This is a genomic window from Bifidobacterium longum subsp. infantis ATCC 15697 = JCM 1222 = DSM 20088, assembly GCF_000269965.1.
Classification (GTDB): Bacteria; Actinomycetota; Actinomycetes; order Actinomycetales; family Bifidobacteriaceae; genus Bifidobacterium; species Bifidobacterium infantis.
Map to the genome: position 1 here is coordinate 633,735 of NC_017219.1, position 57,671 is coordinate 691,405.

General features: G+C 59.6%; 46 protein-coding genes, 3 tRNA genes and 4 pseudogenes (2 of these 53 cut by a window edge). 39 read left to right on the plus strand and 14 right to left on the minus strand.

Annotated features, from left to right (window positions below; genetic code table 11):
- The 3 genes in view from BLIJ_RS02835 to BLIJ_RS02845 are tightly spaced (at most 59 nt apart) and all read left to right on the plus strand, a layout consistent with a single transcriptional unit that may run on beyond the window.
- Window positions 1–140 carry the 3' portion of an ABC transporter ATP-binding protein gene (locus BLIJ_RS02835; protein WP_012576965.1) on the plus strand. The gene continues 703 nt to the left of window position 1, outside the view, so 140 of the gene's 843 nt are visible here — the last part of the coding sequence; its start codon lies off the left edge, out of view; its stop codon occupies window positions 138–140.
- Between the two features lie 59 nt (window positions 141–199).
- Entirely contained in the window at window positions 200–3,175 is a 2,976-nt protein-coding gene (locus BLIJ_RS02840) for an FtsX-like permease family protein (RefSeq protein ID WP_231837853.1), read from the plus strand.
- Window positions 3,176–3,220: 45 nt separating this feature from the next.
- Complete coding sequence (locus BLIJ_RS02845; protein WP_012576967.1) at window positions 3,221–3,838, plus strand: PadR family transcriptional regulator; 618 nt, start codon at window positions 3,221–3,223, stop codon at window positions 3,836–3,838.
- Between the two features lie 289 nt (window positions 3,839–4,127).
- Here BLIJ_RS02845 and BLIJ_RS02850 read toward each other — a convergent pair whose 3' ends face one another.
- Window positions 4,128–5,330: an IS110 family RNA-guided transposase gene (locus tag BLIJ_RS02850; protein ID WP_012578379.1), complete on the minus strand. Its 1,203-nt coding sequence runs from the start codon at window positions 5,328–5,330 to the stop codon at window positions 4,128–4,130.
- A gap of 536 nt (window positions 5,331–5,866) precedes the next feature.
- Here BLIJ_RS02850 and BLIJ_RS02855 point away from each other — a divergent pair.
- The 7 genes from BLIJ_RS02855 to BLIJ_RS02890 all read left to right on the plus strand — a co-directional run bounded on the left by BLIJ_RS02855 (window position 5,867) and on the right by BLIJ_RS02890 (window position 12,768).
- Window positions 5,867–7,558: an MFS transporter gene (locus BLIJ_RS02855; RefSeq protein ID WP_231837854.1), complete on the plus strand. Its 1,692-nt coding sequence runs from the start codon at window positions 5,867–5,869 to the stop codon at window positions 7,556–7,558.
- 161 nt (window positions 7,559–7,719) lie between these two features.
- A tRNA-Asp gene (locus BLIJ_RS02860) sits at window positions 7,720–7,796 on the plus strand.
- 281 nt (window positions 7,797–8,077) lie between these two features.
- Window positions 8,078–9,028, plus strand: coding sequence for an ROK family glucokinase (locus BLIJ_RS02870; RefSeq protein ID WP_012576970.1), 951 nt, complete (start codon window positions 8,078–8,080; stop codon window positions 9,026–9,028).
- A 236-nt stretch (window positions 9,029–9,264) separates the two neighbouring features.
- A complete protein-coding gene (locus BLIJ_RS02875) occupies window positions 9,265–9,597 on the plus strand; it encodes an MFS transporter (protein ID WP_014484636.1) in 333 nt (110 codons plus the stop codon).
- A 170-nt stretch (window positions 9,598–9,767) separates the two neighbouring features.
- Window positions 9,768–10,616 carry an aldo/keto reductase gene (locus tag BLIJ_RS02880; RefSeq protein WP_012576971.1) on the plus strand — a complete coding sequence of 283 codons (849 nt, stop codon included), beginning with the start codon at window positions 9,768–9,770 and terminating at the stop codon, window positions 10,614–10,616.
- A 7-nt stretch (window positions 10,617–10,623) separates the two neighbouring features.
- Window positions 10,624–11,043 (plus strand): peptide deformylase, encoded by a 420-nt coding sequence (locus BLIJ_RS02885; RefSeq protein ID WP_012576972.1) that lies wholly within the window; start codon window positions 10,624–10,626, stop codon window positions 11,041–11,043.
- Window positions 11,044–11,967: 924 nt separating this feature from the next.
- Window positions 11,968–12,768: a hypothetical protein gene (locus BLIJ_RS02890; protein WP_012576973.1), complete on the plus strand. Its 801-nt coding sequence runs from the start codon at window positions 11,968–11,970 to the stop codon at window positions 12,766–12,768.
- 9 nt (window positions 12,769–12,777) lie between these two features.
- Here the strand turns inward: BLIJ_RS02890 and BLIJ_RS02895 are convergent, their stop codons facing one another.
- The 3 genes and pseudogenes from BLIJ_RS02895 to BLIJ_RS02905 form a co-directional block, all read right to left on the minus strand.
- The gene (locus BLIJ_RS02895) at window positions 12,778–13,095 is read right to left on the minus strand and encodes a permease (RefSeq protein WP_014484637.1); all 318 of its coding nucleotides are present in this window, start codon (window positions 13,093–13,095) and stop codon (window positions 12,778–12,780) included.
- 19 nt (window positions 13,096–13,114) lie between these two features.
- Window positions 13,115–13,294 (minus strand): permease, encoded by a 180-nt coding sequence (locus tag BLIJ_RS02900; RefSeq protein ID WP_012576975.1) that lies wholly within the window; start codon window positions 13,292–13,294, stop codon window positions 13,115–13,117.
- 72 nt (window positions 13,295–13,366) lie between these two features.
- Window positions 13,367–13,798 (minus strand): annotated as a pseudogene (locus BLIJ_RS02905) (FGGY family carbohydrate kinase); the annotation flags it as partial.
- Between the two features lie 219 nt (window positions 13,799–14,017).
- Here BLIJ_RS02905 and BLIJ_RS13115 point away from each other — a divergent pair.
- The 16 genes and pseudogenes from BLIJ_RS13115 to amrB all read left to right on the plus strand — a co-directional run bounded on the left by BLIJ_RS13115 (window position 14,018) and on the right by amrB (window position 30,677).
- Window positions 14,018–15,406, plus strand: coding sequence for an ROK family protein (locus BLIJ_RS13115; RefSeq protein ID WP_012576977.1), 1,389 nt, complete (start codon window positions 14,018–14,020; stop codon window positions 15,404–15,406).
- Window positions 15,368–15,441 (plus strand) — tRNA-Ile (locus BLIJ_RS02915). The genes BLIJ_RS13115 and BLIJ_RS02915 overlap by 39 nt, the downstream gene beginning before the upstream one ends.
- A 137-nt stretch (window positions 15,442–15,578) precedes the next feature.
- On the plus strand, window positions 15,579–15,791 hold the full coding sequence (gene rpmE / locus BLIJ_RS02920; RefSeq protein WP_003830110.1) for a 50S ribosomal protein L31: 213 nt from the start codon (window positions 15,579–15,581) through the stop codon (window positions 15,789–15,791).
- Window positions 15,792–15,943: 152 nt separating this feature from the next.
- Window positions 15,944–17,032: a peptide chain release factor 1 gene (gene prfA, locus BLIJ_RS02925; RefSeq protein WP_012576978.1), complete on the plus strand. Its 1,089-nt coding sequence runs from the start codon at window positions 15,944–15,946 to the stop codon at window positions 17,030–17,032.
- Between the two features lie 142 nt (window positions 17,033–17,174).
- On the plus strand, window positions 17,175–18,059 hold the full coding sequence (gene prmC, locus BLIJ_RS02930; RefSeq protein ID WP_012576979.1) for a peptide chain release factor N(5)-glutamine methyltransferase: 885 nt from the start codon (window positions 17,175–17,177) through the stop codon (window positions 18,057–18,059).
- Between the two features lie 287 nt (window positions 18,060–18,346).
- Entirely contained in the window at window positions 18,347–19,534 is a 1,188-nt protein-coding gene (locus BLIJ_RS02935) for an ABC transporter substrate-binding protein (protein WP_012576980.1), read from the plus strand.
- 214 nt (window positions 19,535–19,748) lie between these two features.
- Entirely contained in the window at window positions 19,749–20,672 is a 924-nt protein-coding gene (locus tag BLIJ_RS02940; protein WP_012576981.1) for a branched-chain amino acid ABC transporter permease, read from the plus strand.
- Window positions 20,673–20,676: 4 nt separating this feature from the next.
- Window positions 20,677–21,759, plus strand: coding sequence for a branched-chain amino acid ABC transporter permease (locus BLIJ_RS02945; RefSeq protein WP_012576982.1), 1,083 nt, complete (start codon window positions 20,677–20,679; stop codon window positions 21,757–21,759).
- Window positions 21,760–21,761: 2 nt separating this feature from the next.
- Window positions 21,762–22,625, plus strand: a complete 864-nt coding sequence (locus BLIJ_RS02950; RefSeq protein WP_012576983.1) for an ABC transporter ATP-binding protein — start codon at window positions 21,762–21,764, stop codon at window positions 22,623–22,625.
- Entirely contained in the window at window positions 22,625–23,329 is a 705-nt protein-coding gene (locus BLIJ_RS02955; protein WP_012576984.1) for an ABC transporter ATP-binding protein, read from the plus strand. The genes BLIJ_RS02950 and BLIJ_RS02955 overlap by 1 nt, the downstream gene beginning before the upstream one ends.
- Before the next feature lie 399 nt (window positions 23,330–23,728).
- Window positions 23,729–24,403, plus strand: coding sequence for an L-threonylcarbamoyladenylate synthase (locus BLIJ_RS02960; RefSeq protein ID WP_014484639.1), 675 nt, complete (start codon window positions 23,729–23,731; stop codon window positions 24,401–24,403).
- The gene (locus BLIJ_RS02965; RefSeq protein ID WP_012576986.1) at window positions 24,400–25,683 is read left to right on the plus strand and encodes a glycosyltransferase family 4 protein; all 1,284 of its coding nucleotides are present in this window, start codon (window positions 24,400–24,402) and stop codon (window positions 25,681–25,683) included. Before BLIJ_RS02960 ends, BLIJ_RS02965 begins: the two co-directional genes overlap by 4 nt.
- A gap of 52 nt (window positions 25,684–25,735) precedes the next feature.
- Window positions 25,736–27,289, plus strand: coding sequence for an IMP dehydrogenase (gene guaB, locus BLIJ_RS02970; RefSeq protein ID WP_012576987.1), 1,554 nt, complete (start codon window positions 25,736–25,738; stop codon window positions 27,287–27,289).
- 167 nt (window positions 27,290–27,456) lie between these two features.
- Window positions 27,457–28,107: an oligoribonuclease gene (gene orn / locus BLIJ_RS02975; RefSeq protein WP_012576988.1), complete on the plus strand. Its 651-nt coding sequence runs from the start codon at window positions 27,457–27,459 to the stop codon at window positions 28,105–28,107.
- A 48-nt stretch (window positions 28,108–28,155) separates the two neighbouring features.
- Window positions 28,156–29,574, plus strand: coding sequence for a DEAD/DEAH box helicase (locus BLIJ_RS02980; protein ID WP_012576989.1), 1,419 nt, complete (start codon window positions 28,156–28,158; stop codon window positions 29,572–29,574).
- A gap of 302 nt (window positions 29,575–29,876) precedes the next feature.
- Window positions 29,877–30,677 (plus strand): annotated as a pseudogene (gene amrB / locus BLIJ_RS14920) (AmmeMemoRadiSam system protein B).
- On the opposite strand, the gene BLIJ_RS02995 reads toward amrB, so the two are convergent.
- The gene (locus BLIJ_RS02995; RefSeq protein WP_012576990.1) at window positions 30,674–31,093 is read right to left on the minus strand and encodes an SCO7613 C-terminal domain-containing membrane protein; all 420 of its coding nucleotides are present in this window, start codon (window positions 31,091–31,093) and stop codon (window positions 30,674–30,676) included. The pseudogene amrB and the gene BLIJ_RS02995 overlap by 4 nt on opposite strands.
- A 120-nt stretch (window positions 31,094–31,213) precedes the next feature.
- On the opposite strand from BLIJ_RS02995, the gene BLIJ_RS03005 reads away from it, so the two are divergent.
- Complete coding sequence (locus tag BLIJ_RS03005; RefSeq protein WP_012576991.1) at window positions 31,214–33,028, plus strand: proline--tRNA ligase; 1,815 nt, start codon at window positions 31,214–31,216, stop codon at window positions 33,026–33,028.
- Window positions 33,029–33,303: 275 nt separating this feature from the next.
- Complete coding sequence (locus tag BLIJ_RS03010; protein WP_012576992.1) at window positions 33,304–34,047, plus strand: single-stranded DNA-binding protein; 744 nt, start codon at window positions 33,304–33,306, stop codon at window positions 34,045–34,047.
- 82 nt (window positions 34,048–34,129) lie between these two features.
- Here the strand turns inward: BLIJ_RS03010 and BLIJ_RS03015 are convergent, their stop codons facing one another.
- Entirely contained in the window at window positions 34,130–36,304 is a 2,175-nt protein-coding gene (locus BLIJ_RS03015; RefSeq protein WP_012576993.1) for a M13 family metallopeptidase, read from the minus strand.
- 176 nt (window positions 36,305–36,480) lie between these two features.
- Here BLIJ_RS03015 and BLIJ_RS03020 point away from each other — a divergent pair, with 176 nt between their 5' ends.
- From BLIJ_RS03020 to BLIJ_RS03030, 3 genes are all read left to right on the plus strand, one after another.
- On the plus strand, window positions 36,481–37,461 hold the full coding sequence (locus BLIJ_RS03020) for an HdeD family acid-resistance protein (protein WP_012576994.1): 981 nt from the start codon (window positions 36,481–36,483) through the stop codon (window positions 37,459–37,461).
- 201 nt (window positions 37,462–37,662) lie between these two features.
- Complete coding sequence (gene map, locus BLIJ_RS03025) at window positions 37,663–38,445, plus strand: type I methionyl aminopeptidase (protein ID WP_012576995.1); 783 nt, start codon at window positions 37,663–37,665, stop codon at window positions 38,443–38,445.
- 273 nt (window positions 38,446–38,718) lie between these two features.
- Window positions 38,719–40,011, plus strand: a complete 1,293-nt coding sequence (locus BLIJ_RS03030; RefSeq protein ID WP_012576996.1) for a citrate synthase — start codon at window positions 38,719–38,721, stop codon at window positions 40,009–40,011.
- 374 nt (window positions 40,012–40,385) lie between these two features.
- On the opposite strand, the gene dapD is transcribed toward BLIJ_RS03030, so the two are convergent.
- From dapD to BLIJ_RS14925, 3 genes are all read right to left on the minus strand, one after another.
- Window positions 40,386–41,405, minus strand: a complete 1,020-nt coding sequence (dapD, locus tag BLIJ_RS03035; RefSeq protein WP_012576997.1) for a 2,3,4,5-tetrahydropyridine-2,6-dicarboxylate N-succinyltransferase — start codon at window positions 41,403–41,405, stop codon at window positions 40,386–40,388.
- Window positions 41,406–41,633: 228 nt separating this feature from the next.
- Window positions 41,634–42,719, minus strand: coding sequence for a WYL domain-containing protein (locus BLIJ_RS03040; RefSeq protein ID WP_012576998.1), 1,086 nt, complete (start codon window positions 42,717–42,719; stop codon window positions 41,634–41,636).
- Complete coding sequence (locus BLIJ_RS14925; RefSeq protein WP_231837888.1) at window positions 42,617–43,243, minus strand: hypothetical protein; 627 nt, start codon at window positions 43,241–43,243, stop codon at window positions 42,617–42,619. The genes BLIJ_RS03040 and BLIJ_RS14925 overlap by 103 nt, the downstream gene beginning before the upstream one ends.
- Here BLIJ_RS14925 and BLIJ_RS03045 point away from each other — a divergent pair.
- Window positions 43,151–47,068, plus strand: coding sequence for a DEAD/DEAH box helicase (locus tag BLIJ_RS03045; protein ID WP_231837877.1), 3,918 nt, complete (start codon window positions 43,151–43,153; stop codon window positions 47,066–47,068). The two genes, BLIJ_RS14925 and BLIJ_RS03045, sit on opposite strands and share 93 nt — an antisense overlap.
- Before the next feature lie 66 nt (window positions 47,069–47,134).
- Here the strand turns inward: BLIJ_RS03045 and BLIJ_RS03050 are convergent, their stop codons facing one another.
- Together BLIJ_RS03050 and BLIJ_RS03060 are read right to left on the minus strand one after the other, a co-directional pair.
- Window positions 47,135–47,608: a hypothetical protein gene (locus BLIJ_RS03050; RefSeq protein ID WP_013141194.1), complete on the minus strand. Its 474-nt coding sequence runs from the start codon at window positions 47,606–47,608 to the stop codon at window positions 47,135–47,137.
- A 690-nt stretch (window positions 47,609–48,298) separates the two neighbouring features.
- A pseudogene (locus BLIJ_RS03060) lies at window positions 48,299–48,553 on the minus strand (hypothetical protein); the annotation flags it as partial.
- Between the two features lie 73 nt (window positions 48,554–48,626).
- Between BLIJ_RS03060 and BLIJ_RS03065 the strand changes: the two are divergent.
- Window positions 48,627–49,142 (plus strand): very short patch repair endonuclease, encoded by a 516-nt coding sequence (locus BLIJ_RS03065; protein WP_012577002.1) that lies wholly within the window; start codon window positions 48,627–48,629, stop codon window positions 49,140–49,142.
- 30 nt (window positions 49,143–49,172) lie between these two features.
- Here BLIJ_RS03065 and BLIJ_RS03070 read toward each other — a convergent pair whose 3' ends face one another.
- Complete coding sequence (locus tag BLIJ_RS03070) at window positions 49,173–50,228, minus strand: Gfo/Idh/MocA family protein (protein ID WP_012577003.1); 1,056 nt, start codon at window positions 50,226–50,228, stop codon at window positions 49,173–49,175.
- A gap of 93 nt (window positions 50,229–50,321) precedes the next feature.
- Between BLIJ_RS03070 and BLIJ_RS03075 the strand changes: the two genes are divergently transcribed.
- Complete coding sequence (locus tag BLIJ_RS03075; protein WP_012577004.1) at window positions 50,322–51,545, plus strand: pyridoxal phosphate-dependent aminotransferase; 1,224 nt, start codon at window positions 50,322–50,324, stop codon at window positions 51,543–51,545.
- A gap of 178 nt (window positions 51,546–51,723) precedes the next feature.
- Window positions 51,724–51,968: pseudogene (locus BLIJ_RS13400) on the plus strand (Ppx/GppA family phosphatase); the annotation flags it as partial.
- Here BLIJ_RS13400 and BLIJ_RS03080 read toward each other — a convergent pair.
- A complete protein-coding gene (locus tag BLIJ_RS03080) occupies window positions 51,961–53,073 on the minus strand; it encodes an endonuclease/exonuclease/phosphatase family protein (RefSeq protein ID WP_012577005.1) in 1,113 nt (370 codons plus the stop codon). The pseudogene BLIJ_RS13400 and the gene BLIJ_RS03080 sit on opposite strands and share 8 nt — an antisense overlap.
- 253 nt (window positions 53,074–53,326) lie before the next feature.
- Here BLIJ_RS03080 and BLIJ_RS03085 point away from each other — a divergent pair.
- The 3 genes from BLIJ_RS03085 (at window position 53,327) to BLIJ_RS03095 (ending at window position 56,057) form a co-directional block, all read left to right on the plus strand.
- A tRNA-Arg gene (locus BLIJ_RS03085) sits at window positions 53,327–53,399 on the plus strand.
- Between the two features lie 168 nt (window positions 53,400–53,567).
- Window positions 53,568–53,996 carry a nucleoside 2-deoxyribosyltransferase gene (locus tag BLIJ_RS03090; RefSeq protein ID WP_012577006.1) on the plus strand — a complete coding sequence of 143 codons (429 nt, stop codon included), beginning with the start codon at window positions 53,568–53,570 and terminating at the stop codon, window positions 53,994–53,996.
- Window positions 53,997–54,200: 204 nt separating this feature from the next.
- The gene (locus tag BLIJ_RS03095) at window positions 54,201–56,057 is read left to right on the plus strand and encodes an AMP-dependent synthetase/ligase (RefSeq protein WP_012577007.1); all 1,857 of its coding nucleotides are present in this window, start codon (window positions 54,201–54,203) and stop codon (window positions 56,055–56,057) included.
- A 140-nt stretch (window positions 56,058–56,197) separates the two neighbouring features.
- On the opposite strand, the gene BLIJ_RS03100 is transcribed toward BLIJ_RS03095, so the two are convergent.
- Window positions 56,198–56,722 (minus strand): NAD(P)H-dependent oxidoreductase, encoded by a 525-nt coding sequence (locus BLIJ_RS03100; RefSeq protein ID WP_012577008.1) that lies wholly within the window; start codon window positions 56,720–56,722, stop codon window positions 56,198–56,200.
- A gap of 251 nt (window positions 56,723–56,973) precedes the next feature.
- Here BLIJ_RS03100 and BLIJ_RS03105 point away from each other — a divergent pair, with 251 nt between their 5' ends.
- A protein-coding gene (locus BLIJ_RS03105; RefSeq protein WP_012577009.1) for a hypothetical protein crosses the window boundary here: on the plus strand, window positions 56,974–57,671 show its 5' portion. Its footprint extends 475 nt past the window's final position; only the first 698 of its 1,173 coding nucleotides appear in the window; the start codon lies at window positions 56,974–56,976; the stop codon falls past the right edge of the window.

Below are 57,671 nucleotides of genomic sequence, written 5' to 3' on the forward strand. Positions count from 1 at the left end.
GCGACGGTCGCATCACCGACGAGACAGGAGCGACCGACTTTGACGAACTGTTCACCTGCGATGGTGAAGATGATGACGATGCCGGCGATGCGCGCAACAGCTCGCAACAGAACTTTCGCAACAATCCCGGGGAACAGTGATATCGATGCTCTTCAATTTTCCGCGTCGCCGCGTCGCCGCGCGTCTTGCCTGGCGCGATATGACGCGACACAAAGCGCGCAGCATATTCGCCACATTGTTGGTCGCATTGCCTATCGCCGCGCTGGTGGCGGGGCTGGCACTGCTGACAGGCACGCCGAATTCCCGGCAGCGTGCCCTTGCCGCCATTCCTCGGAATGCGCAGGCGGTGCTCACCGCCACCGCGGTGCTCAACACAGGCCAGCCGTTCATGCAGGCGCCCGAGGGGGCTTCGCTGTGGGTGGATAGTCCCTCTCAACAACCCGCGAGCGCGGCGAACATCGCCGCAATCACGCCCGACCAGGACGCCCTGCTGCGGTATTGGGATTCGGAAACGCTAATCGCCACCGCCGGCGGCGACTTGCAGCCGGGCGATCAGATTCAGGTTGATGCCGCCGGCGCCGATACCACTGACTCCGCCGGCTCCTCCGGCGCCGACCTCGACGGCGCGGTACGAGCCAAGCTGCGCGAGACCGAACATGATGCGCTGCCACTGTTAATGCCTCCCGTTGCACAGGGTGCCGCGCCGCAGGATGCCACGCAGGCGGTTATCAGCGCATCGCTCGCTGAGCAGCTGCACCTGAATGTCGGAGATACATTGACGCTCACCGCGCCTCCATTTCAAGGTGCGTACAGTACGAACGGACGCATTGGCGCGGTGCTGCAGAACTCGCGGCGCGCGTGGCGCATCAGCGGCATCGCCGATGTCACCTCAACGCTTGACGTATGGACGTATTCCGGCTGGCTCAAAGGCATGGTCGAGGCGGATGGCGGTAATGGGGTGGATGCGCATTATCTGTTGGTCGGCAGCGAGCCATTGACGTGGACGCAGGTCAAGCGGCTCAACATGCTGCAGGTGGTCGCCGTTTCGCGCCATGTGCTGACGGATGGTTATCCGAGTGCGGAAGAGCGATATCCGCGTCAAATCGACGTGCAGCAGCAGTTGATGCAAATGGTATCCGTCACTGTAACGGCTTTTCTTGGGATTGCCCTGACGCTATTCCTGATCACCCCCGCGTTCGCCGTGTCGGCCGACCAGTCTCGTCGCATATTGGGATTGACCGCCGCATGCGGTGCCGACGGCGTGGATCTTCGACGCACGATGAGCTTCCAAGGCTTGTTTATTGGCATATCAGGCGGCATGATCGGTATCATCGCAGGCATCGGATTGTCATATGCCGCCGCACCGGCTCTGAAAGGCGCCTATGTGCATGAGGTCGCCGGTATGATTCCGTGGAAGATGCTGCCCTTGGCCGCGTTAGCGGCAGTGATGATCGGATTGGCTGCCACATGGATGCCGGCGCATCGCGTCAGCCGCATGAATGTGGTGGACGCGTTGAAAGATCGCTCGGACAACGGCGAGCGCAACCGCCGTGAATCTCGGTTGTATCGTGTGGTGACGGCGATTTCCACCGCGGCATTGCTTGGCGCGGCCGTGGCCTGTGCCATGGGCGGCCTTGCCATGCCCATGCCGGAATTCGGTGATGCCGACTACGGTAGTCTGCCGGCCGAGGCAATCGGCGCGCAATTGCTGCTGATCGGAGCCATCGTGTTCTCGTTCGCCGGCCTGATCCAGTTGATTCGTCTGATCGCGCAATTATGCGAACGCCACGGCACCTTACTGCCTCTGGCGGTACGGATGGGATTGCGTGATGCCGGCGAGCATCACCGTCGATTCGTCCCCGCCGCGGCCGCTATCGCCGTGAGCGTGGCGGTCGCCTCATACGCGCTTACCATGACCGGCTCACTGATTGCCAATGATCGGTCGAATGCCATGGAAGTGGTGCATGGCCATTCGCATGCGGTGGTGTCCCCTGAGGTTCCGATTGACAATGCCGTGGATCGTGCAGTGGTGCGATCGGCGCTGAATGCCATCAGTGATGATCTGCCCGTCACCGCGCATCAGCCTGTGTATGCGCTGGCGGAAGTGCCGCCGGAGACCGCCGACAAGTTGAATGTCGCTGAGGCGAATGAGCTTATGCGCCGATTCCCGAATGCCGCTGCCAGACTGGCGACTCCATTGGATTGCATTACGAGTTCCGACCCTGATCGCGGGCAAGACGTGGCTTCGGCGCATAATCCGAACGCCCAGCCATACTGCGTGGGAGCATCGCGTTCCTATCGCCCGTTGTATCGAGGCTTGACTATGATCAACGCGGATTTCTCCGTGCTGATCATGTCCGGCGATGCGATGCGATTGTCGGGATTTGCCAATGCCGACAAGGCGGCGGACATGCTCGACCGGGGCGGCGTGGTGGTCGGCAACGCGGCGACGCTGCGCAAGGACGGCACCGTGGATTTGGAAATCTCCCATAGTGCGCACAATCCCGACGGTTCCTCGGCCCCCGATGTGGTCACTGGGTCGGCGAGCAGGCCGGGAGTTTGGGTGGATGGGTTCTTCCCTCTGGCGATGAGCAAGGAAACCGCCCAAAGCCTGGGACTGACCGCATTCAGGTATGTGGGCGATATGGTGCAATTCACCGACGCCCCCGGCTGGAGCACTCTGGACAAGCTGCGATCGATCATTGACGACAGGCTGCCGCTGGTGAATGGCACCAGTCAGTCCTACCGCTACAGCTGGGGTACCGGCGATCCTTCAAGCATGCTTGCGGAGCTGCTGCCGTTCGCATTGCTGATGCTGCTCGCGATAGCCGCCACGGTGATCTCGCTGCTGCTGGCGCGCATCCAAATCATCCGTGATCTGGCCACGATGCATGCCGTGGGCGCATCCCCCGGTTTCCTGCGACGGTTCACGCTGGCGCAGGCCGCCATTATGTTGGCGGCCGGAACACCGACTGGCATGGTTACGGGACTCGCCTTGGGGATATTTCATGTGGCTTGGTACAGACACATCGGCTATGACGGCGCATGGCTTGACACAGTGCCCTGCTGGGGCCTGCAGGCCGCGTTGTTGATCGGCGTTATTGCAATGGGCCTGGGCGTGGCATGGCTGGCCGCACGTCCGTCGCGCAAGCTGACCAGACGAACTTTGGATTGATCGACCGTACGATATCGGATGATATACGAAGGACGAAGGAACATCATGGCGATACGGGAAGCACTGATGGCGCTGTTGGAACAAGGACCGGCAAGCGCCTACCAATTGAAGCGGCGGTTCGAACGCACCACATCAAGCATATGGCCGTTGAACATGGGGCAGGTGTCCACCACGTTGCAGCGACTGCATCGTGATGGTCTGATCGAACAAGTCGACGGTTCGGAACATGACGTTCCCGACGATTCCGATTCCCGCTCCGATTCACCGGTGGCATGGTTGCTCACCGCCGCCGGCCATGCTGAGGTATCGCAATGGTGGCGCACTCCGGTATTGCCCGAGCAGCGCGGCCGCGACGAGCTGGTGATGAAGCTGGCGTTCGCGGTAGTCACGCCAGGCGTGGATGTGTCGACGCTGGTGCAACGGCAGCGAGTGTCCATGCAACGGCTCCTACATGATGTGACTCGCGCACGCCGTCAGACGGACGGTGATGATCTGGCCGCCCGACTGGTGCTTGACCATCGCATCTTCATCACCGAAGCCGAACTGCGTTGGTTGGAGACCCTCGACGAAGCGCAGTTGCGCATCGCGCGCACGCATCGTGCATCCGCGTCGATGTCAGCCGTCACTTCCGTCGAGGAAGATTTCGCCAATGCGAGAACGTAGTTTTGCTTTGCCGGCTGATTCCGTCCCTGGCTCCGCCATGATTCCGTTGCCGTTGCCGTTGCCGTTTCCGTCGGATGGGTTGCGCCCGTCGAACGGGTTGCGCGTGATCGGTTTCTGTTTTCGGATGTTGGCGCGATGCGGCGGATGCACGCCGTCTTTTTTGTAGGGGGGGTGTTCCTATGTTTTTGTCAACTCCTTGGGGAGTTGACGTGTCGGGATTCCGGTTGGCTGTCGTGGGCGCGCTTCGCCCTGCCGGTGGCGTCCGGCGTCCTTTCCCGTGTGGCCCGGTTCAGGCTACGAGGGCTGGTTCCTGGTAGAGGGTTCCGTTTTTGAGCATGCTGTAGATCACGTCGCAGCGCCGACGCGCGAGGCAGATGATGGCGGCGTTGTGGTGTTTGCCCTGTTCGCGTTTGCGCTTGTAATAGGCCACGGAGGGCGGGTGTTTGGTGGATGCGACGAACGCGGTCTGCCACAGCGCGTTCTTGAGGCGTTTGTTGCCCCGCCTGGAGGGCCGTTCGCCTTTGATGCTGGTGCCGGATTGGCCGGTGACGGGCGATATGCCCGCGTAGGCGGCCAGATGGGCGGACGATTTGAAGTTGGCGATGTCGCCGCCGATGCCGAGCAGGATGTTGCTTGCGGTCCTGACGCCTATCCCGGGCATCGACGCCGGGACCGTGAGAAGAGGGTGGTCCTCCAGGAGCTTCTCGACCTGGCGGCCGACCTCGCGCCGCCGGTCCCTGATCGTCTTGATGTCGTGGGCGATGGAGGGGATGATGGTCTCGGCCATGAGGGTGCCGGGCACGGTGACGGTCTGCTCGCCGATCGCCTTGAACATGTCGTCGATGATGCGGCCGGCGCGAAGCCCGTTGGACTTGGCCCAGTCCTTCACGTCCTCGATCCCGGCCCGTTTCACGCCCATGGGCCCGCCGTATCGTTCGAGCAGCGCGAGCGTCGCGTCGCGCGTGATTCTCTCGCCCTTGAGCGCGCGTTCGAACGCGGGGTGGGTCTGCAGCAGCAGGCTCCGCAGGCGGTTGACGTGGCGGGTGGATTCGTGGGCGAGGTCCTCGTCGTGGCCGGCGAGCAGCTTCAGGGCGGCGAGGGTCTCGTCATCCGGGCCCGCGTCCCTGAGCGTCTCGGGCAGCTTGAGCGCGGCCCACGCGATCACATGCGCGTCCCTGCGGTCGGTCTTCGCGTCCCCGGGCAGCAGCTGCGCGGTCCTGCGCATGGCCGTGCCGGGAAGGTAGGCAACCGCGATCCCCATGTTCCGCGCCACCGTCAGGGGCAGGGAGCCGATGGTGTTGGGCTGGTCCACGACCAGCAGCACACGGCCATGCTTGGAGAGCTTGCCCAGCATCGTGCGGATGGCCTTCTCGTCCTGTTTCAACGGCTTGTCGTACAGGGTGTTCCCGTCATGGTCGAGGGCGTGCGCGTGGTGCGCGCTCTTGCCCACGTCCAGGCCGACCCACACGTCGATGTCGTCCGGGGTCATCATCGTTCCTCCCGTCATGAAGGTTTTCCGGTCGCCGCGGGCTCGGAGGAGTCCGGACGCCCGCGCCGCACCCACATTACGACGAGACCTGCGCCATGCGCCCCTGAAGCGTCCGTGTAGCCGGCCTGGTTCCTATCAGCGGTCATCGGGCGTCCCCGTTCCCGGCGACAACACCCCCCGGATCATCGACGACAGGGCAGGAAAGTCATACCGGAACCGGCGACCCGGCCCCGACCATCGGGGCCTACCAAACATGGTAATGGGCTGGATTGCGGCCTGGCGCGATCCGACATGACGCGGCCGTCCCCGATGGTGCCGTTGCGGCGATCCGCCGAGGTTACGCCCATGGCTGAACGCCCGGAATGTTCCTTGATATCCAGTGAGACGGTCCGCGCCACGGATGTACTGTGAACGGCGGATAAGCGCATCAGGCGCCTCGATCATGGCAGAGAGGAAACCCCGTTATGGACTGTTCATCACGATCCCAACGTCAGACTCAAGTCGATGCGTCCCCGACATCCCCGACATCTTCAACAACTATGACATCTTCAACGAATCCGACGGCCTCGTCGCCGCTGCCCACCCAGGCGCCGCCGTGGGGCGCGCTGTGGGTGATGGCCCTGGGATTGGCCATGATCGTGCTCGACAGCTCGATCGTCAACGTCTCCATCCCCACCATCATCGATGATATCGGCATTAACCTGACCGACGCCCAGTGGGTCACCTCGCTCTACAACATCGTGCTTGCCGCGTTGTTGCTGCCTTTCGGCAAGTTGGGCGACGCCAGAGGGCGCAAACTGGTGTTTCAAGTCGGTACCGTGATCTTCGTGGCGAGTTCGACGCTCGCCGCCGCCTCGCAGGGTGCGGTGATGCTGCTTGCCGCCCGTGTGCTGCAGGGCATCGGAGGCGCGATGATCATGCCGAACACCCTGTCCACGGTGTCCGCCCTGTTCCGGGGCAAATACCGTGCCGCGGCGTTCGGCGTCTGGGGCGCGGTGATGAGTTCGGCCGCCGCGCTTGGTCCGCTGCTCGGTGGCGTGTTCACCGAGACCTTGGGATGGCGTTGGATCTTCCTGGTGAACCTGCCGCTGGGCATCGCGGTCTTTGTATCGGCCATCTTCCTGGTGCCGAAGACCGGTGGGAACGCCTCGGTCGCCGGTGCCGCGGATGCCGCGCAGGATGCCCGATCCCGTCGCGTCGGTGTGGATATCCCGGGCGTGGTGTTGTCTGCCCTGACCTCGGCCCTGTTGGTGTTCGGTCTTATCGAAGGCGAGACCTACGGTTGGTGGAAGCAGACCTCCACGCAGTTGAAGCTCGGCGGGTTGAGCTGGAATCGTGACTGGTTGTCGCCGGTGCCGATCTGCCTGATCGCCGGCGCGCTTCTGATGGCCGTCTTCATCCTCTTCGAATCCGCGCGGGGCAAAGCCGGTCGGCCGGTCATGCTGGACATGACCCTGTTCCGCATCAAGACGTTCTCGTGGGGCAATCTGGCGGCCGCGGCCATCGCCGCCGGCGAGTTCGCGCTGGTGTTCATGCTGCCGTTGTATCTCATCAACGCCCGCGGGCTCAACACGCTGCAGGCCGGTGCGATGCTGGCCGTGATGGGCTTGGGGTCCATCGTCGCAGGTGCGCAGGCCCATGTCATGGCCGCCAGGCTCACCCCGGCCGGCGTGATTCAACTTGGTCTTGTGATCGAGATCATCGCCGTCGCCCTGGTCGCGGTCCTTATGCCTGTGGGGTTCTCTGTGTGGTGGCAGCTTGTTCCCATGGCCGCGTACGGTCTGGGTCTGGGCTTCGCCTCCGCGCAGCTGACCAGCGTGGTGCTCTCCGAAGTACCGGTCATGCAGTCCGGCGAAGGGTCGGCCACCCAGTCCACGGTTCGACAGCTCGGCACCGCCGTCGGTTCGGCCATCTCCGGCGCGTCGTTGGCCATGGCCGTCAACGGAACATTGCCGGCGCGGCTCGAATCCCTCGGGCTGCCCGCCAAGGTCGGCGACGGTCTGGCCCAAGCGGTCAGTGGTTCGGCGGGTGGAGTGATCGGCGTGTTCCGCAGCGGTGATGGACCGGCGGCCCGATTCGGCGACGAGGCGCCGAAGATTGCCGATGCGATGACTTCAGGGTTCGTCGAAGGCGGCCAGTGGACGCTTCTGGTCGCCGGCATCATGCTGTTCATCGGTTTGCTGGCCTCGGTGGCCGTGCGTCGTGCCGCGTCGTCGCACAACGTGCGTTGACGCATGACGGCTACGGTCTTATGGGGAGTGCGGCCGTGCGCGGTCGAACGGTGTGGCCCGCATACCGTCCACCGCGCCTGCGGTCGGTTTGCCATCCAGACGGCGTGTCGTGATCCGATGATGCTGTAACATATCCTTTTGTGCCTCATTGAGGCACGTACGGCCCCGTAGCTCAGTTGGTTAGAGCGCCGCCCTGTCACGGCGGAGGTCACCGGTTCAAGTCCGGCCGGGGTCGCCACCAAACTCCCGATGCATGTCGGGAGTTTTTTGTTTCCTGCCGTTCTTCGATGCCATCCGCAAGGGCGGCGAAAGTGAACGCATCCGATCCGACACGCCGTCCGCACCGATACCGGCATTGAAGGGGACGCCCGTTTGCATCGGGTGAAATGCATGAGGAAGCGCATCGGCGGAATGTTCGCGACGCATGGCGAATCACGGAAAATCCGCGGTGGGAGGTCATGGCGGCTCACTACTATTTTCGCTATCTCGTACGTTACGAAAGTCTTCAAGGAGTAAGCCATGACCACGCTCGCCATTGATATCGGCGGAACCAAGATCGCCGCTGCCGTCTGCGATGCAAACGACAGCATCATCCAGCGTTGGCGCGTCCCCACGCCGATGGACGCCGACGCCATCAACACGCATATCGCCGAGATCTACCGCGAAGCCGTCGCCGCTGGCCACACCGATATCGAGGCCATCGGCATCTCCGCGGCCGGTAATGTGAGCGCGGATCGCAAGACGCTCACCTTCTCCGCCAACATTCCGGCCTGGATCAATTACAATCTGTCCGAGCATGTCGGCGCGTTGATCGACCATGCCGTTCCGATCGTCGTCGAGAACGATGCCAACTGCGCCGGCTGGGGCGAATTCGTGCACGGTGCCGGCCAAGGCAGCTCCAACATGGTCGCGCTGACCGTGGGCACCGGCCTCGGTGGCGCCATCGTGATCAATGGCCAGCTCTACCGAGGCTCCTTCGGCATGGCCGCAGAGCTCGGCCACCTGCCGATGGTCCCGGACGGAGACCATTGCGGCTGCGGCCTGCGCGGCTGCGCCGAGCGCTATACTTCGGGAACCTCGCTGGAGAACTTCGCCAAGTCCGCCGTGCGTCGTCGTCCTCAGGACGCCAAACGTCTTCTGGAGCTGTGCGGTGGCGACATCACCAAGCTGGAGGGACCGATGGTGTCCCAAGCGGCTCAGGAGGGTGACGTGCTTGGCCTGTATGCGTTCGGCAAGATCGGCGAATGGCTTGGCCGCACCATGGCCGCCGTTTCCGCCGTGCTTGATCCGGACCTGTTCGTCATCGGCGGTGGTGTGGTAGCCGTTGGAGACATTCTGCTGGAGCCGGCCCGCTACAACTACCAGCGTTTCCTGGAAGGCAGCGCCTACCGTGGCCACGCCAAGATCGTCGCCGCAGTCGCGGGCCAGGACGCCGGCCTCATCGGTGCCGCCAATCTGGCTCTTCGCTGACGCAGATGGCGGTGCGTAGATAACGCGCGCGACGCAGATAGCAACGCGTAAATAATCGCAAATAATCGCAAACAGTACAGTGCGGTGATTCTCGTTATGGGAATCACCGCACTGTTGTTTTTCTCCCGGAAATGGCGAAACCCAACGTGAGCGAATGGGCAAGATACCGGCACCGCGCGCGTGGGCGACGTCAGCATTCCTCGGCGTCGCTACGCTGACTCGCGGTCAACTTCCCGATGCTGCTCGCCGCCCGACTGGTCATGTCGCTCGGCGCCGGCATCTCCCTGCCGCTTATCACCAACATCATTCTGGAGAAGGCGCCACTTGAACAGCGTGGCGCGATGCTCGGCATAGTCGGCCTGGTCACCTGCGCCGCACCGGCCATCGGCCCGGTGATCGGCGGCATGCTGAAGAACCACTTCCCGCCCAAGTTCATCCTTATCGGCTTCGCCGGCACCGTGATTATGGATGTGGTGTTCGTTGCGCTGTCCGGCAATGTGGGGGCATCGCCGCGAATGATGGGGCGGATGCGGCCGGTTCGTATACGGCCGCGTTCCCACGCAGCATGATGGTGTTCACCGGCATGGCCGTGCTTGGCGTGATTCTTGCCGCGCTCATGTTCCGATTCTCCACTCGCCGACCGCCAGAATTGAGAGAAGTCAAATAGTACGCCCGCGGCGGATTGGTTGGCTTTATGATGGAACCGACATTCCATCACGGGAGAAGCAGGGAAACTATCATGCTTGAACCACCAGTCACTCCGATCCGCAAGGCCAACGACGGCCTCGAACTGCCCGCCACCGGCTTCGGTACGTACAAGGTCAACGGTCTAGCCGGCGTGGACGCCATCAAGTTCGCCATCCATCAGGGTTACCGCCTCATCGACTCTGCGTTCAACTATGAGAACGAGGGTGTGGTGGGTCGCGCCATCCGCGAATCCGGCGTGCCGCGTGAAGACATCATCGTCACGTCCAAGCTGCCCGGCCGCCACCATGCTCACGATGAGGCGCTGCTCACCATTGAGGAGAGCGTGTGCCGTATGGGTCTCGACTACATCGATCTCTATCTGATTCACTGGCCGAACCCAGGCCAAGGCCAGTTCGTCGAGGCATGGGAAGCGCTGGTCGAAGCTCGCGAACGCGGCTTGGTCAAGCACATTGGCGTCAGCAACTTCCTGCCCGGCCACATCGACCTGCTCATTCGCGATACGGGTGTGACGCCGGCCGTCAACCAGGTCGAGCTGCACCCGTACTTCCAGCAGCGCGAACAGCTGGCCTACGACAACGCGCACGGCATCATCACCGAGGCATGGAGCCCGCTGGGCCGCGCCAACCAGATGCTGCGCGACCCAGACCTGAAGCGTATCGCCGCCAAGCACGGTATTTCCGTGGTCCAGGCCATTTTGCGCTGGCACCTCCAGTACGGCGACGTGGCCATCCCGAAGTCTTTGAACCCGGAGCGCCAGCGTCAGAACCTCGACCTGACCGCTTTTGAACTCGATGATCAGGACATGGCCGATATCGCCGCGATGGACAACCCCGAAGGCCACACCTTCGGACAGAACCCCCACTGGCACGAAGAAGCGTGATTCCAACATGCAACGTCCTATTATGACTTCGCGGTCGTTTTTGCGCACGCCGTCCGAAGTGGCCGGACCCGGCGACGAGCAGGTGATCGAAGACCTCGTAGACACGCTGGAGGCCAACCGTTCACGGTGCGTGGGCATGGCCGCCAACATGATTGGCGTAGGCAAACGCATCATCGTCTTCGTGGATGAAGACCTTGGCGGGCGTATTACGGTGATGTTCAACCCCGTGATCACCGCTTCGGACGGTGCCTTCGACGCCCAGGAAGGCTGTTTGTCGCTGACCGGCGAACGCCGCACACTGCGCTACCGCCGTATCGAGGTCAACTACGAGGACCGTCGGTTCCGCGCCCGCCACGCCACCTTCGCCGGTTGGACTGCGCAGATTATCCAGCATGAAGTCGATCACTGCAACGGCATCATTATCTGATTCATATCGGTGCTCGTTGCAGCCCAACCCCCGAGGCTGGTCATCGCGATTACGATGCGATTACATCGCAACCGCTATGACCAGCCTTTTTTTATGTGCACTGGTGGAGGGTGTTCTCAGCGGTGTTGGGGTGCCATGCGCTGGCAGGTTGGTTTCGCTGAGGGGTGTGGGTGGTGTCATGTTGCCAGCGGTTGGCTGGTTGGGTTCGCTGGAGGTTCTAAGCGTCGGTGATGTGCCAAAGAGTGGCGGGCTGGCTTCGCTAAGGAGCGCTACCGTCGGTGGAGAACCAGTGCGTGACCTGCTGCCGACGCTAAGCGTTCGTTAAGCGTCGTTAGCGGCCAAAACTTGGACGTGTAACGATGCTGGGCGGTTTTAGTGTCGTTGCTGTGCCGAGTTGTGGGCCTCTGCCGACGCTGCCAGTGCAGTAGCGTCGGCGTTGGGACAGGTGTTGGACCTTTGCCGACTCTATAAGCGAGGGAAAATCATTCTCCGATGCCTAAGTGGGTCTATTGCCATGCTGAATACATCTGCTGAGTGTAGCTATGCGTTCGAAGGCGATTTCGGGACCTTTCTCAGTAGCAAATATGTCTAATGCGCGGAGTTATACACTTCACCGTGCACTTATACACGCCAAACGAAGCAGAAATCGACTGCTGACAGTGGACGACACGCCAGAGACGATGTGGATAACCCAGAGACGGTGGATAACAGCTGCGCGATCAGTGGATAACCTGCAAGAAAGTGCGGTTATCCACCGACGGTAGCCACTGTTATGCACATTCCATACCCCTTGGAATCATTGGGTTTTCCACTTATCCACCATCTCGCCATGCGGGCTTGCGGGCCACCGCACGAACGTCATACAGTGTGCCTCACGGCGGGCAACGTAGCCCGCCGTCCACATCACATGAAGGGGGAAACGCCATGAGCACCGCAACCACTACTACTGCCGAAAATGCCGGTTTGCCAGCAATGCTGGACACCAAAGACGTAGCCGAGACGTTCAAACGCTGCAATCTCGCCGTCTATGCCGAAGCGAGACGCATATATTATCGCGAAGTGAATCTGAACCCGTTCAAAACGTATTCAAAGCACCTGCGTCAAATGATCGAATGGTGGTTCTGGGATTGGTTTGCCTATGATTGCACTGTCAGCGGTATTGGACTGACCGGCAATGAATCCGAAGATTTACGTATCGAATTGCAGTACGGTTCAGGCGCAGGTATCTCGCCATTCCTAGCCTTGGCCGAATTCATGTATGACAAGGACGAACGTATCGGCACACGCGAGATACGTGATTTTCGCGAACTTGATGACACCAATTTCGCTTCGGTGTTCTGGATTCGCGATGCCAGCGCGGTCAAAGGTCGTCTGACAGTTGAGGACATCATTCATGGTGGTGTCTACGAGGTGGCGGACGCACATGCCGCCTCGCAATACGATGGTGCGCACGGCGGCATGATCGTCAATCGCATCGCACATGTGAGAGGCGTGTGGAGATCCTGTGCCATCCCGATCTATGAGGCACGAAGGCCCGATGACCCGCAAATCGGTGATTCGCTGGCCCGTTCATTCCGGGAAACCGGATATAAACCGGACTTTGCCGGTCTGGTGCGGTTTTTCTACGGGAGGGCCAAAGACACCGGTCTCGACTGGGAAGATGCGGAAGCCGCACGCCAAGCCGGTACTTTGGACGCGCTGATCAAGAAGGCCGGCAATCGGTGAAGGATCCGCCTAACGCTGCTGTCCAAGTCGGCGGCCACGGTCGCGAACGAAGAGGGACGCAACCAAACAGACCGCGCACACAATGGCGACCGTGCTGAACGAAGCCTGCACGCCAATGGCCGATGCCGCCGCTTCCGGCACTCCGGTGCGCATGGCCGCTGCGGTGTGCGTGTTCATGATGGTGACCAGTAGCACAGCCTCAAACGTCATGATCGCGAAGCCCAGCAAGGCGAGCGGCCGGCCACCGATACGGTCGTACAGCTTGCCTGCCACCGGGTTCAGGATGCCCATGGCGATGCCGCTCGGCATCATCACCAGACCGGACACCAGTGCATTAACGCCAAGATCATTCTGCAAATATGCCCATCGCGTACAGGAACGGCTGGCGCGTGGTGAAGGTCTCGATGAGGAACGCGGTGATCGGGATCATGATGCCGTTGGTGAGCATGAATCCGGTGGTCAGCCATTGCACGGTGCTGCCGGGCACATCGAATTCATGCATCAACGTGGGCGGTGCGGAGATCATCAGCGTCTAGTTGAGAATGGCCACAAACGAGCCGATCATCAGGGTGATGACCATGGCAGTGGTGTTGGCAGGGGTGGTGCTGTTGGAGTTGGCGGGGGAGGAACCGACGGCCTTGACCCAGCGCTGCTTGCCGCGGGCGGTCACGTCGTCCGGTTCGTCGCCATCGGCCGGAGCTGCACCGAGCTTGTCGATCAGGGTGGCGGACTGCGGGGCGGAACTGATGTCATTCCAGAGCATCGCATCGCGAATCACGTTGCCCTGCTTGTCGAGAATGACCATGCCGTGCTGCTGGCCGCCAACCGCGAGGGCCGCGACATCGTCGAGCCCGCCGGCCCGCTCGGCGGCCTTGGTGAAGGCCTCCCACCAGAATTCCGGGTTGACCGAGGTGCCATCCGGGTGCTTGGCCTGCCCGAACCGAACCTGTTCGCCGGTGGCGGCGTCCGTGATGCGGACCTTTGTTGATTGGGTTGACGTATCTACGCCGGCAACCAGTACTCTCGTCATGCATTCCTCCTCGATGAGGGGTTGCGATCAAAAGTTTCGGCGCGCCATAGCCAATAAGTTAGACGATTAAACTATACTGTATCAACGTTCAATTGCAAACGGAAACACGCGAAGGCGCGGTCCGATTCAATCGTTTGACGCACAATATCAATGGTGTGATCTATGGATGAGAGCGTCCACAAGACGCTCAAAGCTTAGGGTGCAAGGAGGTAGGAGCCAATGGCAAGTCTACGCAGGATCAATCAGGAGGATCTGCGCAACCATAATTTGTCGGTGGTTCTCGACACTTTGTTGCGCGCGGAGAAACCCATAAGCAGGGCCGACCTGGCCAAGGAAACGGGCCTGACCAAGGCCACGCTTTCGCTGTTGGCCTCGATGCTTATCGATAGTGGCGTGGTGCAGGAAGGCGAGTCGGTCGTCTCCACCACATATGGGCGGCCCAGCACGCCGCTGGAGATTCATGGCGGGTCCATCGCCGGCATCGGCCTGCAGATCAACACCGATGGCTACGGTTGCCTGGCACTCGATCTGAACGGCGACACTCTCGGTCAGGAGTGGGTGAGTGAGGATATGACCGGCACTGACCCGTACGAGATCTTCGCCAAGCTCGATGCGATGACCTTCCCGTTGGAAAGCCGACTCAAACGACGTGGCTGCAAAGTGGTGGGAGCCGGGCTTGCGCTGCCGGGCATCGTCACCGACGACATGTGGCTGTTGGTGGCCCGCAATCTGGGTTGGGAAAACGTCAACCTCACCCGGTTCAACGTGGTACGCCGGCTGGATGTGGTGGCCGGTAACGAAGCGAAGATGGCCGCCATCGCTCAGATTCCGGGGTATGCCACCGAACGTGCGTCCTTCCTGAATGTGGTGGATCGCACGGATTCCTTTATTTACCTGTCTACCGATATCGGCGTCGGCGGCGCGGTGGTGCGTGACGGCGAAGTGGTGATGGGCTCGCACGGATTCGCCGGCGAGATCGGCCATCTGTCCGTGGCGATGGATGGGCCGTTGTGCAGCTGCGGGCGCCACGGGTGCCTTGAGGCGTTTGCGGGCCGTCGCGCCTTGGTCGAGGCTGCCGGCATTGCCGAAGATGGGGATGCCACCAGCAGCGAGGCCATCGATACATTCCTCCAGCGTTGGCGTGCGGGGGATCCAGACGTGGCCAAAGTGGTCGATCAGGCCGCTGATGCGCTGGTTTCCGCCATCGCTTCCACCGTGAATCTGGTGGATGTCGATACGGTGCTGTTGGGCGGACTGTGGACGCACTTCGGCGACGAGCTGGCCACCGTGCTTGAAGGCCGGCTGCGTTCGGAAATTCTGGGATACCCGAATGTGAAGATCCGCGTGTTCGTGCCGCCGGTGGCGCTGCATCCCTCGCTATATGGCGCGGCCGAAATGGGCTTGCGACGGTTCATCGAGAACCCGTTGGGGTACACATGGGGGAGAAGTAGCGCCGGGAGATGCTGCTTGTTGTGCTGGCGGGTGCATGGCATGGGTGCATGGCGCGTGTGCCGGCGTTGGTGGGTTCATGCTACACTTTGCAAGTTGGCTGTTTTACGCAGCGAACGTGGGGCCGTAGCTCAGTCGGTTAGAGCATGCGACTCATAATCGCCCGGTCCAGGGTTCAAGCCCCTGCGGCCCCACTCTTTTGCGTCGCCTCCTGCGGCGGCACAGCGCGTCTTCACGTCCAGACAGGCGCGTACAATCCCTTAGGTTCCGGTTCACGTCCTGCCATAGGGGCATGACGACCCGGGTCCCCCGAATCCATAGGAGACGTAAAATGCAGCAGGGTATCCATCCTGATTACCACCCCGTTGAGGTGACGTGCTCGTGCGGCAACACCTTCGTGACCCGCACCGCTGGCAAGGAGGATCACATGTTCGTTGACGTGTGCTCTCAGTGCCACCCGTTCTACACTGGCAAGCAGAAGATTCTTGACACCGGTGGCCGCGTTGCTCGCTTCGAGAAGCGCTACGGCAAGAAGAGCAAGTAGCATACTTCACGCCAGTCCGATTCGATTCGGCATGCTCCGGCATACCCGATCGAGGACTGGCGTTTTTGTATTCTTTGACAAGTTTTGATGCAGCATTGACCTGCGCAATCGAATAATCGAACAGAACAGCACCATACAGAAGAAAGTGTGTTATGGCAGACGAACAGTTCCCGGCGGCGGCAACCGCGCTTGAGGAGTACCAGTCCATCGAAGAGCAGATGGCGAGCCCCGAAGTCGTGTCCAACCCGGACAAGCTGCGCAAGCTGGGCCGTCGTCACGCCGAACTGGGTGCCATCGTGGGTGCCTACAAAACCTGGTTGCAGGTGAAGGACGATCTGGCAGCCGCTCAGGAGATGGCCGGCGAAGACGCCGACTTCGCCGAGGAAGCCAAGCGTCTTGAGGCCGAACTGCCCGGTGTCGAAGAGAAGCTGCGCACCGCGCTGATCCCGCGTGACCCGGATGATGCGCGCGACACCATCATGGAAATCAAGGCTGGCACCGGCGGCGAAGAAGCCGCACTGTTCGCCGGCGACCTGCTGCGCATGTACACCCGTTACGCCGAGAAGCGTGGCTGGAGCGTGAACGTGCAGTCCGAGAACACCACTGAGCTCGGCGGCGTCAAGGACGTGCAGATTGCCATCCGCGCCAAGGGCACGCCCGCTCCCGAAGACGGCGTGTGGGCTTCGATGAAATACGAGGGCGGCGTACACCGTGTGCAGCGCATCCCCGTCACCGAATCGCAGGGCCGTATCCAGACTTCCGCCGCGGGCGTCATCGTGTTCCCCGAGGCCGACGAGGATGACGACGAGATCGAGATCGATCCGAAAGACCTGAAAATCGACATCTTCATGAGCTCCGGCCCCGGCGGCCAGTCCGTGAACACCACGTATTCCGCCGTGCGCATGACCCACCTGCCCACCGGCATCACAGTGAACATGCAGGATGAGAAGTCGCAGATTCAGAACCGTGCCGCCGCGTTGCGCGTGCTGAAGTCCCGCCTGCTGGCCATGAAGCATGAGCAGGAGGCCGCCGAGGCCGCCGACATGCGTCACTCGCAGGTACGTTCGCTTGATCGCTCCGAGCGAATCCGCACATACAACTTCCCGGAAAACCGTATCGTCGACCATCGCACGAATTACAAGGCCTACAACCTTGACGCCGTGCTCGACGGCGACCTGCAGGCCGTCATCGATTCCGACATCCAAGCCGACGAAGCCGACCGTCTGGCCAACCAGCAGTGATAGTAGCGTGAGCGGGTTTGGCCGGTAGATACAATGCTCGACACACTCTAGGCCGTTCGGTCAAGCCTACGGTCGAGCATCGCATTTACCGGCCAAACCCTTACATTATGTGATAATTAAGGCACCGGAAGATAGGGATGTGATGGCTGCTGCCGATGTGATTCGTGATGCCGCCGTGCAATTGCGTGAGGCTGGTATTGAGACGCCTGAGCATGATGCCAAACTGCTCCTTGCCGAGGCGGCAGGTGTTGAGTTGCGCGATGTCGACAAAGCTCTGTTGATGGGGGAGGAGCTTGGCACAGCCGAACGGTTTGCCCGCTTCCAATCCATGCTTGCCCGCCGTGCCAAGCGCGAGCCGTTGCAATACATCACCGGTCATGCGCCGTTCCGCTATCTCGACCTGAAGGTCGGCCCTGGCGTGTTCATTCCGCGTCCGGAAACCGAAACCGTGGTGCAGGCCGGTCTTGACTGGCTGACAAGAAACGGCATGATCCATCCTTGTGTGGTCGATCTGTGCGCCGGCTCCGGCGCGATTGGGCTGTCCGTTGTCAGCGAGGTGCCCGGCAGCCAGGTGTGGGCGGTGGAGCTGTCGCCGAACACCGCCGAATGGACGCGAAGGAATCTGTCGGAAACCGCGAAAAAGTACCCATCCATTGCCTCGAATTACCATCTGGAAATCGCGGATGCCACGTCCTTCGCCACATTGGCCCAATTGGACGGCACCGTCGATATCGTCATCACCAACCCGCCCTACGTGCCGCAAACCGACATTCCCGAACAGCCGGAAGTACGCGACTGGGACCCTGAACTGGCCCTGTACGGCGGTTCGGCGGACGGCACGCTCATCCCTGAGCGCATTATCGAACGCGCGTACCGACTGCTCAAGCCTGGCGGCGTATTGGTCATGGAGCATGATCTCACTCAAGGTGAGCGTCTGGTGGCCTATGCCAAGGCCATCGGATTTACCGCGGCCCACACCGGCAAGGATTGGACCGGCCGGGATCGCTATCTGTTCGCGGTTTCCTGATATTTTCTAAAAATTTCAGGCTTTTCCTGTCTTTTTTCCGCGTTTTCCCGGAATCTTCTTCTCATTTTCCGCAATTACGCCGTCTCATAATAAGAGCAGGTTATTGCGGCTTCAAAGTCGGTCTGGGTATAACAGTCCGCGATGAACATCGAATGATTGAGAGAGACGTAAGATGACGGCCACGAGCCGCGATGCGATTCCGTTGTATGTGGATGGACGTCTCACGCGCATATCCCGCGCGACGATTGAGTTGAACGATGTTGAAATACCAAGGAAGAAGGAAGAGGATGAACGTGAAGTTTTCCACTAAGTTCATTGCGGCCAGTGCGGCCGCGGTAATGGCGCTGTCCCTTGCGGGCTGCTCCGGCGGTAGCATGGATGATTCCTCCAGCTCCAACGCCAAGGCCTCCGGCGACTCCATCACCATCGGCACCGTGACCACCAACTCCGGTACCGCCGCCGCTTACGGCGAGGCCGAGGTCAAGGGCTTCGAGCTGGCCGTGTCCGAGATCAACGCCAAGGGCGGCATCAACGGCAAGAAGGTCAAGCTCGAGTCCATGGACGATAAGGGCGATGCCACCGAGGCTTCCAATGCCTTCAACAAGCTGTCCGGCGACAACAACGTGCTCGCCGTGGCAGGTCCGACCATCTCCGCAACCACTGCCGCCGTGGCTCCGCTGGCCGATCAGGCCAAGTTGGCCACCATCGCCCCGGCCGCTACCTCCGACTCCATCGAAACCGGCAACTACCTGTTCCGCACGTGCTTCAAGGACTCCTACCAGGGTGAGGTGGCCGCTCGTTTCGCTGCCGAGAACTTGAAGGTCAAGAAGGTCGCCGTGCTGTACGGCACCGGTGACCCGTACTCCTCCGGCGTGGGCGAGGCCTTCGCCAAGGCCGCCGAGAAGCTTGGCCTCGAAGTGGTGGACAAGGAGAGCTCCTCTTCCGCTGACGATACCGAGTACTCCGCCCAGCTGCAGAAGATTCAGGCTTCCGGCGCCGAGCTGCTCTACGCGCCGTACTACTACTCCGTGGCTGGCCCGTACATCATTCCGCAGGCTCGCTCCGTGGGCTTCGAAGGCTACGTGATGGGCCCTGACGGCTACGATGGCCTCAAGCTCACCGGTGACAAGTCTCAGTACAACAAGACCTACTACACCACCCACTACTCCGCCGACGACAACACCAACACCAAGGTGCAGGACTTCATCAAGTCCTACAAGGAGAAGAACAACGCCGAGCCAAACACCTTCGCCGCTCTGGGTTACGACACCATCTACATGCTCAAGCAGGCCATAGAGAAGGCCGGCAAGAACGCCACTCGTGAGGATGTGCGCAACGCCGTGACCGGCATGAACTTCGACGGTGTGACCGGCAAGTTCACTATGGACAAGTCCGGTTCCCCGACCAAGTCCGTCATCGTGCTGGAAATGAAGGACGGCAAGCCGGTGTACAACACCACCGTGCAGCCCAAGTGAATTCCATGAATTATCGCCGCATGATTCCGATGTCATAACATGATGTCCGCATGAACAGGAGAGTGGCCGGTTCGCCGTCCCTCTCCCTTTCGTGTTTTCATGGGGCATCGCGTCGCGTCGTACGGTGCCACATTATTCGCAATAGATATACCAATAATTCTGCGCATTCATCGCAGACAACAATCGAAATACTTACAAGAAAGGGGGAGCAGTGATGGATCAAATCATCATGTTTGTCAGCCAGTTGTTCAATGGCCTGAAAATAGGCAGCGTGTACGCGCTGGTGGCATTGGGCTACACCATGGTCTACGGCATTATTCGACTGATTAACTTCGCCCACGGCGATTTCATCATGGTCGGTGCCTATGTGCTGATGCTCACCATTCCCGCAATCGTCGCTATGGGACTGCCCGCCTGGGTGGCGGTCATTCCCGCCGTTCTGGTTTGTGTGGCCGTCGGTGTCATCGTCGAAAAGGCCGCGTACAAGCCGGTGCGTGAAAAGGGCAATTCCATGACGGCCCTGATTACCGCCATCGCCATGTCGCTGTTGCTGGAGAACGGTTCCCAAGCCGTCTTCGGCGCCGACTTCCAGACCGTGCCGACTATCTTCCACCTGCCATCCATCGCGTTCGGCAAGCTGAAACTGCCGGGTGACACCCTGCTGACCATCGTCATCGGCCTGGTCATCATGGCCGGTCTGCAACTGTTCGTCAAATTCACTCGCCAAGGCAAGGCCATGCGCGCCGTTTCCGAAGACAAGGAAGCCGCCGTGCTCATGGGCATTAATGTGAACTCCACCATTGCCCTGACCTTCGCCATCGGCTCCGGCTTGGCCGCAGTCGCCTCGCTGATGTACTGCGCCGCCTACCCACAAGTCTCCCCGATGATGGGCGCCATGCTGGGTCTTAAGGCATTCGTCGCCGCCGTGCTCGGCGGCATTGGTTCCATTCCCGGTGCCATGATCGGTGGTCTGGCCATCGGACTGATCGAAAGCCTCACCAAGGCCTATATCGGTACCATTACGGGCGGCATCATCACCTCGGCATTCTCCGATGCCATCGTGTTCGCCATCCTGATCATTGTGTTGCTCGTCAAACCGTCCGGCATCATGGGCAAGAACGAAGGGGAGAAGGTCTGATCCGATGAAGAAGACAATGCTTTCCACCAAACAGTCCTATCTGGTGTGCTTCATCGGCGTCCTTGCCGCATTCGGCGTTGTGATGGCGCTGTGCGAATCCGGCTTGGCTGATTCCTACATCAAGGGCATCATGATGACCGCGTGCATCGCCATTATCATGACCACCTCGCTGAACCTCACCATCGGCGTGCTCGGACAGCTGACGTTGGGCTGCTGCGGGTTCGAGGCCATCGGTGCCTACGTGGCTGCGCTGGCCTCCAAGTACATGGTGGCCGCTGGCATCGGCATCGATCCCACCACCCGTTTCCTGATCACCACGCTACTTGGCGGCATCGTGGCTTGCGTATTCGGCATTCTGATCGGTATCCCGGCGCTGCGTTTGCACGGCGACTACCTGGCCATCATCACGCTGGGCTTCGGCGAGATCATTCGCGTGATCATCCAGAACCTCAAGGTCGCCGGTGGAATGGGCCTCGACAAGGGCGCCGCCGGACAGGCACTGATCGGCATTGACCGCACCGCCAACCTGTATGTCGTGTTCTGGATCATGGTGGTCACCGTGGTCGTGCTCTTCATGTTCAGTCGCTCCCGGTACGGCCGTGCCGTCAAGGCCATTCGTGATGATGAGATCGCGGCCGGCGCATCGGGTCTGAACACCACGTATCTCAAGGTGTTGGTGTTCGCGATTTCCGCGTTCTTCGCAGGCATCGCCGGCGGTATCTTCGCCCAGTACATCGGCTCGTTGAACCCGACCATGGCCGGCTGGCTCAACTCCATTAACTACGTGATCATGGTGGTGTTCGGCGGCATGGGCTCGCTCACCGGTTCGATCGTTTCCGCCATCGGCCTGACCATCCTGCCCGAGCTGTTGCGTGCCTTCGCCGATTACCGCATGCTCGCCTACTCGGTGGTGCTGGTGCTGGTCATGATCTTCCGCCCGCAAGGCATCTTCGGTTCGTGGGAGCTCTCGCTGCCGAGGCTGGTCAACCGCATGCTACTCCGCGGAACGGCTGGTAAAGGCGCAAAATCCGCCGCCAAGGCGGATGCCGAGCCGGAGACCCCCGAGACCGCAACGAAGGAGGCCTGACCATGAGCGATAACAGTCAACCCATCCTCAAAGCCGAGCATCTCGGCATCACCTTCGGTGGTCTGAAGGCCGTATCCGACTTCAACATGACCATCAACAAGGGTGAACTCATCGGTCTGATCGGCCCGAATGGCGCTGGCAAGACCACGGTGTTCAACCTGCTGACCGGCGTGTACAAGCCCACTGAAGGCGAATTCTGGCTGGATGGCGTCCGGATGAACGGCAAGAAGACCTATCAGGTCGTGCGTGCCGGTATCGCCCGTACCTTCCAGAACATCCGACTGTTCAAGCAGCTCACCGTTGAGGAGAACGTGCTCGTCGCCTTCGACGAGTCGTTCACCTACCGTATGGGTAGCGCCATCTTCCGTACCCCGGGCTTCTGGAAGCAGGAGAACGAGATGCATGAGAAGGCCATCGACCTGCTGCGCATCTTCAACCTCGAGGGACTGGCCACCACCCAGGCGGCCAACCTGCCCTACGGCCAGCAGCGCAAGCTCGAAATCGCGCGTGCACTGGCCACCGGCATGAAACTGCTGCTGCTTGATGAACCGGCCGCCGGCATGAACCCCACCGAAACCGAGGATCTGTTGCACTGCATCAACACGATTCGTGACCGTTTCGGCATCGCCATCCTGTTGATCGAACACGACATGAGCCTCGTGATGAGCGTCTGCCAGCGCATCCAGGTGCTCGATTACGGCCGTACCATCGCCTCCGGCACGCCTGAGCAAATCGCCAACAATCCGCAGGTCATCTCCGCCTATCTGGGCAGCGACAACAATGATGACGCCGACGGCGATTCCACATCCAAGGCTGAACCGGAGCCGAGCATCGCCAAGACGATTCAAGAAGAAGGAGCACGCTGATGCTGGAAATCAAGGATCTGTGTGTCTCTTATGGCGCGATTGACGCGGTCAAAGGCATCAGCATGCATGTGGATGACGGCGAAATCGTCTCCCTGATCGGAGCCAACGGTGCCGGCAAGACTACCACTCTGCATACCATCACCGGTCTGGTACCGGCAAAATCCGGCAGCATCACCTATGACGGGCATGATCTGCTGAAAACACATGCCAACAAGATCGTCACCCTAGGTATGGCACATGTGCCGGAAGGCCGCCATGTGTTCACCCGCATGAGCGTGCAGGAGAACCTGGAGATGGGCGCATTCAGCCTCAAGGACCAGTCCGGCCTCGGCAAGGATCTTGAGATGGTGTTCGACTATTTCCCGCGTCTTAAGGAACGCCGTCGCCAGCTGGCTGGCACGCTTTCCGGCGGCGAGCAGCAGATGGTGGCCATGGGGCGTGCCCTGATGAGTCACCCGAAGACCATTCTCATGGATGAGCCGTCGATGGGCTTGTCTCCGTTGCTGGTCAAGGGAATCTTCGACATCATCGTCACGCTGCGCCAGCGCGGCATCACCGTGCTGCTGGTGGAACAGAACGCGAGAATGGCCTTGTCTATAGCCGACCGCGCTTACGTGCTGGAAACCGGCAAGATAACGATGGAAGGCAAGGCTTCGGACTTGCTGCACGATGAGAAGGTTCGCAAGGCATATCTCGGCGCGTAACGCCTTGCAGTGCCAATGTTCCCGCTGACGGATGTCGTCTACAAACGCTTGAGGCGTTTGCTTCATGGCGACGTACGCCGGCGGGAACATTGATATGTGCCACTATGGTACGTGCTACTGCGCGTAATGCTGCAGGGCGGAGGCGTCCGCGTCCGTGATTTCGCGAATCGGATGGGCCGGATTGCCCACGGCCACGGTGGTGGATTCAGCATTGATTTCGCTTATTGAACACTCCTGTAATTTCGCGAAAGAGCATGGATGGACTCATTGTATCTACGGTCTGTGCGTGTGGGGCGAATCGGAAAACGGCAGTACGGCAAACGAGCGATGATGAACTATGCAAGTCGGGGCGCAATGGTGCAATGGTAGATTGTGAATACACAGGCGAACGGAGGTGGCGTGAGCGTGGAGGGCGGAACAACGCTGAAGGTCACGGATGAATCGCTGGCACAGGCGGCGCGTGTCATCCGGGATGGTGGATTGGTCGTCATTCCAACGGATACGGTATATGGAGTGGCGTGCGATCCGCGTAATAAGGCCGCTATCGACCGTATCTACCGGCTCAAGCGTCGCCCGCGCTATAAGGCGTTGCAGGTACTGCTCGCATCCACCGACCAGCTTGATGAGCTCAGTCTAGACCTGCCGTCTCCACTGAATCGTTTGTCGGCGGCGTTCCTGCCCGGCGCGTTCTCGCCGATTGCCGTAGCCCGGCCCGACTGCACGTTGGAGACTTTGGCCGACACCGCCGATGGTCGCCCCGGCACGCAGGGCATCCGCATCCCCAATTCGGCGCTGTGCCTCGCGATTCTCAAGGCCACTGGTCCGCTGGCCGCGTCCAGCGCCAACCGTTCCGGCGACGAAAGCGCACAGACCGTCCAGGAGGCGGTTGATGCGTTCGGCAGCGAAGTCGACCTGTATCTGGACGGCGGTCCCACCCAAGGCCATGTCTCCAGCACCGTCGTCAAAGCCGATCCGTATGCGCGCGACGGCATCGAGATCCTGCGTGAAGGCGTCATCGCCCAAAACGTGATTCGCAAGGCCCTCCACCTCAACGGCGGGGGACTTGGCGCATGAGAATCTACTTACTGATTGCCGCCATCGCCGGTGGCGTCACCTGGCTGGTGACTCCGCTGATTCGCCACGTCGCCATCGAAATCGGTGCGGTTGGCGAGGTGCGTGCCCGAGACGTGCACACCATTCCCACGCCGCGCATGGGCGGCCTTGGCATGCTTATCGGTTTTGCCGTGGCTACCGTGTTCGCCAGTCGGCTGCCTTTTCTCTCGGGATTGTTCAACGGCAATCATCAGATGTGGGTGATTCTTGCCGGCGGCATCATGATCAGTCTGCTAGGCATGGCCGATGACCTGTGGGATCTCGATTGGATGCTGAAACTTGCCGGTCAGCTGCTGATTTCCGTATTCGTGGCCTGGGGCGGATTGCAGATCATCTCACTGCCTTTGGGCGATTCGCTGATTACCGCCTCGCCGAGTCTGTCCATGGCGATCACCGCATTCCTGATCGTCGCCTCGATCAACGCGGTCAATTTCGTTGATGGCCTCGATGGTCTGGCGGCCGGTATCGTGGCGATTGGTGGCATAGCGTTCGCCGCCTATTCGTATATCATCGCCCGGTCTTCCCCGAGTTATGCTTCGTTGGCCACGCTGATCGACGTGATGATGGTGGGTATCTGCGTGGGCTTCCTGCTGCATAATTGGCATCCCGCCAAACTGTTCATGGGCGATTCCGGTTCGATGCTGCTTGGCTATCTCATCACCTGCGCTTCGATTGTGATGACCGGACGTCTTGACCCGGCCTCGATTCATGCCAGCATCTATCTGCCGGTGTTCATACCAATTCTGCTGCCGGTTCTGGTGTTATTCCTGCCTGTGCTCGACATGTGTCTGGCGATTGTGCGGCGTTTGGCCAAAGGCCAGTCGCCCATGCATCCGGACCGTATGCACCTGCACCATCGCATGCTGAAGATCGGGCATTCGGTGCGTGGCGCCGTGCTGATCCTGTGGGGATGGGCCGCGCTGATCGCATTCGGTTCGCTGACGATTCTGTTCTTCGAAGCGCAGCATGTGGCCGTGGGCATGGCCATCGCCGTGGTGGTGCTCACCATAGCCACGATGTACCCCTATCTGCGGCATCGTATTCCCGAGATCCAAGCCGAGAACCTGACGCTCGAATCCGCGCGAAAGAACGCGCAGTATTCAGTCTCTAAATCGCAGTCTGCAGTAGGGGGGAGCCGGGATTCGATTGGCTCTCAGGCAGCGGATTCGATGACTGATTCGCCTGCGGATTCGCGGGACTCGCAGGTGGGTGAGGTGCAGGACCCGGCAGCGGATAAGTGAGCGCTCACAAGCGTGTGTCGTGAAGGTCAGCGCATTTTCATATAGTGTTTACATGGCTACAAACCTTGATGAATTGAACGCCCAGTCGGCGTATGCTCCCCTTCCCCCGATTTTCGCCAAGCTCGGCCTTGCCTATGATGATGTGTTGCTGCTGCCGAACGAGACGGATGTCATTCCTTCCGAAGTGGACACCAGCACTCATCTGACCCGCGAGATCGTGATGAAGGCCCCGGTCCTCTCCGCTGCCATGGATACTGTGACCGAGTCCGAGATGGCCATCGCCATGGCCCGTAACGGCGGCATCGGCGTGCTGCACCGCAACCTGTCCATCGACGACCAGGCCGCTCAGGTCGACGTGGTCAAGCGTTCCGAGTCCGGTATGATCACCGACCCGCTGACCGTCAGCCCCGAGGTCACGCTGGCCGATCTCGACAAGCTGTGCGGCAAGTTCCACATCTCCGGTCTGCCGGTTGTGGACAAGGACAACAAGCTCGTCGGCATCATCACCAACCGTGACATGCGCTTCATCGCCTCCGATGATTACGACACCCTGAAGGTCAAGGATGTCATGACCAAGGAGAACCTGGTCACTGGTCCGTCCAACATCTCCAAGGATGACGCCCACCGTCTGCTCGCCCAGCACAAGGTCGAGAAGCTGCCGCTGGTCGATGACGAAGGCCGCCTGACCGGTCTGATCACCGTCAAGGACTTCGTCAAGACCGAGCAGTACCCGGACGCCACCAAGGATGAGCAGGGCCGTCTGCGCGTGGCCGCCGGTGTCGGCTTCCTCGGCGACGCCTGGCAGCGTGCCTCCGCTCTGATGGAGGCCGGCGTGGACGTGCTCGTGGTCGACACCGCCAACGGTGAGGCCCGTCTGGCGCTCGACATGATTTCCCGCCTGAAGCACGACTCCGCCTTCGATGGCGTGCAGATCATCGGCGGCAACGTGGGCACCCGTTCCGGCGCCCAGGCCATGATTGAGGCTGGCGCGGACGCCGTCAAGGTCGGTATCGGCCCCGGCTCCATCTGCACCACCCGTATCGTTGCCGGTGTCGGTGTCCCGCAGCTCACCGCCGTGTACGAGGCCGCTCAGGCCTGCCGTGCTGCGGGCATCCCCTGCATCGCCGACGGTGGCATCCACTATTCCGGTGACATCGCCAAGGCCCTCGTGGCTGGCGCCTCCTCCGTGATGCTCGGCGGCGCGCTCGCCGGCTGTGAGGAAGCCCCGGGCGAGAAGGTGCTCCTGCACGGCAAGCAGTACAAGCTGTACCGTGGCATGGGCTCCCTCGGTGCCATGGCCCCGCGCGGCAAGAAGTCCTACTCCAAGGACCGCTACTTCCAGGCCGACGTGACCTCCAGCGACAAGGTCGTGCCGGAAGGCGTGGAAGGCGAAGTGCCGTATCGCGGCCCGCTGAACGCCGTGCTCTACCAGATGCTCGGTGGCCTGCACCAGTCCATGTTCTACATCGGCGCCCACAACATCGCCGAGATGCCGGAGCGTGGCAAGTTCATCCGCATCACCGATGCCGGTCTGCGCGAATCGCACCCGCACGATATCGTGATGACCGCCGAAGCCCCGAACTACTCCGGCTTCCACAACAACTGATCGGTTGATGCCCGCTAGCTTGCGCTAGTTAGGGGTTGATTCCTTGTGAAAAGGGTCTGCTTATGCAGGCCCTTTTCGCGTATGTGGCTCGAGATAGCTTGTATGCGATGGGGTATAGTCTGAACTGTTCTTGTAATAACGGGTGACATGACGAAAAGAGGCTTACCATGGTCGACAGCCATGATGCAGAAACTTACAGCGCAAAGGATTCGCGCCTGATTTGGATTGACTGCGAAATGACGGGCTTGGATATCTTCGGCGGTGACGAACTGGTCGAAGTGTCCGTAGTGCCCACTGATTTCGATTTGAATGTGCTGGATGAAGGTGTGGATTTCGTTATCAAGCCGAGTCAGAAGGCTGTGGACCATATGAACGACTTCGTGCGCAACATGCACACCCGTTCTGGTTTGATCAACGAATGGGGGCATGGACTGAGCCTCGAAGAAGCTGAGCAGAAGGTCACCGATTATGTGCTGCGCTTCACTCCGGAAGGCGTGCGCCCGCTGCTCGCCGGCAACACCATCGGCTCCGACAAGAAGTTCCTCGACCACTACATGCCGGACCTCATGAGCCACCTGCATTACCGCAGCGTGGATGTGAGCACCCTGAAGGAGCTCGCCCGCCGCTGGTACCCGGCCGTCTACGAGAACCGTCCGCCAAAGAACGGCGGCCACCGCGCCCTCGCCGACATCATCGAATCGCTTGACGAGCTGCGTTACTACCGTAAGGCCTTCATGGCCCCGGTCCCCGGGCCGGACGATGCCGCCTCCAAGGCCATCGCCGCCGACATCGTCTCGACCAGCATCCTCAATAAGTAGTCCGCCGTACTTGGCTCCCCTCCCTGAGGGGAGTCTAGAGAGGTTGATATGCGCCAAACCGAAGCCTTGGCCGTTCTGAACGCCGGCGCGAACGTGTTCCTGACCGGTGCGCCCGGTGCCGGTAAGACCTATGTCTTGAACGAGTTCATCCGCCAGGCTCGGGCCGACGGCGCCAGTGTGGCAGTCACCGCGTCCACAGGCATCGCCTCCACGCATATCAACGGCCAAACCATCCATTCGTGGAGTGGCGTCGGCGTGGCCACCGCCCTGAGCCCGAGTCTGCTCAAACTCATCAAATCCCGGCGCAAACGCAAGATTCAGGCTACGGACATCCTCGTCATCGACGAGGTTTCCATGCTGCACGCATGGCTGTTCGACATGGTCGACCAAGTCTGCCGCGAAGTGCGTCGCGACCCACGCCCGTTCGGAGGCATCCAGGTCGTGCTGTCCGGCGACTTCTTCCAACTGCCGCCGGTTTCGGTGTCCGGGCGCAACCGCGACCTCATCGCCCCCACCCCCGAATTCATCGCCAGCCGCGAACGGTATGCCCGTGCCGGGCTTAACCCGGAAGGTTTCATCACCGAATCATTGGTATGGCCTGAACTTAACCCGGTAATCTGCTATCTGACCGAACAGCACCGTCAGGACACCGGCGAACTGCTGACCGTGCTCACCGACATTCGCGAAGGCGACGTGACCCAGTCCGACCGTGACGTGCTCGTCACCCGTCTGGGCAAACTGCCCGAGCCCGGCCAGGTCGCCGTCCACCTATTCCCGGTGAACCGGCAGGCCGACAATCTCAACGACATGCGCCTGAACCAGATCATGCTTGAGCCGCACGAGTTCCACGCCGAAACCGCGGGTCCCGCCAATCTGGTCGACCGGCTCAAGAAGAACATGCTGGCCCCCGAGCGACTGGTACTCAAGGAGGGCGCGGCTGTCATGGCCCTGCGCAACGACACCGATCGCCAGTACGTCAACGGCTCGCTCGGCACCGTGCGCGGCTTCGCGCAGGAGAACAAGGGCGGCTGGCCGATCGTGGAATTCGAAAACGGCAACATCGTCACCATGAAACAGGCCACATGGGAAATGATGGACGGCGACACCGTGCTCGCCTCCGTCTCTCAAGTGCCACTGCGTTGCGCGTGGGGCATTACCATCCACAAATCGCAAGGCATGACGCTCGACCGTGCGGTTATGGACCTGAAGCGCACCTTCGCGCCGGGCATGGGATATGTGGCGCTGTCACGAGTCGAATCGCTGGGTGGACTGTATTTGGCTGGCGTCAACGAACGCATGTTCCTCGTCTCGCCCGATGCCGTGGTGCTCGACGGCGACCTGCGCGAAGCCTCGGCCTCGGCCTCCGACCAGTTGGCCGATGAAGGTGCAACCGCGTTCAAACCTGCTGAGCCGGACGAATTTGGTGCCAATCCCGATGATGACTTCGCCCAGGACGCGTTATTTTGACGGTCGATATATCGAGCGACCGCTAATTTGAGTGTTTCTGCACTTCGAGGGGCGGATTTTGAGTTTTCGGGACATCTACTTCCGTTTCAAGGGGCTGATGTCCAAGTAGACAACGCTTAAAAACGGCGGAATGACGTTGGTATGAAGCCGTTTCTATGTGCGATTGAGCGGATGACCAGCCCCTCGAAACGCAAGTAGATGTCTCCAAGGGGCGGAATCGGCCCCTTGAAGCCGAAGAAGACACTGCGAACTTGTCTTCATTGAGGAACTGAACGGCTACCATGGAATAAGCGGTGGTAGTTATGGTGCTATCCGAGATATTTCGTGGAAACAATGAGGTTCGCGAGGCCGCCCGGGCCGGTGTGCAAATCGATACGGTTAGTGTGGCTAGTGCGTCAGATGCAGCAAGCGCGGCAGGCGGCAGCGGCAAAATCACTGGCGCAATACGTCCGTCAGCGGTGGCTGGTTCGTTCTACCCCGCTGACCGCACAGCGCTCAAGCAACTCATTACTCATCAATTGGGTTACAGTCGAGAGGTTCTGCAACAGTTGGAGCCCACGCTTCCAGCGGGAGTGCCAAAGGCTGTAATCGTGCCGCATGCCGGTTATGTGTATTCCGGCACGGCGGCCCTTGCCTATGCTTTGCTCGAACGAGGGCGGGGAAGCGTGACTCGTGCGGTAATTGTGGGGCCGACTCACCGTGTGGCCGTGTGAGGCGTTGCTTGCTCTACCGCAGCGGCGTTTGAAACGCCGCTGGGCACGGTGCCGGTAGATGTTGTTGCTGAGCGTAAAGCTTTAGGCTTGGAATCGGCTTCCGATGAGCCGCTTCGTTCCGGTACACATGCTCGTCCGGGGGCACCGGCTCCCGCAATGATCGTCAATGACCCCACACATACGCAGGAGCATGCCGTGGAAGTACAAATTCCGTTCCTGCAAACCGTGCTCGGCCCAGACCTCACTATTGTGCCGTTGAACGCGGGCGACGCCACGCCACAAGAGATGGGCGATGTGTTGCGTGCTTTGTGGGGCGGACCGGAAACCGTCATCGTGATTAGTTCGGATCTCTCGCACTATCATCCGCACGAAGTCGCCCGCGCGATTTAGCGCAGATCGCCAATACGCGCGGCGATCGTCCTCATCGATTTGAGGCTCGCCTCATAGCGCGCGGCTGCCACAATCAGAATGATGCCGCCCAAAGCAAGCCACACCCACCAGTAGTGGCGGGAGAATTCGGCCCGCCATGGCCACAGCACAGTCACCGTGCTGACGATAAGAATCACTGTGCCGTAGATCAACGGTGCTTGCAGCAAACGCACACCCACAATCAGCGCGGCCGCTCCGGACAGGCCGGCGATAAGATCCACCGGGGCATACGGTTGCGGGTTGGTCCATGCGAGGCCGAGAAGTATTACACCGGCAAGGATGGTGGCGTATGTCTCAATAACCTGTGATGCGGTCAGCCGTCCCGACGAACGTCCGAATCGCTCTTGCGCGACTGATGGCTGGTTCGGCTGCGTCATCGTGCCCTCCTACCCTTCTAGCCGTCATTGTTGCGCGAGTGAGTCCGAATACCAAGATGAAGACCGGAATAGTGCGAATAGCAGGCGGGCTTGTCGGTTCACGCGAATATCTTGGAACACATGACTTCCAATACCCTTCGTATGTCAACCATGTTCCTGCGCACCCTGCGCGAGGACCCCGCTGATGCCGATGTCGATTCGGCCAAGCTGCTGCAGCGCGCCGGCTATATTCGCAAGGCCGCACCCGGTATCTGGACCTGGCTGCCGCTCGGTCTGCGCGTGCTGAACAAGATCGAGGCCATCATCCGCGAGGAGATCAACGGCATCGGTGCCCAGGAAGTACACTTCCCGGCCCTGCTGCCGCGCGAACCCTACGAGGCCACCCATCGCTGGGAGGAGTACGGCGATAACATCTTCCGTTTGAAGGATCGCCACGAGGCCGATTACCTGCTGGCTCCCACCCACGAGGAGATGTTCACCCTTCTGGTCAAGGACATGTACTCCTCTTACAAGGACCTGCCCGTAACCCTGTACCAGATCCAGACCAAGTACCGCGACGAGTTCCGCCCGCGCGCCGGCCTGATCCGTGGCCGCGAATTCATCATGAAGGACGCCTACTCCTTCACCATTGATGAAGAAGGCATGCGCAAGGCCTACTATGACGAGCGCGGCGCTTACGAGCGCATCTTCCAGCGTCTCGACCTGAAGTACGTACCTGTGTTCGCCATGTCCGGCCCGATGGGTGGCTCCGCATCCGAGGAGTTCCTGGCTCCGATGCCGATCGGCGAAGATACCTTCGCGCTGGCGCCTTCCGGCAAGGCATGGAATGTTGAGGCCCTGAGCACTCCGGAGCTACCGGAAATCGATGCTTCCGCCACTCCCGCCGCTTCCAAGGAAGCCACCCCGGATGCCAAGACCATCGATAACATGATCGAGCGTGCCAACGCCGACCACCCGCGTACTGATGGCCGTGAATGGCAGGCTTCCGACATCCTCAAGAACGTGGTGATCACCGTCAAGCACCCTGAGGATGAAGAGCATGACGAGCCGTGGCGTGAAGTGATTGTCGTCGGCGTGCCCGGCGACCGTACGGTGGATATGAAGCGACTGGAAGCCCAGTTCGCTCCCGCCGAGCTTGAGGAGGCCACTGAAGAAGACCTGAAGCAGCACCCCGAACTGGTGCCAGGCTACATCGGACCGATGGTGCTTGGCCCGCAGGCCGAGGCTGCTGGCGTGAAGAACCCGGTTCGCTACCTGGTCGACGCGCACGTGGTCAAGGGTTCCGCTTGGTTCACTGGTGCCGATGAGAACGAGGTCGACTACTACAACCTGGTGTACGGCCGTGACTTCAAGGCCGACGGCGTGGTGGAAGCCGTTGAGGTTCGCCACGGCGACATGAGCCCGGACGGTTCCGGTCCGTTGAGCTTCGAGCGTGGTGTGGAAATCGGCCAGGTGTTCCAGCTGGGTCTCAAGTACTCCAAGGCACTGGACCTGAAGGTGCTCGACCAGAACGGCAAGGCCGTGCCGGTGTGGATGGGCTGCTATGGCATCGGTGTTTCCCGCGTGCTGGCCTGCATCGCCGAAACACACCACGACGAAGCCGGCTTGGCTTGGCCGTCCGTGATTGCCCCGGCTGCCGTGCACGTGGTGGCCACCGGTAAGGACGCCGTGGCGTTTGAAGGTGCCGAGAAGCTGGTCTCCGAGCTTGAGGCCAAGGGCCTTGAGGTTATTTACGATGACCGCAAGAAGGTGTCTCCGGGCGTCAAGTTCAAGGATGCCGAGCTGATCGGCGTGCCGCTGGTCGCCGTGGTCGGCCGCGATTACGTCAACGACGGCACCATCGAACTGCGCGACCGCAACGGCGAAAACAAGGTCGCCGTGCCCGCCGCCGAAGCCGCCGACGCGCTCGCCGAGCGCTTCGCCGCCCTCAGCTGAGTCCCACTTACTCAGCCTCGGCGTTAATCGCATCAAGCGCCATTCTGCTCAGTCGCAGAATGGCGCTTTGTTGTGGATAACCGAAATTTATCCACATTCTTAAAATTTCAACTGCGTCACAGTATCCACATTTGCCAGTTGCCCTTGTGCGCTTCAAATGCCATGCCTCACAGTGGAGGTACCGCTGGGGCGTGCAAGCCGGCAATGAAGCCGGAGACAGGCTCCGGCGGTCCACATCCAAACAACAGGCCAGCAGGCCGAGGAAAGGACCGATCATGGCAAATCAACAAGCAGCAGTGACCGTCACCGGCTTTGTGGCCGGTGATCCGACACTAGGCGGAACTGAGAGTTTCCGCGTGTTGACATTCCGTATGGGCAGCACGCGCAGTCGACTCAACCCGACTACCAGACAATGGGAGGATTACGGAACCGCATGGGTGGGCGTCAAAGCGTTCCGTGCTTTGGCCGTGAACGCCGCCAGTTCGGTTCGCCGCGGTGACCGCATCATTGTGGTCGGCTCACTCATCACCGAGCAGTGGACCAATGAGCAAGGCGAACCGCGCAGTAGAACCGTTCTCGAAGCCACCAACATTGGGCATGACCTGACCTTCGGCACCACGTCGCTGATCAAGCCACAGCGTGCCGGTAATGGGAACGGAGGCAATGGTGGCAACGGTAACGGCAATGCCAACGGTGCCGCCGAAGGCATGGATGGCGGAAACGGGCAACGAGCATCGTCACCGCACATGAGGCCAACGCAATATAGTGTGGACGGTGCCGCATCCGGTGTGGGTATGGACCCGTATGCGACCTCGTCGGAATCTGGCCCCGTCGAATTTGGGGTCACCTCCGATTCCGGCCAATCGCCGTCGCCATCAACCGAGTCAGCGGCTGCGTCCATGGCCGATGCCGTCATGTCGCAACCGGACGCTGGTGCTAATCAGCCACAGTCCGCAGCCCAACAAACCTACGTCGACGGTTTCGCCGAATCTTCCGATCCCAGCGAATCCGAATTCTGAGTGCCAACCATACATCATGAAAAACCGCTGTGTTCGCCTGTAATCGAGGCAAGCACAGCGGTTTTCTCTTACATAACGGGGATTACCAAATGCTCACACGGTCCTTGGGCGCGAGCCACATGGCGTCGCCTTCGGTCACGCCAAAGGCATCGTAGAAGAGGTCCACGTTGCTGGCGATGCCGTTGGTGCGGAATTCGGCTGGAGAATGCGGGTCGATCTGCAGGTACTGTTCGGCCAGCTCGTCGCGGTTCTTGGTGCGCCAGATGGAGGCGTAGCTCAGGAAGAAGCGCTGCAGGCCGGTGAATCCGTCCATTTCGGGGGCGGTATCGAGCAGTGCCTTGATGGCGGCGGGGGAGCCGTCTTCTTCGGCGTCGGGCTTACCTGCCGCCTTGCCGAGCGCGAATGCATACGCCTTGAGCGCGATGTTCACGCCGCCCAAATCGCCGATGTTCTCGCCGATGGTCAGCGCGCCGTTCACGTGCGGCGCCTTATCAGACTCGTCAGCGTACTTCTCTGCCAGCTGCAGCGGCACAAAGCTGTTGTACTGGGCGATCAATGCGCCGGTGCGGGCCTCGAAGTTCTTGCGATCCTCGTCGGTCCACCAGTTGTTGAGCTTGCCGTCGCCGTCATACTGCGAACCCTGATCGTCGAAGCCATGGCCGATCTCGTGTCCGATCACTGCGCCGATACCGCCATAATTCGCCGCATCCTCGGCCTTCGGGTCGAAGAACGGGGGCTGCAGAATCGCGGCCGGGAACACGATGACGTTCATGCTCGGCTCGTAGTAGGCGTTCACCGTCTGCGGATTCATCAGCCATTCGTCCTTGTCGACCGCTTTGCCGACCTTGGCCAGCTGGTAGCCGGTCTCGTACAGGTTCGCGGCCTTGGCGTTCTCGGCGGGCAGCGCATCCGCGGAGACACTCAGTGCCGAGTAATCGCGCCAGTGGTTGGTGTAGCCGATCTTCGGCGTGAACTTGGAGATCTTCTCCAGAGCCTTGGCCTTGGTGTCTTCGCCCAGCCAATCGGAATTGGCGATGGACACGCGGTAGGCGTCAATCAGATTGGCGACCAGCTCTTCCATGCGGCGTTTCGAGCTTTCGGGGAAGTGCAGGCGCGCATACTCGCGGCCCACATCTTCACCGCAGACGCCGTTGACCAGGCTCACCGCGCGCTTCCAACGATCGCGCTGCTTCTTGGCACCGGAGAGCACCTTGCCGTAGAAGTCAAAGTTGGTGGTGTCGAAGTCGCGAGACAGGGAGGAGGCGAAGCCCAGAATCATGTGAACACGGGCCCACAGCTTAAGGTCGGCCAGATCGGCCTCGGCCCAGAACGCATCAAGACCAGTGAGGAAGCTCGGCTCGTGCACAATGATGCGCGCGAACACAGACTTGAAATCGATCGACTGAGCCTTGGCAGCCTCGGTGGCGTCATAGGCGGTCTGCCAGGCGTCGATCCAGGAAGCGAGATCGAAGTTCTTCAGCGTGGCAGCCAAATCGGCGTAATCGGTGGGGTTGTAGGTCTTCACCGAATCGCGCGTGGCCACATTGTCCCAATGATTGGCGGCGATCTTGGTTTCCACGGCAAGGAAGTGTCGGGCCATATCAAGTGCGGCTTCGCTGGGAACCGTGGTGGGAGCATTGCTCTCGTCATCGCCGGTGTTGGCCGGCAGTTCATCGCCACCGTTGGATTCGGCGGCGGGCGCGTACCCGGCGTTCACCAGCTGGGTGGCGACCATCGCCACGTATGCTTCGCGCACGGGGACGTAGTGGTCCTCACGATAGTAGGCTTCGTCCGGCAGACAAAGGCCGGCCTGCTCAAGGTGGGCGATATTGCGGTCCGGGTCGCCGGGGTCGCCGTAAACGGCCAAGCCGAACAGGTCGGGGCCGCCGGCTGGGTTGATGGTGCCGAGCACGCGCGTGAGAGCGGCCTTGTCGATGGCGGAATCGATGAGGTCAAGCTCATCGCGGATCGGGTCAAGGCCGGCGGCCTCGATGGCGTCGGTGTTCAGGAACGAATGATACAGAGCCTGCGATTTGGTGGCCGGGCAGTCGTCGGCGTCGAGGATGTCGCGCACTTGGTTTTCGGCGTCTTCGGCGAGCTTGTCGAAGGAGCCGTAGCGCGAACGATCGTCGGGTAGGCGGTAGGTGTCGATCCATGGACCATTCACGTAGCGGAACAGGTCATTGGTCGGCTTGATGACGGAGGAGAACGATGCCGGGTCGATGCCCGACGTCAGCGTTTCGGTTTCGTTGGTCATGGCCCTAAGCCTAATCGCGGCGGGGGAGAAGCGTTGGTGATGCAGATATTGCGTTATGGGTATTGCGCTGTCAGTGAACTAGACGGATTGCCTAACTGTAGTGATGGTTCAAATTAGGTAACTTGCCTAACATGGTATGTGGAATCTGAATATGGACCTTGAGTTAAGGAGTTACGATGAGCAATCCAAACGAGGGTCAGTGGAATGGCCAGACGGGCCAGCCCAACCAGAGCCAGCCGAGCCAGCCGAATCCGGCGGGCCAACCGGGCCAACCGCAGTATGGCGCGTATGACAGCAATCATGGCGGCCAATATCCTCCGCAAGGTGCGCCGGGAGCGCAAGACACTCAGAATCAGCAGGCGCAGAACGGCCAGCCACAAGGCGGACCGAACCAGAACCCGTACTACGGCCCGTACGCCTACAATCCGAACTATGGCCCGAACGGCCAGCCAGCATGGGGTCCGGACGGTCGGCGGTATCAGGCGGACGGCCAATCGAATAGCCAAGCGGACGGGCAGCCGAATGGTTCATGGGGCGATCAAAGTCAACCCGGCTGGCAGCAGACCAACTGGTATGTCGGCAATTTCAGTCCATTCCACCTGATCGAGGAATGGCTGCCGGAAAAGGCCAAGACCAAGATTCGCATCATTTACGGCGTGGTGGGCGTGGCTGCCATCGCCTTGGGCGCTGCGCTGTTGTTGGTGCCGAACAAGACGCTGGCTTTGGCCGCATTGTTGCTCGGCGTGTATTTCGTGATTTCCGGCGTGGTGCGCATCGTCAGCGCTCTCGTGGAGCCGGGTCTGCCGGGCGGCTGGCGTGTGCTGGACGTGTTCGTCGGCATTCTGCTGACCTTCGGAGGCGTCGTAGTCGTACGAAACTACGGTATGACCGGTCAGACCTTGGCATTACTCATCACCCTGATGGTCGGTTTCGGTTGGATTATGGAAGGCGTGATGGCTCTAGTCGAATCATGGCGCATCCCGCGCTCCGGCTGGGCCATCGCCTATGCCATCATCTCGATTATCGCCGGCTTCGTGGTGCTGATGAGCCCGCTGAGCTCCGCCGTATTCATGATTATCTTCGGCGGATGTGCCATGGTGGTGATGGGGATTACTTCGGTGATTCGCGCGTTCACTTTCGGCAAGCGTCGCAAGTAATCTCGCGCTCCAGACAATCAATCTCCGGACAATCAATCCAAAGCGCCCGTGCAGGTTATGTATCTGCCGGGCGCTTTTTCTCGGCCTTGGCCGTTGATAGGCTACTAGCGGACCCTAGGCAGACCACGGGTGATGCTCTGGCGGTTGACCCCGGGCTGGGCTAGAGTTGAGAACAAGTCTCAACAAGGTAGAAAGAACCTCATGATCGAATTGAAGACCCCTCGTGAAATCGAGGAGATGAAGCCCGCCGGCCGTTTCGTCGGCGGCATTCTGAAGGAACTGCAGGAGACCACCAAGGTGGGCACCAATCTGCTCGAAATCGACGAGTTCGTCCACAAGAAGATCGTGGACCGCAAGGGCGCCGAATCCTGCTATGTTGACTACGCTCCTGACTTCGGCACCGGCCCGTTCGCCCACTACATCTGCACCTCCGTCAACGACGCCGTGCTGCACGGTGTGCCGTACGATTACAGCCTGAAGGACGGCGACCTCGTCTCCCTCGATCTCGCCATCTCCGTGGATGGCTGGGTGGCCGATTCCGCCGTCAGCTTCGTGGTCGGCAAAGACCCGGACCCCGAAGACCTGCGCATCATCAAGTGCACTGAGGAAGCGCTCGCCGCCGCCATCGACGTGGCCAAGCCCGGCAACCGTCTCGGCGACATCTCCAACACCATTGGCGACATCGCGCGCGAATACGGCTACCCGATCAACCTCGAGTTCGGCGGTCACGGCGTGGGCCACATCATGCACGGCGACCCGCACGTACCGAACGACGGCCGCGCCCACCACGGCTACAAGCTGCGCGAAGGCCTGGTCATCGCCATCGAACCATGGTTCCTCAAGACCACCGACGAGATCTTCCAGGATCCGAAGGACGGCTGGACCCTGCGTGCCTCCGACGGCTCGCGCGGTGCCCACTCCGAGCACACCATCGCCATCACCGAGAACGGCCCGATCATCTTCACCGATCGCACCAACCTCTGATTGGCGTTTGGCGTATGGCGGGTGCCTGATTGGCCTGTGATGGGCGATCGGCATCTCATCAACCGTCTATATGTTTGCGGTTTTCCCGCGAATTCGAGACGTAACAAGCCGAAGTGCGTTTGCTTTGATAGCATGAGCGCACTTCGGCTTTCGTGTATCGACCGGTGTCTGCCGGCGGTAACACAGAAGACATAAAGTACCGAACACTAGCGTTCGCGAACGCGTGAACGTTAATGTTTGGGGTAAGTGGTTCATGAAGAGGAAGGTGCGCGAATGGCAACGGCACAACTTGATGTCGATTCGAACAAGTTCAACCTGCCCGTGGTGAAGGCTAGTGCAGGGCCGGATGGCATCGTCGTTTCCAAGCTGCGCAATGACGGCTGGGTAACGCTCGACCCCGGATTCCTCACCACCGCACAGTGCGAATCGAAAATCACCTACATCGACGGCAAGCATTCGATCCTGCGCTACCGTGGCTACCCCATCGAGCAGTTGTGCGAGAACTCCGATTTTCTGGAAGTGGCGTGGCTGCTGCGCCACGGCGAGCTGCCGAGCAGGGCTGAGTATGAGCAGTTCTGCGCGGACATCAACCACAAGACGATGGTTGGCGAAGACTTCCGTACCTTCATGGGTTCGTTCCCGCGCTCCGCTCATCCGATGAGCGTGCTTGCCTCCGCCATCAATGCGCTGGCCACGTTCTATCCGGACACCACCGATATCTCCGACACCGACCAGCTCGATGAGGCCGCCAAGATCATCATGGCCAAGGCCCGCACGATTGTGTCGTACATCTTCCGCCGTCGTCGCGATGAGCCGATGCTGTACCCCGATTACGCGCGTGGCTATGTGGACGACTTCCTGCGCATGTGCTTCGCTGTGCCGTACGAGCCGTTCGAATCTGACCCGTTGTATGTGCATGCTTTGGGTCGTTTGTTGATTATTCATGCCGATCATGAGCAGAACTGCTCGACCTCGGTGGTGCGTATCGCCGGTTCCGCCCACGCTAACCTGTATTCGGCGGTGGCCGCTGGTGTCAATGCCCTGTCCGGACCGTTGCACGGTGGCGCGAATGAGGCCGTACTACGCCAATTGAAGGCGATTCGTGATTCCGGCAAGTCTGTGGCCGAGTTCGTGCGTGATGCCAAGGAGGATGGCCAGAAGATCTCCGGCCTTGGCCACCGCGTATACAAGTCGTATGATCCGCGTGCGGCGATTGCCAAGAAGTATCTGGAAAAGATCATGGAGCGCGAAGATACGCAGAAGCTGCCGTCTGACGAGCGCGCGCTGTTCGCTGTGGCCACCGAGCTTGAAGATATTGCGTTGAACGACGAGTATTTCGTATCGCGCAACCTGTATCCGAACGTCGACTTCTACACGGGCTTGATTTATCGGGCGATCGGCTTCGATCCGGCCATGTTCACCACGCTGTTCGCACTGGGCCGCATTCCCGGTTGGATTGCGCAGTACCGTGAGATGCTGGCCGACCCGAATACCAAGATCGGCCGCCCACGCCAGGTCTACACCGGTCCGGTCGAGCGCGATTTCGTGCCGATGGACGAGCGCTAAATGCTCTGCGTGGTCCGGTGATGCCGGTTTGTTCGATATGTGGGAGCTGATTGCTCGCTACATGATAATTTGCGTAAGAAATATTGATTCACCCGAGGGTTTGCCCCGCTGAGATTGTGTTAGCGAAGCAAACCCTCGAGTTTGTTGTGACTATGCCGCACTGAGAGGGCTTTAGCGGGGTGGTTTGTTGACTTAGTCGCGGTTTTGCTTCGCTGATATCGTCTTATCGGTGCAAAACCCAGGGTTGCTGGTGGGTTTGCCCCGCTGAGAACATGTCAGCGGGGCAAACCCTCGGTTAGTAAGAGAAAACGCCTCACTGGAATACCAAATGAGGCGTTTACATAACCGCTAGGCACCCAATATGGGCTGACTGCTTAGTTCTTATGCAGCTTTTCGTTGAGCTCGATGCCCACCTTGCGGTAGCGGGCTTCGATGCGGCCGTTCACCGAGTTGCGGATAAACAGAATGTTGTCTTTGCCGGAGAGCTCAGCACCCTTGACCACTTCCAGCGGTTCGCCAGCGGCGGCCTTGGCCTTGTCCCAGATGGTGATCTTGGTGCCGGCGGTGATGTACAGACCGGCTTCGACGGTGCAGTTATCGCCGAGGGAGATGCCGATACCGGCGTTGGCGCCGAGCAGCGAGTGCTCGCCGATGGAGTTGCGCAGCTTGCCGCCACCGGAGAGGGTGCCCATGATGGAGGCGCCGCCGCCGATATCGGAACCGTCGCCCACGACCACACCTTGCGAAACGCGGCCTTCGACCATGGAGACGCCGAGCGTGCCGGCATTGAAGTTCACGAATCCGGCGTGCATCACGGTGGTGCCGGAAGACAAGTAAGCGCCGAGGCGCACGCGGTCGGCGTCGCCGATACGCACGCCGGTGGGCACTACGTAATCGATCATGCGCGGGAACTTATCCACACCGAGCACGTTGACGGTGGTGGCAGGAGCTGCGGCAGGCAGTCCGGCCTGGGAGGCGAAAGCGAGAGCGGCTTCGGTGGAGGCGCGTTCGACGTCGGCCTTGCGCAGCGTGAAGTCTTCAACGGCGAAGGGGCCGTAGTTGGTCCACACCACATTGGCGAGTTGGGTGAAGATGCCGTCGAGGTTCAGCGTGTTCGGCTTGGCCATGCGCATGCTCATCAGATGGAGTTTCAGGTAAGCGTCCGCGGCGTTGCTGATCGGCTCGTCCAACTGGCTGACGACGAATACCGGCACGCGGCGGATGCCACGGGCGTCGGCTTCATCGTGAGCCAGAGTGCCGAAATTGTGGTTTGGACGATCGGCCTCGGCCGGTGCCTCACCGAGATTCAGTTCGGGGTACCAGACGTCCAGGGTGGTGCCGGCGGCGTCTACGCTGGCCAGACCCCATCCCCATGCGGTACGCTCTTCGCTCATAGTTGCTCCTTACATATCGTTGCGTTTGCATTGCATGTGCATCGCGGCATGTGATGGTTCCACCTTAGCGTCAAGTACGGCTAGGCGGGGGCCATAGTTCGTGGAATGGCTTGAAATCGAGTTGTTCGGTAAAAAATTACCGAACGTGATTGGTGGTGGGATGATAGGTTCTCCGGTGAAATTCGCTGGTGAACAACTCGACAAGGAGGTGTGCGATGTGATGTTGCATCATTCGGGAGCATAGGCTGTGGCCATGCGACGCCCGGCATCATAGAGTTTGCGCTTGAGCGAATCGGGCTCAAGAATCACTACGCGGCCATCCCAGGAATACTGCAATGCCCACCAGAACACAGCGCGTTCGGGAGCATCGACGATGACTTCGAACTGTGTGCCGTCCGCCGAATGTTTGATCTGAGGGTCGTCGAACCATTCGAACACGTTGTTGAGCATGGATTCGTCTCGTACGGCCATGCGGATGCGAATCGGGGCATCGGCTACGGGATACGGGCGGTGACGCATGAAGTTCACTGCATCAAAATCAGCCGGCGCTGGTTTTTCCAGTGGCACTGTGCCGTTCCTGCCTTTGGCGCTGACGTTGGCGATTCGGTTGACCACGAAAATGCGGAGATTATCCTCGCCATGTAGATGGCAGATGAGGTAATACCGTCCGTTCTTGTACACCATCTGGTAAGGGTCGGCGGTGTAGGTAATTCGACCTGCGCCCGTACGGCTTTTATGCGGTATCAGGGTGCCGTCCGGGCCGTAATCACGGTATTGGAAGGTTACGCCGTGGCCTTCTTCAATGGCCTGATTCAGTTGGTCGATGGTGGATAGGAACTCGCCGTTGATATGCGTGTAGGTGGCCACGTGCTCAAGGTAACCTACTGCTTGCCCAGCGGCACCTGCGAGTTCGCGGATTTTACCGATGAGATCGTCCATGGTGTCGAGGCTGATGCGAGACAAGGTGAGGCTGTCGAGTAGCAGTCGCATTTCGGCGGTGGATAGGAATGCGTCAAGATACCAGCCGGGTTGTGGATTCTTGCATTCGATGCCGGCAAGGTCGCTTTCGGTGAGATGCCCGATATGCCTGCCGAGGAATTCCGTGGCGGTAAGCTTTTTGAGCTGATTTCGTATGGTTTTCTCGGTCGGCAGCTCGCTTGGATCTTCCAGCTGGTGTTTACGGGCAAGTTCATCGAGTATTTGCCGCACGGTCAGGCCATGTCCAAAGTAGCTGTGACGCCACAGCACCTCGAAGATTTCGAGCGTGGTGTTCCCTGCATAGGATTTGCGTTGCGCCGGCTTGTCTGCATCCATGCATTAAGGCTACCGCGCGCTTCGTCTAGGATGGAAGTGTTGGGCTGAAATGCATTCGCTGGAAAGGAGGCTCGCCCATGAGTAAAGGGTATGGTGTATTTGGCCATGTTCCCGATAATGCGGATGACGATGACCTCCTGCCTTATGAGGATGATGATTCCGGCGTTTCCTGGGGCCATGCGTTGCGCCGTCGCAATCCTTGGAAAAGGGGAGGCGACGAAGGTGCCGATTACGACGATGATCGGTATGGCGCAGATGACACAGATGACACAGATGACACTAATGAGGACAGGAGTCTCTTTGCCGGCAAGAGCAGCGGTATAGGCGGTATCTCTGGCGAGGCAGATGGAATGCTTGGTGGCGCAGGCGCTGCCGGCAGTAGAGCCGTAACGTTTGGCGGAACGGACAGTTTGTCCGCCGCCGATGCGGTTATGCCCTATCGTTTCAGGCAAGGACGTTCCGTATGGTTCGAAGATGAGGACGAAGGCCATTTCGCCGGGGCTGCGAAGCGTGCCGAAGCCCATGCCGTCCCTATCCTTGCGTTACGCAACGATGTGGAATCGTCATCGTCGAATGCCGTGCTCGCTCGTGCCCGTAGCATTGCGCGCAAAGCGGCCACCATGGTTATCAATCCGGTATACAGCGAAAATCATCGAACCGGGTATGCCGAGCTTGACGGCATTCTACGTGGCACCACCAGCCCATCGAGTAAGTATCGTACCAGCGTGCAATTCGACCTCGACACGGGAGAAGCCGTCGGTGGCAAGTGCTCATGCCCGGCTTACGGCCGTGGCTATGGCATGTGCAAGCACATGATTGCGCTCGCCTTCATATTCTGCGATGATCCGCAGCGTTTTGAAGGGTACCGTGCCGGGGCTGTGAGGCCGTCTCGGACGCTGATTGACTATATGGAGCACGTCGATAGGCAAGATGCTCAAGCCAAAGCGCGTCGCCGCAATGCGCTCATGCGCCGATTCGATACTGCAAAAGGACGAAATGGCGCAGGTGGACGACATACGAATAGCGGGTATGGCTCTCGTGCCGGCACCCGCGGCGGCGGGTATCAGGGCGATAGCGAGACTGTGGGCTTGGGACAGGTGCAGCTTGTTCCGATATTGAGTTTCATCGATGGCGTGTGGAGCGTGGAGTTCAAGATCGGATCGACTTCCAATGGGTCCAGCTATGTACTGAAATCGATTCCGCAATTTGTGCTTACCATGGCGAACGGCGACTATACGGATTATGGGCAGAAGCTTGCCTTTACCCATACGCCGGATATGTTCGACGATGATTCGCGCCCACTGCTGGGCTTCCTTGACGACGCGATGGCCGTGCGTCGTGCGGCCGAGCAGCAGGACCGGTATTACGGGCATATCGCCATCGATCGTCACCTGACACTTTCAGCACCGGAAGTGGCCCGGTTGCTGTCCGTACGTGAGGGCAGAGGCGTACAGCTCGTGTTGAACACATGGTTCTCCGGGCAGCCTGCATCGGTGCCGGTTGATGGTGGCGAGCCAGATTTTCTCATGCGCATTGCGCGGCGTGATTTCAATACGTATGGTCCGGATGCCGGATACCTGCTTACCGGAGTGCCAGCGGTGGAAACCGTGATTGACGGCGGCAAGAATGTATGGCTGTTGCTCGCCTCCGCTAATCCGGCCGGTGTGGTATCCGCCATGATGGCGGGCTCTCAGCGTAAAAGCGCAGCAGGATGCCGATTCGTCCGTTGCCCGAAACGATTGATTCCGTTGCGGGGATTACTGGGAGACATGTTTGAACCCGATGGCGAGGGGCAGGTCATCGCCGGCGATGACATCGCCCTGTTCGCACGCACGCTATTGCCTCAGCTGGTTGGCGCCGGATTGTTGGAGGCCAGTGAGATTCCTCGCGAGCTGGCTGAATTAAGCCCTACGGAATGCAGTCTCCAGTTTTATCTGGATCGCGATGAGCATGGTGTGCAATGTGAGGTCAAGGCACGCTACGGCGATGCCATTGTCCCGTTGCTACCCGATGGCCCGACGGTGCATGCTAGGGATGAGCGTTCCATCCCCTTGTCTCGGGGCGTGATTGGGCGTGATTTCGACGCTGAGCATCTTGCGATCGATGTAGTACGTGAATTCTTTACCATGCCTGACCAGCGCAAGCGCGTTGCGGCCGCCACTCATCAGACGGTGAATGGGTTCCGAACGCCGGCCGCGCGAAAGACCGCCAAACAATTCGTGCCTGATGCGGCCACTATCGATCGCGATGACACCACGCAGATTGTTCGTCTTTTTGACGAGGGATTGCCCGCACTGAAGGAAGTAGGGGAGGTCTTCACCACACCGGCTTTTGACCGGCTGATCGCGCCCAAGCCGCCAAGCGTCAAAGTCGGATTGTCCATCAAAGGCAATTTGGTGGAGATATCACCCCTCGCTGATGAAGTACCGCCGGACGAAGTGGGTGCCTTGCTGTCTTCGTATCGTCGGCGTCAACGATTCCATCAGTTGAAGGACGGCACGCTGGTCAAACTCAGCGGCGCGAATCTCAGCACGTTGGACCGATTGGCCAGCGACCTTGATCTGAGCGAGCAGCAGCTCAACTCCGGGCTGATCGAGTTGCCGGGCGGTCGAGCATTCCTACTGGATGGTGAGCTGCCGGATGACGGCTCCGATGTAGTCAAGGACGCTTCGTTCACCGAATACATCGACGATCTCAAGATCATCGACCCTAAGTCGTATGAAGTGCCGGATAGTCTCAAGCATATTCTGCGCCCTTATCAGGTCGAAGGCTTCCAATGGCTGAACACGTTGTGCGACAAGGGTTTTGGCGGCATTTTGGCCGACGAGATGGGTTTAGGCAAATCCGTGCAGCTTATCGCCCTGTTGCTGTCGCGATACCACAACGAATCTAGTGGCATGCCGACCGCTCAAGGCATGGATGCCGGTAATGCTGGTAATAGTGAATCAGCCGTAACCGGTCATATTACTTTCGATTCCGAAGATGGCGGGTCGCATCCATCATTGATCGTGTGCCCGGCGTCCTTGGTGTACAACTGGGGTGCCGAATTCGCCAAGTTCGCCCCGAGCTTCAACGCCGTGGTGGTGGCCGGTACCAAAGCCGAGCGCCGCACCGCCATCGGCCGCGCGTTCCGGGCGGATGAACCCACCGTGCTCATCACCTCATACGACCTGCTGCGCCGGGATGTCGATGATTACACCGCCAATGAGCAACGTTTCAATGTCATGGCATTGGATGAAGCCCAGTACATCAAGAATCACACCACGAAGATAGCCAAAGCGGTCAAGGCCGTGGCCGCCGACCATCGTTTCGCCTTGACCGGCACGCCGATCGAGAACCGACTCTCCGAACTGTGGAGCATCTTCGACTTCCTGATGCCGGGACTATTGGGCTCATACAAGCGATTCCATGAGCGCTACGAGTTGCCCATCTCCAACGCCCGGGCTGCGGATGGCAGCACGGCCGAAGGTCGGGCCGCCGCACAGGTCAATCCTGAGGCCGCCCGGGTGTCTCGCCAATTGCAGTCGTTGGTGGGCGTGTTCATCAAGCGCAGGTTGAAGTCCCAAGTGCTGACCGATTTGCCGGACAAGTTGGAGACCACGCTGACCGTGCAGCTTGCCGGCGAACAGCGCAAACTGTATGCGGCTCACGAGCAGCGGCTCAGAATGCAGCTCGAACACAGCGAAGAAGCCGATTTCAACACGTCGAAGATTCGCATCCTCGCCGAGCTGACCAAGTTGCGCCAGATCTGCTGCGATCCAAGGCTGCTGTACGCCGATGCCAAGGATCAGTCAGCCAAGCTCGCCGCCATCACCGAACTGGTGGAAACCTGCGTGAATGAAGGCAAGAAGGCACTGATCTTCTCCCAGTTCACCAGCTTCCTTGATCTGATCGCCGAACGCTTCGACGCGCAAGGACTACGCTACTACACCATCACCGGATCCACGCCTAAAAAGAAGCGTCTCGAACTCGTCGACCAGTTCAATGCGGACGATACGCCCGCCTTCCTGATTTCATTGAAGGCCGGCAACACCGGACTGAACCTGACCGGTGCCAGCGTGGTCATCCACGCCGATCCATGGTGGAACGCTGCCGCGCAGGATCAGGCCACCGACCGAGCACATCGTATCGGCCAGACCGAAGACGTCAACGTGTATCAGGTGGTGGCCAAGGACACCATCGAAGAACGCATCTTGGAGCTTCAGCATACCAAGAGCGAGCTCGCCCGCCAGTTCACCGATGCTTCCTTGCTTGCCGACGAAGCCGGCACCGGCGCCAGCGCCCTCACCGAAGCTCCCGCCTCCATCGCCACCCTCACCAAGGACGATCTCCTCAATCTGCTGGGATGAGAAGATCCTGCTCGGTGCTCTTGAGCTTGGGAGGCGGAAACAGTCTGGGCTTTGTGGACCCGTTCGCTAAGCCGAGACCGGAGTCGATAGCGGTGTGGCATGGTGCGTGCGTGGGGAGCGTGATTCAGTTGTTGGCTGAGGCGATTCGGACGCTGTCGTTTTGTGCTTTGTTTTGCCGTTGACCAATTGAAATGCTCGTTGGTAGGAGACCCCCAATAAAGCTCCGATTTGTCGATACGTGAGTCCCTCGTTGCGTAGGGCCCGTGCGGCGAGTCGGGATTCGGCAGCCGCTTGTGCGTTGGCTTTTTTTGCTATTTCGCGCTGCCGGAACATTTCTGTTACGTGTTGTTTGGCTTGTTTCGGCAACACAAACGTCACCTTGAGCTCCGGATTGTCGTCGTCGTTCATGACAGTGATGAGATCTTTAGCCATTGGCTCGATATCGTCAAGTCCTTTGGCCTGGGTCGACCGTTCGATAGCTGGTACCTGAACGTACCAATATCGGCCATCGGGTTGCACAAGCACGTCATAGTTGCTCATTGCCACCACCCCTTTCCGAGTTTCTGCTCGCTCTCGTTGATGATATCCAGCGTGGTTCGTTCTGAGACTTCATTATGGCGGGGGATGGGTATCCTCAACCCGTCCAGGCAGTAAACCTCATGTCTGCTGCCTTGCCGTAACAAATAGAAATCGAGCCCTCGCTGCTTTGCCGCTTGCCGAAGTTTCTTGATGATGAGTTTTCTTCGTGTCATCATAACTCTCAATCTCGCACTAGACAAAATGCGTATGCCGAATTGCCGGGTGGGAGTTGTGGGTAAACGTAGAGATGTTCATTGGTCCTTCTTTCTGTTGTCTGACGCGTCGTTACGTGCGGGTGCATCTGACGGTATGGGATGAGGTTTCTGATTGGCAAGCTGAACGGGGGTATGTGGTTCTAGCTTCCGAGTTATCCACATTGATAAAGTGCTTTTTAAAGTGACTTTCCCGTGTTGGTCGTGGATGCTGCGAGCAAGGCAAGAACGGTCGATCACGTCGCGATGTGTGTGGGTGAATGGTGAAAGTGATTTTCGATATTTTTATATCGATATTCGATATATTATGATGGTGACATACGGGGCAGTGCAGGTTCATCCATTGATATTGGATTAAGGAGCATAGCCATGAACGCTGGTATCGCATTCATCTCTCGCAAATCTCGCAAAGCAGACGTCGCTTGGCGCTATGCCATTGCACTTGGTCGGTGGCGGGGGAGTCGGCGTTATGTTCGACGTCAGTGCCGTCATTGGCAGATGGCGCAACCGCCACGAACACAGGGGTCTGATCGTTGGCCAGAATCGCCTTCAATTCCTCGTCCGTGTATTTCTTGACACCGCCTTTGAACAGATCCGGTCGGCCGGCATGATGCACTTCGAGCACCTGCCGCAGCAGTTCGTCGATTTGGGGAATATCGGCCGCCGTGGCCCTACGAATCATCATGTCATCCATTTGATTCAGTCTGATCGTGCAGTCTCGACCGGCAGATGATCATTGCCCGCGATAAGAGACACGGGCGGGCAAGATGGGTGATCGTTCGCTCAGGCTTTCATCCTCGCCGCAACGTCACGGTAGTCTGGAGTGCGTGAATCGCAAGAAACAGCCAGTGGAGAAGTATGAGCGGGGCACCCGTTCGTACACGATGTCGCATATTCGCGGCAAAGACACCAAAATCGAGGTGCTGGTACGCAGCTACCTGTTTCGCAAGGGTTTGCGATTCCGCAAGAACGACAAGCGTTACCCCGGCCACCCGGATGTAGTACTGCCGAAATACCACACCATCGTGTTTGTCAACGGCTGTTTCTGGCACATGCATGAAGGATGTTCCAAACATTCGATGCCGAAATCGAACGTGGAATTCTGGCAGGCGAAACTACTGCGCAATCACAATCGAGACATCGCGCAGCGAGCCGAACTGGAGGCCGCTGGCTGGCGTGTAATTACCGTATGGGAGTGCGAATTAACGAAAGCCGTGCGCGACGAACGCCTCGCACGGCTGTATGAGCAGATTGTTGAAGGAGATGCAGATTCAGCGGAATAATTTCAGCTCCCCTCTGGAGGGGAGCTGAAATCAGGATTCAAACGGGAACTTCAGGCCCCAGCGGTCACGAATCGCATCCATCAGCTCCATGATGCGGATGGTGTCGGCGTGCGGCATCGCCTCGCATTCGATCTTGCCATCCAGCAGCGCGTTGGCCGCATCGGCCACCTCATACTCATAACCGGTCAACTGCAGCGGCACCGCAATGCTGCGCACGGGCTTGTGATCGTTGTTGTAGATATCGATGGACTCGGGATTGTTGATATTGGTGACCACCAAATACCCTTCGGTGCCCCACACGTAGCCGCCGCGATCGGAGGAAACCAGCATCGAACTGGTGGACACGGCCATCGTGCCATCATCGTAATACAACGTGGTGGAATTCTGCGCATCCACACCGGTTTCGGCGGGCACCATCGACGTATCGAAATGATCAAGTGTACGGCCATGGTCGGCACCGATCGCCATATCCAGGAAGTTCAGCGGATACACGCCCACATCGAGCAGCGCGCCACCGGCACAGGCCGGATCGGTCATACGTGCCTTGCCGGACACCGGATAGCACAGGTTGGCGCTCGCCGCTTTCACCTCGCCGATCTCGCCGGACTCGATAACTTCGTTGATGAGCTTGCGGCTGGGCATGTAGCGCGTCCAGATGGCCTCCGTGCACAGCATGCCGGTTTCCTCGGCCACGGCCAGCGCCTCACGTGCCTGTCCGGCGTTCGCGGTGAACGACTTCTCCACCAGCACGTTCTTGCCGGCTTTCATACACAGGATCGCCTGTTCGGCGTGCAGACTGTGCGGGGTGGCGATATACACCAGATCCACATCCGGGTCCGCCACCAACTCCTCATACGATCCATAAGCCTTGTCAAAATGCCACTGGTTGGCAAAAGCCTGCGCGCGCGTAATATCACGGGCCGCCACCGCATACGGGTGAATCCATGAGGAATACAGTGAATCTTCAGCCATCTGGGTCAGGGTATCGGCCATGGTGTGAGCTATGCGGCCCGCACCCAGAATCGCGACGTTGATTTTTTCGCCGCTGGCCTCGAACTCGGCGCGCTTGCCATTGAATCGACTCATTATTCCTCCTTGAATACGGGTTGGTACACTCAATCGACCTACAGTGATTATAGAAGAAGAGACCTTGTCCCGTGAGGCGGATAGAACCGAAATATGGAAAACGAAGCAGCGCAGCAGCCCCAATCTCCGGCCGCGTCTCCAGTCATGTCCCGCCGAGCGCGTGAGGCCAATCCCTTCCGTGCCATGGTATTCGGCGAACAAGCAGACAAGATGCTCGCCCAAGGTATCAGCGTCATCAAATTAAGCCTTGGCGAGCCCGATTTCGGCGCGCCGCCCGCCGTACGCGACGCCATGCGCGAACAGTACGACGGCCGGGCCCTGCCGTACACCGCCGCCATGGGCCTACCTGAACTGCGCCAAGCCATCGCCGACTTCTACCATGAACGTCACGACCTTGACATTGACCCCAAGCGCATTTGTGTAACAGCCGGCGGTTCGGCCGCCCTGCTGTTGGCCACCGCGCTGACCGTGGACCCCGGTGACGATGTGATTGTGGCCGACCCCTCCTACCCGTGCAATCGCGAACTCGTGCGCTCCTTTGAAGGCCAGGTCATCGACGTGCCGACCTCGGCCGCCACCCGCTTCCATCTGACCGCCGACCTGTGCAGCCAGTACTGGACGAGCAAGACCAAGGCCGTGATGATCACGTCGCCGTCCAACCCCACCGGCACCACCATCGATTTCACCGTATTGGACGAGGTGTGCAAGCTGGCCGCCAGCCGCGGCGCATGGCGCATCGTGGACGAAACCTACCTTGATTTGGCCGACCGTGAGCCGGACGGCACCGAAGTCAAGTCCGTACTGGCCTGCGATCCCGGTGCCATCGTGTGCAACAGCTTCTCCAAGTTCTTCGGCATGACCGGCTGGCGTCTCGGCTGGGCTATTCTGCCCGACGACCCCACCGTGCTGGAAGCGGTCGACGACCTGGCCACCAACTACTACCTGTGCGCCCACACGCCCACGCAACATGCGGCGCTCGCCTGCTTCATGCCGGAAAGCTTGGCGGAATGCGAAGCTCGTCGTCAGGAATTGCTGGCCCGTCGCCGCATTGTGATTGACGGGCTCAAGCGCATCGGTTTGCCGGTTGAAGTCGAGCCGAACGGCGCGTTCTACGCCTACTTCAACATCTCCCGCACTGGTCTGGATGCCTGGACGTTCTGCGAACGTGTGCTGGATGAAGCCCATGTGGCTCTGACTCCTGGCCGCGACTTCGGTGCGGCCACGGCGGATACGCATGTGCGCCTGAGCTATGCCGCCTCACGTGAGGCCCTGACCGAGGGGCTGGAACGTCTCGGAACGTTCGTCGAATCGCTGTGAACCGTGCGGCAGCCGGTGTGATTGTTGTACAGTAGTCGAATTTGTGTGATGTCCGGCTGGCCTCGCGGTGTTGGTTGCCTGCCGAACGACTCGCCATGGTGGCGCACGGGCTGACTGATTGCGATGGTCGTCCCGTTGTTCGGCCATCACGGGTTAGGTAAGGTCAGGAATAGGGATCATGGTCAATCTGCGTTCGCACACCACGCGACTTGGTGTGCTTGATATCGGTTCGAACACTATCCACATGCTTATCGTCGACGCCGCCCCGGCGCTCGCCCTGAACCCGAGGCCAGCACCAAATCCACAGTGCGCCTGATGAAGTATTTAAAGGACGACGGCTCAATCAAGAAGTCCGGCATCGAGGCGATTCTGGAAGCCGTGTCCCAGTGCATGCGGTTGGCCGAGGAATACGAAATCACCCAACCGCCACAGTCACCAACAACGCCGCATGATCGGAGCCCTCGACTTTGACCACCTTGCATTGCCCGGCCTTCATGCCCTGATCAAGCACCACGTGGTCAATACCGGCGAACATTGGCACAGTCGCACGGTTCGTGGGCCATGAGAACGTAAACCCATGTCCGGATTCACGTGCGGCATCCACGAACCGGTCGCCAAGAAAATCACGGAATGGTGTGTGATCGTAAGTGGCGTTGAAATCGCCCATGAAAATATACCGTGTATCCGTATGCCTGCGCATCAGACCCAACTCATCCAGCGATCGCTTCCACTGCCGCCAATAGCCCGGTACAGGTGCAGTGGTGTGCACGGATATGAATCGAATCTGCTGGCCACCCATATCCACCGTGCCGCCGGGCATGAATGAGGCGCTGGAATTCACGTCATCGTCGGCCGGATCGGCAAGTGGCGTGGCCGACCAGAGGCCGTTACCGAATACGCCGTCAGACGATGAGACCTGCGCATACGGCAGATAGTGCTCAATACCAGCCTCGTTGAGTTTTTTGACGAAATCCTCGGTGGTCTCCTGCAAAGCAAGCACTTCGACGCGCTGATCGCGGACCAGCTCGACGATGGCTTGCGGATCGGCCTGCCCCTTGTACACATTGAAGGTCATGACGCGCGCATAGGCGTCGCTGGTGTTGGGGGAGGCTACGGCCACGGCGTTCTGCGCGGCTTGGGAAAGCGGATCGGCTGAGTAGAAGAACGGATACTGCCAATAGCCATTGCACGCGATTGCGGCAGCGGCGATCAATGCGGCAAGGATACGTCGCGACACGATGGCCAACAGTAGGGCGATCAAACCAAGCAACATGAACCAGGGCGTTGCCGATACCACAATCGGCACAAACGGCAGTTCCTGCAAATCGGCAGGTAGCGCGCGGGCGGCAGTACCGGCAAGGGCAAGAAGGGCGAATATCGCGGCAAGAAAACCAAGCAGATGGTGCCGTTTACGTGGCCTTACTGCGGACTTGGATACTGGGCGCGCCGTGGCTTTGGCAGAGCGTGGCTTGGAAGTGGCGCGGGCTCGTACGCTTGCGCCTGTGGTCGTGCTCCGTGCCTTTGCCATACTGCCCTTTCTTTTGGCTCGCCTGTCGTTACCTTGCTTTTCGTGCGATTTGCCACTGTACCGTGTGCGGCTTGTCTTTCGGTGTCTTTTCGCCATGCGCAAGAGCAGTTCGCACCAAACCGGCACGAAAACCGGCCATGCCTTGGTGCCGGGTTCTGTCAGGTGGCTTGCATAGACTGCCATGCGGCTTACGCAGGCTGCCACGCGAACATGATGCGACTGGGCGTGCGGCCGTGTACAATGAAACGTCGTTGCCCGAGTAGCTCAGTGGATAGAGCACCGCTCTCCTAAAGCGGGTGTCGTCGGTTCGAATCCGATCTCGGGCACTTGTCTTTGGAAGTGTGGCGGTACCTCAATCTCTATCTATCGGTGATGAGGCGCAACGTACGTAGTCATTGACGGTTATCTCGTAGTAATATTCACAATACGACCCCTTGTCCATAAAGTGAAAATAACGGCTGGTGTTCGACGTGTCTGCGCTATGACTAGAAACCATGAGTGAAGATAAGCAGTATGACTTCTATGTGGCCGGTCCGTTCTTCGATCCTGAACAGACGGCAAGTATGGAACGTTTGGAAAAGATACTGGAAGACCATGGCAAGGTACTGTTCAAGCCGCGGTTTGCCAGCCAGATCGAAGAAGCAGGGCCTGAAGGATGCTTTGCGGACGATATCCGTGGCATTAATGCTGCTAAGGCCGTGGTCGCCAATCTTATGGACGAGGACCCAGGCACGATGTTCGAAATCGGATATGCGCATGCGCTGGGAATCCCGGTGTACGGCTATTTCGAGAACCTTACGCCAATGGATCGTGTCAATCTGATGATTGCGCAATCGGTCGAACTGGTTTTCGCCGGTCCTGATGATGTGGCGAAATACTTGGAAACCGGCGAACATACGGAAGTCGATTACATTCAGTTCTAAACAGCTCTAACAGGTTCTCTGCAAGCAGGGTTGGCGGCGTTCTCGTACATTGTCATGTACGAGAACGCCGCAGTGGTATAGGGATATTCCAACAAGCGGCATAATGGAGTCGTGGGAAAACTAGTCGGATTGCCGGGGCCATTTGGTCTGGACAATCCGTTGTTTCGCGCGTGTTTTGTAGCATCCGTGGAGTTACATGGGGGTATGACTGAAAACATCGCTGATAAGGCCATAAACGATACTCGTATCGTCAAGCAGTTCACCAATCCCGTCAAGGAACCGATTGACAGCGACGTCAACCTGTTCGATCTGCTCGATAACCGCGCCAAGCGCGATCCCGAAGGTGCCATGATCGAATACAAGGGCGATGATGGCACTTGGCGCCCGTACAGTGCCCAAGTATTCCGTGACATGGTCATCGATCTGGCCAAGGGCCTGATCGGACTTGGCGTCAATAAGGGCGATTCAGTCGCTATCGTCTCACGCACACGTTGGGAATGGACGGCGCTGGACGTGGCGATCATGTCCATCGGCGCGGTCACCGTGCCGGTGTACGAGACCAACTCCGCCAGCCAGGTCAGCTGGATCTTCAACGATTCCAAAGTCACGCTCGCCATCGCCGAAGATGACGGACAGCGCGACAAGATCGAATCCGTGCGCAGCGAGGTACCCACCCTGCGCAACGCGTTCGTAATCGAGGCCGGCGGCCTGAACGCCATCAAGACCTATGGCGAAAGCGTCACCGATGCCGAATTCTGGGAATACAAGGAAGCCTCCCACGGCGACGACCGCGCCACCATCGTCTACACATCCGGCTCTACAGGCACCCCGAAGGGCGTGGAACTGACCCACCGCAACTTCGCCTTCCTGGTGTTTTCCGCGCTGCAGTACATGCCGCGCGCCGGCGCATGGCCTAACCGCCGCCTGCTGCTGTTCCTGCCGTTGAGCCACGTGTTCGCCCGATTCATGGAATTCTTCAGCTTCGGCGGCACGATTTCGCTGGCCTTGAGCTCCAATATGAAGACGATGGTCAAGGACTTCGAAACCTTCGGCCCCACGCTGCTGCTTGCCGTGCCGCGTGTGTACGAGAAGGTCTACAACGCCGCCTCCCAGCGCGCCGGCACCGGATTCGCTGGCAAGATGTTCATGCGCGCCGCCGAAAACGCGCGCGAATGGTCCAAGGCCGAGCAGAAGGGTGAGCAGTTGCCGATTGCCGGACGTATCGCCCACGCCTTCTACGAGCAGGTGGTGTACAAGAAGATTCGCACAATTTTCGGTCCGAACGCCGACTTCGCCATTACCGGCGGCGCTCCGATGGACTCCGAGCTTTCCCACTTCTTCAACGGCATCGGCATGCCGGTGCTTGAGGGCTATGGCATGACCGAAACCTGCGGCCCGGTGTGTGTGAGCTTGCCGGAAGACAACCGCATCGGCACCATCGGCATGCCGATGTGCGGTATCACTGCGGGCATCGCCGAGGACGGCGAGCTGGTGGTCAAAGGACCGCTGGTGTGCAAGGGCTACCACAACAACCCTGAGGTCACTACCCAGCAGATCACTGATGGCTGGCTGCACACCGGCGATCTGGGCGATATCTCCGAAGATGGCTTCATCTCCATCACCGGCCGTAAGAAAGACCTCATCATCACCGCTGGTGGCAAGAATGTGTCGCCGGGTCTGCTTGAGGCTTCCGTGATGACCTCGCCTGTGGTCAACCAGTGCTTGGTTATTGGTGATAAGAAGCCGTTCGTGGCCGCTCTGGTCACGCTGGATCTGGCAGATGCCAACAATTGGCTGGAATCCCAGGGTGCCAAGCCGGAACCCGATCTGGCCTCGCTGGCCAAGAACGCCATCGTTCACGCTGAGGTGGAGCGTGCGGTGAACGCCGCCAACGAGGGCGTTTCCCGCGCCGAGTCGATTCGTAAGTTCGAGATTCTGCCCGACGAATTCACCGAGGCCAACGGCATGCTGACCCCGAGCCTGAAGACCCGCCGCGCGCAAATCGTCAAGCACTACCAAGAGCTCATTGACAACGTGATCTACGTCCCGCTGAAGAAGTAACCATCAACTCCCTCTGATCCAAGAAATAAGCTCTCTCTGACGAGGGAGCTGTCAGCGAAGCTGACTGAGGGAGAGACCCCGCGGCTTGCCCGCGAAAAAACAACAGGGCCGGGTGCGACTTGCACCCGGCCTCAGCTTATTCAGTCCAAAATCGCCGAAACATAATCAGCGGCGGCCTGATCCAGCTCCGCATCGCTGATGGTGGCGGTGCCCTGCACCAGGAATGGTTCGGCATAGTTCATGCCTACCTTGTAGGCCACGACTGCGAATGGGCTTAGCAGCTCCTCCATGGTGTGGTTGTACTCGCCATCCTTGCGGTACTTGGAGGCGTCGGAACCAGTGGTGACCACCAGCTTGAGCTCCTTGCCCTTGAGTGCGTGGCCTCCACCGTAGGCCCAGCCTGCGGCGATGACCTCGTCTTCCCATTCCTTGAGTAGCGCGGGGGAGGAGTACCAGTAGAACGGGAACTGAAGGATTACGCGGTCGGCGGCCTCCAGCAGCTCGTGCTCCGTGTCGGCGTTGACGGAGAAGTTCGGGTATTCGGCGTATTCGTCGCGCACGATGATGTCGTCCTCGCCTTGTGCGGCGAGTTCGGCAAGCAGGCGGGCGTTCACTCGCGAGCCGTCCTTCAGGTGCGGATGGAATACAAGAATCAACGTTGACATGGGATTTCCCTTCTATAAACTGCTGCCAATGTGGCCTAATCACCACTATCGTATGCCGGGAAGCAGAACTCAGTCCAGTCTGGACTCAGGTGCGAGCCGCGGGATGCCGCGGATGAGTAATTGATGCGGGAAAGGATGCTGACTGATGATCTGGCGCTGAAGCTTCAGTGGGCCGCATATACGAGTCCTAAAGCGGATAGGATGGGATATGACGCGGATATCGTCGGTGGACTGAATAACGGGAGGCGCACATGACCATGAACCGCATGCTGATGTGCCGTACCCATCCGGTAATGGAGTTCGAGTATTTCGAACGCGGCGGATACGCCCTGAGGGCAGGGGAGATCTACGACGAGTCCCGAATCCCGATCGGCATGTATGTGGACGGCAAACCTGAGCCCACCGGTGAGTCGATTACCGGGTGGTGGCGTTCTCGCGGCATTCCCATGACCCGTGACGGTATGCGTTCCGTATTTGCCGGTTCGGGTATCGCTTCGACGAACGATCTGCTGGACCGTTCCTTGGGACTCAGCCTGTCGGACCAGTATTGGGTGCGGCCTCTCGACCGGCCCGATCTGACGTGGGAAAAACTGAACTTTTTCCACAACGATTTTGACGAACGACTTGGGCAGGCCTTATTCTTCGGTAATTCGTCGCGCATCGGCAACGTGAACACCCCGGATGTCACCAGTGCCGGTGACCTGCCGAAACGTTGGATTATCGGTCCCGATGGCGTCCGCAGCCTGATCAAGGGAGGGCGCACCGGTCAGGAGCCGGACAACGAGCGCATCGCCTGGCAGACGGCACGACTGTTCGGCATCGACCATGTCGAATACCGCATCGGCCGCGCCAAGGGCATCCGGGTCTCCGTCTGCGATGAAATGCTCGAAGACACGCAAGAGCTGATTCCCGCAGGGCAGGTTATGCGCATCTTCCGACGCGGCGACAA

Bases quoted from the DNA above. Each gene is read 5' to 3' on its own strand.
- BLIJ_RS02840 (WP_231837853.1), top strand. From the start codon at position 200: ATGACGCGACACAAAGCGCGCAGCATATTCGCCACATTGTTGGTCGCA.
- BLIJ_RS02845 (WP_012576967.1), top strand. From the start codon at position 3,221: ATGGCGATACGGGAAGCACTGATGGCGCTGTTGGAACAAGGACCGGCA.
- BLIJ_RS02850 (WP_012578379.1), bottom strand. From the start codon at position 5,330: ATGATGACCCCGGACGACATCGACGTGTGGGTCGGCCTGGACGTGGGC.
- BLIJ_RS02855 (WP_231837854.1), top strand. From the start codon at position 5,867: ATGACATCTTCAACGAATCCGACGGCCTCGTCGCCGCTGCCCACCCAG.
- BLIJ_RS02870 (WP_012576970.1), top strand. From the start codon at position 8,078: ATGACCACGCTCGCCATTGATATCGGCGGAACCAAGATCGCCGCTGCC.
- BLIJ_RS02875 (WP_014484636.1), top strand. From the start codon at position 9,265: ATGCTGCTCGCCGCCCGACTGGTCATGTCGCTCGGCGCCGGCATCTCC.
- BLIJ_RS02880 (WP_012576971.1), top strand. From the start codon at position 9,768: ATGCTTGAACCACCAGTCACTCCGATCCGCAAGGCCAACGACGGCCTC.
- BLIJ_RS02885 (WP_012576972.1), top strand. From the start codon at position 10,624: ATGCAACGTCCTATTATGACTTCGCGGTCGTTTTTGCGCACGCCGTCC.
- BLIJ_RS02890 (WP_012576973.1), top strand. From the start codon at position 11,968: ATGAGCACCGCAACCACTACTACTGCCGAAAATGCCGGTTTGCCAGCA.
- BLIJ_RS02900 (WP_012576975.1), bottom strand. From the start codon at position 13,294: ATGATCTCCGCACCGCCCACGTTGATGCATGAATTCGATGTGCCCGGC.
- BLIJ_RS13115 (WP_012576977.1), top strand. From the start codon at position 14,018: ATGGCAAGTCTACGCAGGATCAATCAGGAGGATCTGCGCAACCATAAT.
- rpmE (WP_003830110.1), top strand. From the start codon at position 15,579: ATGCAGCAGGGTATCCATCCTGATTACCACCCCGTTGAGGTGACGTGC.
- prfA (WP_012576978.1), top strand. From the start codon at position 15,944: ATGGCAGACGAACAGTTCCCGGCGGCGGCAACCGCGCTTGAGGAGTAC.
- prmC (WP_012576979.1), top strand. From the start codon at position 17,175: ATGGCTGCTGCCGATGTGATTCGTGATGCCGCCGTGCAATTGCGTGAG.
- BLIJ_RS02935 (WP_012576980.1), top strand. From the start codon at position 18,347: ATGAACGTGAAGTTTTCCACTAAGTTCATTGCGGCCAGTGCGGCCGCG.
- BLIJ_RS02940 (WP_012576981.1), top strand. From the start codon at position 19,749: ATGGATCAAATCATCATGTTTGTCAGCCAGTTGTTCAATGGCCTGAAA.
- BLIJ_RS02945 (WP_012576982.1), top strand. From the start codon at position 20,677: ATGAAGAAGACAATGCTTTCCACCAAACAGTCCTATCTGGTGTGCTTC.
- BLIJ_RS02950 (WP_012576983.1), top strand. From the start codon at position 21,762: ATGAGCGATAACAGTCAACCCATCCTCAAAGCCGAGCATCTCGGCATC.
- BLIJ_RS02955 (WP_012576984.1), top strand. From the start codon at position 22,625: ATGCTGGAAATCAAGGATCTGTGTGTCTCTTATGGCGCGATTGACGCG.
- BLIJ_RS02965 (WP_012576986.1), top strand. From the start codon at position 24,400: ATGAGAATCTACTTACTGATTGCCGCCATCGCCGGTGGCGTCACCTGG.
- guaB (WP_012576987.1), top strand. From the start codon at position 25,736: ATGGCTACAAACCTTGATGAATTGAACGCCCAGTCGGCGTATGCTCCC.
- orn (WP_012576988.1), top strand. From the start codon at position 27,457: ATGGTCGACAGCCATGATGCAGAAACTTACAGCGCAAAGGATTCGCGC.
- BLIJ_RS02980 (WP_012576989.1), top strand. From the start codon at position 28,156: ATGCGCCAAACCGAAGCCTTGGCCGTTCTGAACGCCGGCGCGAACGTG.
- BLIJ_RS02995 (WP_012576990.1), bottom strand. From the start codon at position 31,093: ATGACGCAGCCGAACCAGCCATCAGTCGCGCAAGAGCGATTCGGACGT.
- BLIJ_RS03005 (WP_012576991.1), top strand. From the start codon at position 31,214: ATGACTTCCAATACCCTTCGTATGTCAACCATGTTCCTGCGCACCCTG.
- BLIJ_RS03010 (WP_012576992.1), top strand. From the start codon at position 33,304: ATGGCAAATCAACAAGCAGCAGTGACCGTCACCGGCTTTGTGGCCGGT.
- BLIJ_RS03015 (WP_012576993.1), bottom strand. From the start codon at position 36,304: ATGACCAACGAAACCGAAACGCTGACGTCGGGCATCGACCCGGCATCG.
- BLIJ_RS03020 (WP_012576994.1), top strand. From the start codon at position 36,481: ATGAGCAATCCAAACGAGGGTCAGTGGAATGGCCAGACGGGCCAGCCC.
- map (WP_012576995.1), top strand. From the start codon at position 37,663: ATGATCGAATTGAAGACCCCTCGTGAAATCGAGGAGATGAAGCCCGCC.
- BLIJ_RS03030 (WP_012576996.1), top strand. From the start codon at position 38,719: ATGGCAACGGCACAACTTGATGTCGATTCGAACAAGTTCAACCTGCCC.
- dapD (WP_012576997.1), bottom strand. From the start codon at position 41,405: ATGAGCGAAGAGCGTACCGCATGGGGATGGGGTCTGGCCAGCGTAGAC.
- BLIJ_RS03040 (WP_012576998.1), bottom strand. From the start codon at position 42,719: ATGGATGCAGACAAGCCGGCGCAACGCAAATCCTATGCAGGGAACACC.
- BLIJ_RS03045 (WP_231837877.1), top strand. From the start codon at position 43,151: ATGCCCTATCGTTTCAGGCAAGGACGTTCCGTATGGTTCGAAGATGAG.
- BLIJ_RS14925 (WP_231837888.1), bottom strand. From the start codon at position 43,243: ATGGGCTTCGGCACGCTTCGCAGCCCCGGCGAAATGGCCTTCGTCCTC.
- BLIJ_RS03050 (WP_013141194.1), bottom strand. From the start codon at position 47,608: ATGAGCAACTATGACGTGCTTGTGCAACCCGATGGCCGATATTGGTAC.
- BLIJ_RS03065 (WP_012577002.1), top strand. From the start codon at position 48,627: ATGGGTGATCGTTCGCTCAGGCTTTCATCCTCGCCGCAACGTCACGGT.
- BLIJ_RS03070 (WP_012577003.1), bottom strand. From the start codon at position 50,228: ATGAGTCGATTCAATGGCAAGCGCGCCGAGTTCGAGGCCAGCGGCGAA.
- BLIJ_RS03075 (WP_012577004.1), top strand. From the start codon at position 50,322: ATGGAAAACGAAGCAGCGCAGCAGCCCCAATCTCCGGCCGCGTCTCCA.
- BLIJ_RS03080 (WP_012577005.1), bottom strand. From the start codon at position 53,073: ATGGCAAAGGCACGGAGCACGACCACAGGCGCAAGCGTACGAGCCCGC.
- BLIJ_RS03090 (WP_012577006.1), top strand. From the start codon at position 53,568: ATGAGTGAAGATAAGCAGTATGACTTCTATGTGGCCGGTCCGTTCTTC.
- BLIJ_RS03095 (WP_012577007.1), top strand. From the start codon at position 54,201: ATGACTGAAAACATCGCTGATAAGGCCATAAACGATACTCGTATCGTC.
- BLIJ_RS03100 (WP_012577008.1), bottom strand. From the start codon at position 56,722: ATGTCAACGTTGATTCTTGTATTCCATCCGCACCTGAAGGACGGCTCG.